This window comes from Luedemannella flava (assembly GCF_039528515.1).
Lineage (GTDB): Bacteria > Actinomycetota > Actinomycetes > Mycobacteriales > Micromonosporaceae > Luedemannella > Luedemannella flava.
On sequence record NZ_BAAALT010000048.1, the window covers coordinates 1 to 44614 of the forward strand.

The 44614-nt window shown below is 70.3% G+C and carries 35 protein-coding genes, 1 tRNA gene and 5 pseudogenes; 18 read left to right on the top strand and 23 right to left on the bottom strand.

Translation table 11 applies throughout. The annotated features are described in order from the left end of the window. Window positions 1-472: 472 nt before the first annotated feature. Window positions 473-637, top strand: coding sequence for a hypothetical protein (locus ABD211_RS09480; protein WP_344128441.1), 165 nt, complete (start codon window positions 473-475; stop codon window positions 635-637). Between the two features lie 43 nt (window positions 638-680). On the opposite strand, the gene ABD211_RS09485 is transcribed toward ABD211_RS09480, so the two are convergent. Next, window positions 681-2291: a nucleotidyl transferase AbiEii/AbiGii toxin family protein gene (locus ABD211_RS09485; RefSeq protein WP_344128443.1), complete on the bottom strand. Its 1611-nt coding sequence runs from the start codon at window positions 2289-2291 to the stop codon at window positions 681-683. 625 nt (window positions 2292-2916) lie between these two features. Here ABD211_RS09485 and ABD211_RS09490 point away from each other — a divergent pair. The 3 genes and pseudogenes from ABD211_RS09490 to ABD211_RS09500 all read left to right on the top strand — a co-directional run bounded on the left by ABD211_RS09490 (window position 2917) and on the right by ABD211_RS09500 (window position 5242). After that, window positions 2917-3300 carry a hypothetical protein gene (locus ABD211_RS09490; RefSeq protein ID WP_344128445.1) on the top strand — a complete coding sequence of 128 codons (384 nt, stop codon included), beginning with the start codon at window positions 2917-2919 and terminating at the stop codon, window positions 3298-3300. After that, window positions 3285-3671, top strand: a pseudogene (locus ABD211_RS09495) (non-reducing end alpha-L-arabinofuranosidase family hydrolase); the annotation flags it as partial. The gene ABD211_RS09490 and the pseudogene ABD211_RS09495, both read left to right, overlap by 16 nt. 149 nt (window positions 3672-3820) lie before the next feature. Continuing rightward, a complete protein-coding gene (locus ABD211_RS09500) occupies window positions 3821-5242 on the top strand; it encodes a cellulose binding domain-containing protein (protein WP_344128447.1) in 1422 nt (473 codons plus the stop codon). A gap of 214 nt (window positions 5243-5456) precedes the next feature. Here ABD211_RS09500 and ABD211_RS09505 read toward each other — a convergent pair. Continuing rightward, a pseudogene (locus ABD211_RS09505) lies at window positions 5457-6363 on the bottom strand (oxidoreductase). A 132-nt stretch (window positions 6364-6495) separates the two neighbouring features. Between ABD211_RS09505 and ABD211_RS09510 the strand changes: the two are divergent. Beyond that, window positions 6496-7371, top strand: coding sequence for a helix-turn-helix transcriptional regulator (locus ABD211_RS09510; RefSeq protein ID WP_344128449.1), 876 nt, complete (start codon window positions 6496-6498; stop codon window positions 7369-7371). A 378-nt stretch (window positions 7372-7749) separates the two neighbouring features. Further along, on the top strand, window positions 7750-10074 hold the full coding sequence (locus ABD211_RS09515; RefSeq protein ID WP_344128451.1) for a glycoside hydrolase family 9 protein: 2325 nt from the start codon (window positions 7750-7752) through the stop codon (window positions 10072-10074). 121 nt (window positions 10075-10195) lie between these two features. Here the strand turns inward: ABD211_RS09515 and ABD211_RS09520 are convergent, their stop codons facing one another. The 8 genes from ABD211_RS09520 to ABD211_RS09555 form a co-directional block, all read right to left on the bottom strand. Then, window positions 10196-11242 (bottom strand): LacI family DNA-binding transcriptional regulator, encoded by a 1047-nt coding sequence (locus ABD211_RS09520; protein WP_344128453.1) that lies wholly within the window; start codon window positions 11240-11242, stop codon window positions 10196-10198. Window positions 11243-11347: 105 nt separating this feature from the next. Beyond that, window positions 11348-13789 (bottom strand): alpha/beta hydrolase-fold protein, encoded by a 2442-nt coding sequence (locus tag ABD211_RS09525; RefSeq protein ID WP_344128455.1) that lies wholly within the window; start codon window positions 13787-13789, stop codon window positions 11348-11350. Window positions 13790-14338: 549 nt separating this feature from the next. Next, window positions 14339-16111: an IucA/IucC family protein gene (locus ABD211_RS09530; protein ID WP_344128457.1), complete on the bottom strand. Its 1773-nt coding sequence runs from the start codon at window positions 16109-16111 to the stop codon at window positions 14339-14341. Beyond that, window positions 16108-16680, bottom strand: a complete 573-nt coding sequence (locus ABD211_RS09535) for a GNAT family N-acetyltransferase (RefSeq protein ID WP_344128459.1) — start codon at window positions 16678-16680, stop codon at window positions 16108-16110. The genes ABD211_RS09530 and ABD211_RS09535 overlap by 4 nt, the downstream gene beginning before the upstream one ends. After that, entirely contained in the window at window positions 16677-17966 is a 1290-nt protein-coding gene (locus ABD211_RS09540) for a lysine N(6)-hydroxylase/L-ornithine N(5)-oxygenase family protein (protein WP_344128461.1), read from the bottom strand. Before ABD211_RS09540 ends, ABD211_RS09535 begins: the two co-directional genes overlap by 4 nt. 14 nt (window positions 17967-17980) lie before the next feature. Further along, window positions 17981-19468 carry a pyridoxal phosphate-dependent decarboxylase family protein gene (locus ABD211_RS09545; protein WP_344128463.1) on the bottom strand — a complete coding sequence of 496 codons (1488 nt, stop codon included), beginning with the start codon at window positions 19466-19468 and terminating at the stop codon, window positions 17981-17983. A gap of 63 nt (window positions 19469-19531) precedes the next feature. Continuing rightward, window positions 19532-20818: an MFS transporter gene (locus tag ABD211_RS09550; RefSeq protein WP_344128465.1), complete on the bottom strand. Its 1287-nt coding sequence runs from the start codon at window positions 20816-20818 to the stop codon at window positions 19532-19534. Beyond that, entirely contained in the window at window positions 20815-21525 is a 711-nt protein-coding gene (locus ABD211_RS09555) for a siderophore-interacting protein (protein ID WP_344128467.1), read from the bottom strand. The genes ABD211_RS09550 and ABD211_RS09555 overlap by 4 nt, the downstream gene beginning before the upstream one ends. A 57-nt stretch (window positions 21526-21582) precedes the next feature. Between ABD211_RS09555 and ABD211_RS09560 the strand changes: the two are divergent. From ABD211_RS09560 to ABD211_RS09570, 3 genes and pseudogenes are all read left to right on the top strand, one after another. Further along, window positions 21583-23601 (top strand): annotated as a pseudogene (locus tag ABD211_RS09560) (penicillin acylase family protein); the annotation flags it as partial. 57 nt (window positions 23602-23658) lie between these two features. Then, complete coding sequence (locus ABD211_RS09565) at window positions 23659-24243, top strand: GNAT family N-acetyltransferase (RefSeq protein ID WP_344128504.1); 585 nt, start codon at window positions 23659-23661, stop codon at window positions 24241-24243. Window positions 24244-24379: 136 nt separating this feature from the next. After that, window positions 24380-24928, top strand: coding sequence for a chlorite dismutase family protein (locus tag ABD211_RS09570; protein ID WP_344128469.1), 549 nt, complete (start codon window positions 24380-24382; stop codon window positions 24926-24928). Window positions 24929-25085: 157 nt separating this feature from the next. Here ABD211_RS09570 and ABD211_RS09575 read toward each other — a convergent pair whose 3' ends face one another. Both ABD211_RS09575 and ABD211_RS09580 read right to left on the bottom strand, forming a co-directional pair. Then, complete coding sequence (locus ABD211_RS09575) at window positions 25086-26405, bottom strand: hypothetical protein (RefSeq protein ID WP_344128470.1); 1320 nt, start codon at window positions 26403-26405, stop codon at window positions 25086-25088. Window positions 26406-26533: 128 nt separating this feature from the next. Further along, a pseudogene (locus ABD211_RS09580) lies at window positions 26534-27030 on the bottom strand (DUF4240 domain-containing protein). A gap of 232 nt (window positions 27031-27262) precedes the next feature. On the opposite strand from ABD211_RS09580, the gene ABD211_RS09585 reads away from it, so the two are divergent. From ABD211_RS09585 to ABD211_RS09595, 3 genes are read left to right on the top strand one after another with little or no spacing between them, the layout of a single operon-like run. Next, a complete protein-coding gene (locus tag ABD211_RS09585; RefSeq protein ID WP_344128472.1) occupies window positions 27263-27661 on the top strand; it encodes a RusA family crossover junction endodeoxyribonuclease in 399 nt (132 codons plus the stop codon). Between the two features lie 41 nt (window positions 27662-27702). Continuing rightward, window positions 27703-28218 carry a hypothetical protein gene (locus ABD211_RS09590; protein WP_344128474.1) on the top strand — a complete coding sequence of 172 codons (516 nt, stop codon included), beginning with the start codon at window positions 27703-27705 and terminating at the stop codon, window positions 28216-28218. A 26-nt stretch (window positions 28219-28244) separates the two neighbouring features. Next, the gene (locus tag ABD211_RS09595) at window positions 28245-29300 is read left to right on the top strand and encodes a hypothetical protein (RefSeq protein WP_344128476.1); all 1056 of its coding nucleotides are present in this window, start codon (window positions 28245-28247) and stop codon (window positions 29298-29300) included. A 134-nt stretch (window positions 29301-29434) separates the two neighbouring features. Here the strand turns inward: ABD211_RS09595 and ABD211_RS09600 are convergent, their stop codons facing one another. Then, window positions 29435-29677 carry a hypothetical protein gene (locus ABD211_RS09600; protein ID WP_344128478.1) on the bottom strand — a complete coding sequence of 81 codons (243 nt, stop codon included), beginning with the start codon at window positions 29675-29677 and terminating at the stop codon, window positions 29435-29437. Between the two features lie 671 nt (window positions 29678-30348). After that, window positions 30349-30551, bottom strand: a pseudogene (locus tag ABD211_RS09605) (bifunctional 5,10-methylenetetrahydrofolate dehydrogenase/5,10-methenyltetrahydrofolate cyclohydrolase); the annotation flags it as partial. Between the two features lie 90 nt (window positions 30552-30641). On the opposite strand from ABD211_RS09605, the gene ABD211_RS09610 reads away from it, so the two are divergent. Then, window positions 30642-30824: a hypothetical protein gene (locus tag ABD211_RS09610; protein WP_344128480.1), complete on the top strand. Its 183-nt coding sequence runs from the start codon at window positions 30642-30644 to the stop codon at window positions 30822-30824. On the opposite strand, the gene ABD211_RS09615 is transcribed toward ABD211_RS09610, so the two are convergent. Then, complete coding sequence (locus tag ABD211_RS09615; RefSeq protein WP_344128482.1) at window positions 30811-31533, bottom strand: SDR family oxidoreductase; 723 nt, start codon at window positions 31531-31533, stop codon at window positions 30811-30813. The two genes, ABD211_RS09610 and ABD211_RS09615, sit on opposite strands and share 14 nt — an antisense overlap. A 101-nt stretch (window positions 31534-31634) precedes the next feature. Between ABD211_RS09615 and ABD211_RS09620 the strand changes: the two genes are divergently transcribed. Then, window positions 31635-32501 (top strand): LysR family transcriptional regulator, encoded by an 867-nt coding sequence (locus tag ABD211_RS09620; RefSeq protein WP_344128506.1) that lies wholly within the window; start codon window positions 31635-31637, stop codon window positions 32499-32501. Window positions 32502-32850: 349 nt separating this feature from the next. Here ABD211_RS09620 and ABD211_RS09625 read toward each other — a convergent pair. Both ABD211_RS09625 and ABD211_RS09630 read right to left on the bottom strand, forming a co-directional pair. Next, window positions 32851-32922 (bottom strand) — tRNA-Val (locus ABD211_RS09625). A 71-nt stretch (window positions 32923-32993) separates the two neighbouring features. Continuing rightward, window positions 32994-33344, bottom strand: a complete 351-nt coding sequence (locus ABD211_RS09630) for a PGPGW domain-containing protein (RefSeq protein WP_344128484.1) — start codon at window positions 33342-33344, stop codon at window positions 32994-32996. A 357-nt stretch (window positions 33345-33701) separates the two neighbouring features. On the opposite strand from ABD211_RS09630, the gene ABD211_RS09635 reads away from it, so the two are divergent. Next, window positions 33702-34133 carry an SsgA family sporulation/cell division regulator gene (locus ABD211_RS09635; protein WP_344128486.1) on the top strand — a complete coding sequence of 144 codons (432 nt, stop codon included), beginning with the start codon at window positions 33702-33704 and terminating at the stop codon, window positions 34131-34133. A 226-nt stretch (window positions 34134-34359) separates the two neighbouring features. Further along, window positions 34360-36915 carry an ABC transporter permease gene (locus tag ABD211_RS09640; protein ID WP_344128488.1) on the top strand — a complete coding sequence of 852 codons (2556 nt, stop codon included), beginning with the start codon at window positions 34360-34362 and terminating at the stop codon, window positions 36913-36915. Window positions 36916-36963: 48 nt separating this feature from the next. On the opposite strand, the gene ABD211_RS09645 is transcribed toward ABD211_RS09640, so the two are convergent. Further along, complete coding sequence (locus ABD211_RS09645; RefSeq protein ID WP_344128490.1) at window positions 36964-37122, bottom strand: hypothetical protein; 159 nt, start codon at window positions 37120-37122, stop codon at window positions 36964-36966. A 235-nt stretch (window positions 37123-37357) separates the two neighbouring features. Here ABD211_RS09645 and ABD211_RS09650 point away from each other — a divergent pair, with 235 nt between their 5' ends. Then, window positions 37358-38404 carry a transaminase gene (locus ABD211_RS09650; protein WP_344128491.1) on the top strand — a complete coding sequence of 349 codons (1047 nt, stop codon included), beginning with the start codon at window positions 37358-37360 and terminating at the stop codon, window positions 38402-38404. Here ABD211_RS09650 and ABD211_RS09655 read toward each other — a convergent pair. Beyond that, on the bottom strand, window positions 38389-39408 hold the full coding sequence (locus ABD211_RS09655; RefSeq protein ID WP_344128493.1) for an Acg family FMN-binding oxidoreductase: 1020 nt from the start codon (window positions 39406-39408) through the stop codon (window positions 38389-38391). The genes ABD211_RS09650 and ABD211_RS09655 overlap by 16 nt on opposite strands. 201 nt (window positions 39409-39609) lie before the next feature. Here ABD211_RS09655 and ABD211_RS09660 point away from each other — a divergent pair, with 201 nt between their 5' ends. Then, window positions 39610-40605, top strand: coding sequence for a universal stress protein (locus tag ABD211_RS09660; RefSeq protein WP_344128495.1), 996 nt, complete (start codon window positions 39610-39612; stop codon window positions 40603-40605). Window position 40606: 1 nt separating this feature from the next. Here ABD211_RS09660 and ABD211_RS09665 read toward each other — a convergent pair whose 3' ends face one another. The 4 genes from ABD211_RS09665 to ABD211_RS09680 all read right to left on the bottom strand — a co-directional run. Beyond that, the gene (locus ABD211_RS09665) at window positions 40607-41761 is read right to left on the bottom strand and encodes a GH12 family glycosyl hydrolase domain-containing protein (protein WP_344128497.1); all 1155 of its coding nucleotides are present in this window, start codon (window positions 41759-41761) and stop codon (window positions 40607-40609) included. A gap of 245 nt (window positions 41762-42006) precedes the next feature. After that, complete coding sequence (locus ABD211_RS09670; protein WP_344128499.1) at window positions 42007-42552, bottom strand: hypothetical protein; 546 nt, start codon at window positions 42550-42552, stop codon at window positions 42007-42009. Window positions 42553-42695: 143 nt separating this feature from the next. Continuing rightward, a complete protein-coding gene (locus tag ABD211_RS09675) occupies window positions 42696-43283 on the bottom strand; it encodes a hypothetical protein (protein ID WP_344128501.1) in 588 nt (195 codons plus the stop codon). 68 nt (window positions 43284-43351) lie between these two features. Continuing rightward, window positions 43352-44614, bottom strand: a 1263-nt coding sequence (locus ABD211_RS09680; RefSeq protein WP_344128503.1) for a DUF4012 domain-containing protein, incomplete at its 5' end; no start/stop codon positions are given.

Sequence of the window (44614 nt, forward strand, 5' to 3'; positions counted from 1 at the left end):
GTCATAACTGTAGGTGACGGTCTCCTGGCTCAGCCCGCCCCCCGCCGGATAGGTCACCGCCCCATGGAACGGGTCGGCGGCCGAACGCCAGGTAGCACAGGTGGGCTCGAGGCGTACCCCGAAGTCGAGACCGGCACCAGGGACAGGAGCCGGAACAGGTCCGCCGTCGCCGGACGCAGCTGGCGGTAGGTGACCGCGATGGCCGCCTCGACCCCCAGGCCCCGCGGTCAACGTGCCGAGCCTGCGCCGCTCGTCGGCCAACCGCGCCACGAGGTCCCCGATCCGCCACTGCGGCCGGCTCGGCGCCGTCGGGTTCGAGCACGTCCACCGCCACGCGGGTGGCAGACTCCAGACCTGCCAACGAACGGCGGCTCGTGACGATGGCGAGGCACCCGCCCCGCCGGGCAGCAGCGCCCGCACCTGCGCCTCGTCAACAGCGTTATCGAGTACGAGCAACAGCCGGCGGTCGCGGGTGAGCGAAGGCCGACTCACCGGCCGACACTCCGGTGAGTTTCTCGGCCTCGCGCCCACCGACCACGAGGTGGAACTGCCCTTCGTGGCGTTCTACCGCTTCGACGCCGACGACAAACCCGCCTCCGAGCGGGTGGTGATGAACCTCGGACCGCTGGCCGGCTGAGCATCGTGTTGTCCTCCATACGTCCGCGACCCGGTTGACGGGGTCAGGACCAGGCGCGTTCAAGAGCGCGGGCGAGGCGCCGCCGCCACGACTCGGCGTCACCGTCGATACCCGGATACTCGTCGGTGAAGTTGGTCCAGTCGATGTCCCAGGACAGCACCGTCTCGGCGGTGAAGTCGTTCGCTTCGTTGCCCAGTTCGGCGCGCATCAGGTTGCGGACCAGCGGGAGGCCCACCCTGGTGTGCTCGGCGAGCAGGACAGCGTCGTAGAGGTCCTTGCCCTGCGGATAGATGTCGGTGGCCAGCCACAACAGCTTCCACGCCAAGGCGAGCGGCGCCGGCGCGGCCAGGACCGGGACGTCGACACCCGGCAGCGTCAGCTTCTCGATGGCCAGGCTCACCCCCGTCAGCCTCTCGGCCGCCAGCGCCTCGAGGGTGAGGGGCAGCCGCTCGCCGAAGACGAGGTCAACCTGCACGGTGCCGTCCGGCACGCCGGGCGCACCGAACGGGATCACGAGTCGGCGGCCGTCCGCGCGCTCGTACGTCCAGATGGCCGACTCCGCGGTTTCCCACGCCCGCAGGCCAGCGCCCGGCGCGGCGGCGACCGCGGCCCTGAGCCCGTCGAGCAGGCGCCGCGCCTCGACGCTGTCGCTGGTCATGGTGTGCGGGATGACGACGAAGTCGAGGTCGCCCGGCTCGCGGGCGGCGGCACCGACCCAGGCGGCCAACGTCACGCTTCCCCGCAGGACGAGGTTGTCCGCCAACTCCGAACGCGCGATCACCGCGAGAAGGTGGTCCATCGCGGCCCGACGGGCCTGCCTCCACCGTTGCCCTGCCGCCGCGTCCAGGAAGACCGGCTCCCCCGCGCGGTAGGCGTTGGCATGGTTCTTGAGGGCGGGGTCGAACGCGGCGCTCTGCCGGACCATCGCGCCCTCGGGAAGCGGACGGTACGTCGCCGGATAACCCTCCGTGCCCGCTGGCGCGGCGCGCATACGCTGCTCCCGCTCCACCACATAGCTACGCGACGCTGGCGCGTCAAGCCAGCCGTTGTCAAGCGACAGATGATCGTCGGAGACGACGTACTCCTGCTCCGCCTGGAGGATCTCGTGGCCCGCCGCGCGCAGAGTGGTGACCAGGTCGTCCAGCCGGCGCCGTGCCGTGGCCAGCCCGACGCCGAGACAGCGCTGGTTGACGAACCGCTCGTGCCGCCCGTCGGGCCGCTGCCGCCGCGCGTTGCGCGACAGCCGCGCGCCGTGCGGCGCGACCAGATCGGTGATCGCGGTCAGATCCTCTACGCTCAGCTCGGGAAGCAGCACCTTGACGTGATGCTCGAAGTACCGCCCGGTGGGCTCGGCGGCCGCGTCGTCGTCCGAGCGTGGCACGCCCGCACACCACGGCGCCGCCTCGACCTTGATACGGCACGGATGCATCCCCGCCTGCCGGAGCCGGTCGTACCAACTGCGCGCGAGGATACGCTGCTCGTCCAACGTGCCGCTGCCGGTGAGGCTGAGCATCGGCTGCGACACCTGCGCCCCACGGTCCAGCAGGATGTGCACGAACGTCACGCCGTGCCGGTCAGCGAACTCCGCCAGCTTCTCCGCCTCGTGCGAAGGCGCCGTGATATGTATCTCGAAGTCCCCCGACACGTCGACCATCCGCGCATCGTAGGCCATCCCGCACGCCCGGATCACCGACGTTTCCTGGCTTCCCTGCCGGGTCATGTGCCGTGCGTACTCGGCGAGTTGCGGAGGGAGCACACCGCGGCCGGATCGCCCTCGTAGGGATCGACCAGATCCTCGGCTCCGCTGGCCGATCTCTCCCCGTCCACACTGGAACGCGCCACGTCGCGGCGACCACGCTGAGTTCGCAGCTCTCAGCGTCACGGCGTCGGCCGATCCGTCCCTGGCCCTGGAGACCGCCGCCGACCACATGTTCCTGACGGTCGGGGCGACACCTACGACGTTCAGGTTCGGCATCGCGGTGAACAGGAACGCCGGGACCGCGCCGTACCGGGGAGCCACCCCGCAACCGCTGGTGACGAGCGCCAACCGCAGGCAACCGGCCGCCCCGGCAGCCAAGCCCGCGGCGCAGGTCAACAGGGCCGGCGCGGCGTCCCCGGGTGGCACGGCGTGCGCCACGGCAGCGGCGGCGACGACCTGCTCGCGAGCGGGCTGACCGGCTTCAACGGCGAGTACAAACCTGTGCTTCGACAACACCGACGGCACCAGCGCCGGACAGGACGTCTACCTGAAGTTCACCGCGGGCAACGGCAGCTGGCGGGTGCGGACGCGCGCCGGCTGGATCTACAACTACGTCAGCGGGGTGGACGGGGAGGTGCTGGACAACACCACCGCCGACTTCGGCCCGCTGCAGCCGGGCGACCCGACGCACATGCGGGGCGCGGCCGCCTTCGCCGCCACCCAGGTCACCTGGAACAACGTCCCCGGCGCCTGCTGGGACATGGTCGGGCCCTGCCGGGCCGTGGTGATCCTCTGGCAGCCGGACTCCGACGACGGTACCTACTACAGCCTCGCCACCAATGACGTGCACCTGGCCGCCGTCGACCCGGACTCCGCGATCCTCGTCTCCCACGAGGTGACGCACTCCATCATGGACGACGTCTACGAGGACAACTTCCCATCGGCCAGTCTACGCAGATCATGAGCGACACGACGGTCAACTTGTTCGAGGCCGTCCAGGTCTACAAGGTCCAGGGCCAGCACCGGTACCTGATGATCGTCGAGGCGATCGGCAGCCAGGGACGCTACTACCGCTCGTTCACGTCCTCGAGCCTGGACGGTTCGTGGACGCCGCAGGCAGCCACCGAGAGCAACCCGTTCGCCGGTACGGCCAACAGCGGCGCCACCTGGACCAACGACGTCGGTCACGGTGACCTGATCCGCAGCAACCCCGACCAGACCATGACCATCGATCCCTGCAACATGCAGTTCCTGTACCAGGGGCGGCCGGTCGAAGACATGAGCGGCTACACCATCCCGCCCTACCGGCCGGCGTTGTTGACCCTGCAGCGATAGCGGGTGACACAGCCCTGATCTGGCGGTCGCCCTCATTTGACCTCTGCCCGTCTCCTGACGCGATTGAGCTCGACAGCTTGAGATGTTTCAATCAATGACGGACCCCTCCCGCCCCGCCCGTACCGCTTCTACCGTTCCGGGAGCCATCCATGCGCAGAAGGTTCATCGTCCCAGCCTTCGCGGGTTCGCTCGCCGCGGCCACCGCTCTCACGATCGCGATAAGCACCGCACCAGGGGCCCAGGCCGCCACCGGCGCTGCGGCGGCGCCGATGGCCGCCGCGGCCACTCCCGCCGACACGACGCCACCCTCGGTGCCGACCGGGCTCGTCGCCCAGACCAGCTGCGCCGGCATCGTGACGCTGACGTGGAACTCGTCCACAGACGACGTGGGCGTCATCGGGTACGACATCTATCACGCCCCGGCGCGTGGCACCTTTACGCTGCTCGGCGTCAGCACCATCACGAGGGCGACCGAGTCGCTGGGCGGCCAGACGCAATATCAGGTGCGGGCCCGCGACGCCGCCGGCAACGTGTCCGCGTTCTCCTCGATCGCCACGGCCTACCCGTTGGGCTGCCCGATCCCGCCGCCCTCCCCCACGCCCCCGTCGACCGGCGACGTCACGCCGCCGAGCGTGCCGACCGGGCTCGGCTACCGCATCAACTGCAATCTGGACTTCACGCTGGAGTGGACCCGGTCCACCGACAACATCGGGGTCGCCGGCTACGACATCTACAAGGCCCCGTACGGCAGCAGCACGTTCACGTCCGCTGGGACGAGCGCGACCATTACGTTCGCCGATCATCTGGGCAGCTACAACCGGTATCAGGTGCGGGCCCGCGATTACGCCGGCAACGTGTCCGCGTTCACGGCGCCGGTCACGATCGTGCCGCCGCCGTGCCCGACGATGCCGCCCACGAGCTCGCCGCCGTCCACCACGCCCCCGGCCACCGGGGACAGCCAACCGCCGACGACCCCCGGTACGCCGACGGCCACCGTCAGCTGCGGCGTCGCGAACCTGACGTGGACGGCGTCCACTGACAACGTCAACGTCCTCCGGTACGAGGTCTGGCGCGCGTCGGGCACCGCGACCAATGCCACGTTCGAGCTCGCCGGAACGGTCCCGACCACCACGTTCACGCACACCGGCCCGGGCTCCTACCAGTTCAAGGTCCGCGCATCCGACGCGGCGAACAACTACTCCGCGTTCAGCGCCCCGGTCGCCGTCTACGTTCCCGCCTGCCCGACCAGCTCATCGCCGAGCACCGGCTGCACCGCCGCTTTCAGCGTCATCAGCAGCTGGTCCAGCGGGTTCCAGGGGCAGGTGCTGGTGACCAACACCGGCACGACCGCGACCACGTCGTGGACCGTGACGCTCACGTTCGACAGCGGACAGAAGATCACCCAGATCTGGAATGCCCGCACGAGCAGCACGGCCAGCCCGTACGCGATCACCAACGAGAGTTACAACGGCGCACTGGCGCCGGGGGCGACCGCCACGTTCGGCTTCCTGGGCACCGGACCGGGCATCAGCGGCTCAGCCACGACCGCCACGTGCACCCGGACGCCGTGACCTGCCCGTCCCGACTACCTGATCAGCCCGCGCCGGCTCCGACCGGCGCGGGCTTTTCATTGGCGGCGCCAACATCCGGCTCATTCTCCGGCACTGTGCGGGCGAGGTGCTCGTTGTAGCTCAGCTCAGTACGCGAGTGGTGCACTGCGCCCGGACGCCGCGAATGAACCGTTGCGCGAACGCGTTCGACGCTGCGCGACGCGGTGGGTTCAGGTCAGAGGTAGCTGACGCCGGTGAGTTCCTCGGCCGCCGCCCAGAGCCGCTTGCCGATGGCCGGATCGGCGGCTTCCCGGCTGAGCCGGGCCTCGGTGACCCGGCCCCGCGTTTCCCAGAGGCCGGACGGCCCGAAGAACTGGCCGCCCCGCACACCGGGCTCGGTCGCGGCGCGCAACTGTGGCAGCGCGCCCTGCTCTACCGACTGGGTGGCCAGGAGGCCGAGCCACGCGATCGTCTGCCCGAGCCGGCCACGGTGCTCCCAGGCACGCGGGGTCAGGTTGGTGCGGGTGAGACCGGGGTGGGCCAGCGTGCTGACGATCGGCGATCCGGCGGCGCGCAGGCGGCGGTCCAGTTCGATGCCGAAGATCGTGGTGGCCAGCTTGGACCGGCCGTAGGCGGGAGCGGCCCGGTAGTTACGTACGAACATCAGGTCGTCGAAATCGAGGTGCGCGTTCTTGTGGGTGATTCGAGCTGAGACTGACCACGCGGGCTTCCCGCGCCGCGGCCAGATTGCCGAGCAGCAGGCCGGTCAGCGCGAAGTGGCCGAGCATGTTGGTGGCGAGGTGCAGCTCGAAGCCGTCGCTGGACGTGCGGCGCGGGCCGAGCAGTACCACGCCGGCGTTGTTGACCAGCACGTCGATCGCCGGGTGGTCGGCGGCCACCTTCGCCGCGAAGGCCCGTACGGAGGCAAGGCAGGCCAGATCCAGCTCGCGCACCTCGACGTCGCCGCCGATGCGGCGGGCGGCGTCCGCACCGGCGGCGGTGTCGCGGACGGCGAGGACGACGTGGGCGCCGTGGCGGGCCAGTCCGGTAGCGGTGACCAGGCCGAGGCCCGAGTTCGCGCCGGTCACGACGGCGATGCGGCCGTGCTGGTCAGGGATGCGGTCGGTGGTCCATCCGGTCATCTGCTGCTCCTGGGAGTGTCGACGGCGGTAGACGGACCACGCTAGGAGCGGGACGAGCCGGTTCGGTCGTTGTGGATTACCTGGGTCTGCCGGACCTACCTTGGGTGTCCAGCAAGGCGGCACACTTACGGCATGACCCATCCGTACGCTCGTGAGCTCGGTGACTTCCTGCGCGCCCGGCGCAGCCGGCTGCATCCGCGAGATGTCGGCCTGGAGCCGGGCGGCCGGCGCAGGGTCACCGGGCTGCGACGCGAGGAGCTGGCCCTACTCGCCGGGCTGAGCACCGACTACTACCAGCGAATGGAGCAGGGCCGCGAGGTACGCCCGTCCGACGGCGTCCTGGACGCGCTCGCCGGCGCGCTCGGCCTCGACGACGGGGAACGCCGGCACCTGTTCACCCTGGCCCACGCCGCCCGTCGGCCGATGCCCGCCCGGATCGACCGCGGTCCGGAACTGGTGCCGGACAGCACACGGCGGCTACTGCGGGTGATGGACACCCCGGCGGTCGTGCTCGGCCGGCACCTGGACCTGCTCGCCTGGAACCCGATGGCGCAGGCGCTGCTCGGCGACCCGGACGCCTACCCGCCCGACCGGCTCAACATGCTCCTGCTGATGTTCGACGACACGCTGACCGGCGAGCGCAGCTGCCCGGACTGGGAACGCCAAACCCTCGAATACATCGGCATGATGCGCGCCGCCGTCGCCACCGACCCCACCCACCCCCGCGCCACCGCGATCGTCGGTGAGCTGAGCATCCGCAGCGCCGAGTTCCGGCGCCTATGGGCCCGCCACGACATACGCGAATCGGTCAGCGGCACCAAGACCTTCCGGGCGCCCGAGGTCGGCGACATCGTCCTGGACTGGGACACGTATCCACTGCCGGGAAATCCCGGCCCGATCATGCTGGTCTTCACCGCTGAGCCAGGCAGCGCCGACGCCGACCGGCTGCAGCTCCTGGCGTCGTTGCACGCGACCCGCTCGGCGCTCGCCGACAAGCACGCCTCATAGGGCGCGGCCATCCGCGGCGTCGAGCACGAGCCACTGCTCGTCCACCGCCGACGCGACGTCATCTGCCCGGCGGAGTCCACGCGGGCCGCCTGGCCAAACGGTGGCGACCCACCCGAGGCAGCAGGCAGCGCCGCGCAGCGACACGCCGACCAGCGCTGAGACTTCCGAGCTGCGGGCCGGCCGATCAGCTGACAAAACGGCAGTGACCTGCTCTTTTCCTGGGATACGACCGGCCGGGTTCGGAAGGTGTAGCGGCTAATCCCGCCCACCTACCTACTCTGTGCCAGGTTATGGCGTACTACGCCGGTACGCCCTGCCACGCCGGGCGCCTGGCGCAGCGATCTCAGTGGACGTGTGCGTCCGTAGAAAGGACCTATCGTGTCGACCGGCACCACATTGAAACGCCGTCGCGTCATAACGATCGCCGCCATCGCGGCTGTCGTTATGACGGCCGGCGTTGTTAACGCTAACACCGCGTCATCCGCGGTCTATCCCGCCGGGGACGCCTCGATCCGGCTCAACCAGATCGGCTACGCGCCGACCCTGCCCAAACGGGCGACCGTCGTCAACACCTCTACCACCCCCGTGGCCTGGCAACTGCGCAATGCCGCGGGGACGGCCGTAGCCTCCGGCACTACCACGGTGAAGGGCAACGACGCGGCCTCGGGCGACTACGTCCACACCGTCGACTTCTCGTCCTTCACAGGCACTGGCGAAGGCTTCCGGCTGGAGGTCGCGGGCAGGTCGAGCCACGCGTTCACCATCGCCAACGGCGTCTACAACCAGCTCGCGAAGGACTCGCTGGCGTTCTTCTACCACCAGCGCAGCGGCATCGCGATCCAGGCCGCTCTGGTGGGCTCCCCCTATGCCCGCCCCGCCGGTCACCTGGGAATCTCCCCCAACCGCGGTGACACCGACGTGCCGTGCCAGCCCGGCGTGTGCGACTACCGCCTGGACGCGCGCGGCGGCTGGTATGACGCTGGCGACCAGGGCAAGTACGTGGTCAACGGCGGGATCTCCGTGTGGCAGCTGCTCGACGCGTACGAGCGCAGCCGCAACGTCTCCGGCGCGAACCGAAACGCGTTCGCCGACGGCTCGCAGGCGATCCCCGAGGCCGGCAACGGCGTCTCCGACATCCTCGACGAGGCCCGCTGGGAAATCGAGTTTCTGCTGCGCATGCAGGTGCCGGTCGGCAAGCCGAAGGCGGGCATGGCCTTCCACAAGCTGCATGACCAGAACTGGACGGGCATCCCGCAGCGTCCGGAGACCGACTCCCAACTGCGTGAGCTGCACCCGCCGTCGACGGCCGCCACCCTGAACCTGGCGGCGGTGGCCGCCCAGTGCGCCCGCGTGTGGAAGACCATCAACCCCACCTTCGCCACCACCTGCCAGACAGCGGCGGAAAGGGCGTGGACCGCGGCCCGGGCCAACCCGGCCGTCTACGCCTCCGGCTCCGACAGCACGGGCGGCGGCGCGTACGGCGACAACGACGTGTCCGACGAGTTCTACTGGGCAGCCGCCGAGCTCTACGTCACCACCGGATCGTCGACCTACTCCAGCTTCCTCGCCTCGTCGCCGCACAACGCGGGCGCCAGCGTATCGAAGAACTTCGGCTGGCCCACGACCGCGGCGCTCGGCGACATCACCCTCGCGACCGTGCCCAACGGCCTGTCGTCCTCGACCGGTGCCACCATCCGGCAGCGGATCGTCACCCAGGCGGACGCACTACTCAACATCATCAACACCCAGGGGTACGGGGTGCCGCTGGGCTCCGCCGAATACTGGTGGGGCTCCAGCGGTGAAGTCAACAACCGGGCCACCCTCCTGGCGCTGGCAGCCGACTTCACGGGCCAGACGAAGTACCGCGACGGCGCGCTGTCCGCCCTGGACTACCTGCTCGGCCGCAACGCGCTCGGCAACTCGTACGTGACCGGCTTCGGCACGGTCTACTCGAAGAACCAGCACCACCGGTTCTGGGCGCACCAGAATGACGCGAGCCTGCCCAACCCGCCGGCCGGATCCCTTGCCGGTGGACCGGACTCCGCCCTGGAAGATGACATCGCCCGGCAGCGGCTGGGCGGCTGTGCGCCACAGAAGTGCTACATCGACGACATCGGCTCGTACTCGACGAACGAGGTCGCCATCAACTGGAACTCCGGTCTCGTCTGGCTCGCCGCCTACGCGGCCGAGAAGGCGGCCGGCACCACCCTGCCGACCTCGGCGGCGCCCACGTCCGCGGTACCGACATCGGCGGTACCGACATCGGCGGTGCCGACGTCCGCGGCGCCCACGTCCGCCGCGCCCACGTCCGGCCCGCCGACCTCGCGCCCGCCGACGTCGGCCCCGCCGACCTCGGGCACACCCACCACGCGTCCACCGACGTCATCACCGCCCGGCGGCGGGTGCACCGCGACGTACAAGGTGGTCGGGCAGTGGCAGGGCGGGTTCCAGGGTGAGGTGACGGTCCAGAACACCGGCGCGGGCGCCACGGCGTCCTGGACGGTGTCCTGGACGTTCCCGAACGGTCAGACCATCAGCCAGCTCTGGGGCGCGGTCCACAGTGTCAGCGGCACCACACAGACGGCGAAGAACGAGGCGTGGAACGGGGTGCTGGCCGCGAACGCCACCACCACGTTCGGCTTCATCGGCAGCTGGACAGCCGCCAACGGCGTGCCGGCCACGGTGAGCTGCAGCCGTACCTGACCACCAGCCCAACGCCGTGGGCCCGGCTCCTGACGGACCGGGCCCACGGCGTTGGCCGATCGTGACTCGTCCTGCGGCGTCGCGCCGTACCTTGCCATCACAAACGTGTGGCAGGACGGCCTCAGCGCAGCGTCGACTGCCTCTCGATCCGTTCGAAGTCGACGACTATCCTGCGGGGCGCCGGCTGTTCCTCTCGCGGCACACCGTCGAACTGGAGCTGGATCCGCTCTTCCAACAGGGCGACTGCCTGGTGTGCGATCACGTCGCGTCCGGGGTCGATGGTGCTCAGGGGAGGTCGGGAGTAGTTCGTTTCGTCGATGTTGTCGAAGCCGATCAGCAGGACGTCCTCGGGAACCCGTAGGCCGCGGTCCTGAAAGGCGGCGAGCGCACCCAGCGCGAGTGTGTCGGTGAACGCCACAACCGCGTCGGGCTTGACGCCGCTGTCAAGGATGCGAGCGATCGTCGTGGCGCCGGTGGAGTGGAAGTAGTCGGGTACACCGATGATCGCGCGTGGGTCGACGTCGAACCCTCGCGACTGGAGGGCGTCCCGGAAGCCCTGGAACCGCAGCGTTCCGCTGCTCGACGACGGGTCGTCCTTGACTCCCAGGGGGACTACCGTGGTCGCGCCCCGGTCCAGGACGTGCTCGGTCGCCGCACGTGCTCCCTCGACGTTGCTCATCGTGACGTGGTCGACGCTGCCATCGAACACCCGCTCGCCCAGGAGCACGAGGGGGAAGTCGACGTCGAACAGCGGAAGGTCTTTCTGGCCCAGCGCGAGTGGGGAGTACAGCACGCCGTCGAAGCGTGACCGGTAGCTGCCGTCCAGTACCCGCAACTCGCGGTCGCGCTCGGCGTTGGTCTGCTCGATGAAGACGGTCAGGCCTCGCCTGGATGCCTCTCGCATGACGGCGTCCGCAAGTTCGGCGAAGTACACAACGCGCAGCGACGGCAGCACCAAAGCGATCGCCCCGGTCCGGCCTCGGCTCAGGTTCCGCGCCGACACATTCACGTGGTAGCCCAGCTCACGGATCGCGTCGTCCACCCGCTTGCGGGTTTCCGGACGTACGAACTGATAACCGTTGAGGATGTTGGACACCGTCTTGATCGACACCCCGGCGAGTCGGGCTACGTCGCGCATCGTCGGCGACCTGTTGGTCTTGCGTGCCACAGCCCCTCCCGCCGCTCGTTGACCAGCGTATAAGACGCACGTGCCATCCGCGACGCAGCGGCCGGCCCGCCCCGATCCGGGGCAGGCCGGCCGCGTGGCCCAAGGTCACTTGATAGTCAGCGCGATGGTGTGAACTGAGCTGCTCAGGTCGATCTGCAACTCATAGGTGCCCGGGGCGAGCCCTCTGGTGTCCCAGTCGAAGACGTACTCGGCCTTGCCGGCGCTGTAGCGCGCAGTGTTGTCCGCCTTCTTCTGAACGGGTCTGGCCGGGACACGGTCACCGGCCACACCGTCCGTCTTCTTCGCCAGGTAGAGACGCGGCCGCGCGTCGGTGACCGTCCTGCCGTCTTCGCCGGTCAGGGTGAACCTGACCGGCACGGCACGTCCGGCTTTGACGACGTCGGAGCCGTCGCCGGCCAGCGGTGGCCGCACCCCGCCGAACCGGTACTCAGGCGCGAACAGGCGCGGCACGAAGTCGATCAGGTTCGCCATCCAGATGTCGAAGCCATGCGGTCCGACCCAGGTGCCGGCGTACTCGTACTCGATGCCCTGGGAGGTCAGCCACTGCATCGTGTTCTGGGTGAACGTGTACGTGAAGTCGACGTCACCGGAGTACAGCCTTACCAGCTTGGTGCTTTCGTTGACCGCCTGGACGTCGACGGTGGGGTAGGAGAACAGGCCCCCCGAGAAGGCACCGATGTAGGCGAACTCGCCCGGGTGGCTGAGCCAGGTGCCGAGGGTGTTGATGGCTCCCCACGACAGACCGGCGAGCGCCTGCTCATCCGAATCAGTCGAGATGTTGTACTTTTCCGCCGCGGTCGGCATCACGTGCTGGCTGAGGTCGGTCCAGAAGTCGACGCCGTTCTGGTCCGGCATGACCACGACCATCGGCACCATCGTACCGTTGAGGTAGTGGTTATCCAGAATCTGTTTGGCCCGCCCGGTCTCGAGCCAGCTGCCGTAGTTCTGGCCCCCGCCGTGGTACAGGTACAGCACCGGGTAGGCAGCTTCGCGGTCAGCGTCGTAGCCGGGCGGCGTCCAGACGTACGCGTACCGCTCTGCGCCCTGGGCTCCGTCGTAGGTCATCAGCGAGACCGTGCCGCCCTTGCCTGCGGGTACGTCGGCGAGCATTGCGTCGGTCTTGCCCGGCACGAACAGCGGCGACTCCGTCGTGTGCTTGTTGACGGTGTCGGCCGGGTCCTTCTTGTCGACGCCGTCGACCACGTACCGGTAGTAGTAGTAGCCGTCGAGCGGTCCGACACTGATGCGCCAGCGGCCGTCGGGCTGCTTGGCCATCGGGATCCGGAACCACTGGCCGTTCGGGGCCCAGTTGCCCCAGACCGTGACGTCCTTGGCGTCGGCCCATTGGGTGCCGGTCTCGAACGTGACGACGCCGTACGGGTCGATGTGCGGGGTCGTGATCGACCCGGCCGCAGGGGGCTGGTACGGCCGGGTCAGCGGGCGGTGTCCCTTGCTGGCGCCGTGGCCGGCGCCGTTGCGCCCGAAGAGCCGAGCGGCGAAGTCGCGCAGGTTCTCCCGCCACGCGTCCCAGGTGGCGTCGTCGGGGTTGACGCCGTCGAACTCGAACTTCACTCCGGACCTCTTCAGGTCCACCAGCAGGTCGTAGTTGTCGTTGTAGGACGGATCGAGCGTGTTGCCGACGTAGACCCGGAGTAGTTTGGTGCCCTTGTTGATCGCCTTGGCCTCCGCCTTGGTGATCGGGCCGTCGGCGGAGCCGGAGAAGGAGCCGACGTAGGCGAATGCGCCGGGATCGCTGCGGAGGATGCTGATCGCCTGCTCGGCACCGGTGGCGACACCGGCCAGCGCCTGACTCTGGGGCCGCGACGAGATGTTGTAGCCGGCCCGTGCTGCGGGGACGATGGCGTTGAGCAGCTCGGCGCGGGGGTCGGCGGAATTGGCGTCAGCCATCACGACCACCATCGACTTGGCGTCCCTGCCCGCGACCAGGTTGTCGAGGATCTGCTTCGCCCGGCCGAGTTCCAGCCACTCACGAGCGGTCTGACCCTGGCTGCTCAGCAGGTACAGGACCGGGTACGCCTCGGCCCGGGCGGAGTCGTAGCCGGGCGGCGTCCACACCACGGCGGTGCGGCTCTCCCCCGACGCTGCGCTTCTGTAGGACAGGTCCTCCACCGTCCCGCCCGCAGCGATGTCGTCCATCCACGCGACCGACTCACCCGGCACGAAGAAGGTGTTCCAGTTCGGCTTCGACGTCACCGCCGCCGGGCTGCCAGGCTGGCGGAAGGACACCTTCGACCTGTCCTGCATGGTCGCGGTGTACTGGTAGTAGTACAGCCCGGGCTCGAGCGGACCGACGTTCGCGGCGTAGTCCGAGCCGCTCGGGTCCATCGCGAGCGCCGACCAGGTGCCGCTCGGGCCGATGTTCGCCTCCAGTTCGAGCGTTGCCGGCGTTCCGCCGACGATGCTGCTGGCCTGCGACTGCGGCACCTTGAAGTAGTGGTAGACGTCGTCGTTCGAATGCCATGTGTCGGTCGCGGCAGCCGCCGGGGCGGCCGTGATGACGGACACCACCAAAGCCGCGGCTGCGACAAGGCTGGCCATTCGGGGGCCACTGCTGTGTGACATCGCGTTGCTGCTCCTCTCAGAGCGTCAAGGCCTCCCGCACCGAAGGCACGCGCCTCACCATCGAGATCGGCCACCGAGACCTTCCGGACAGCCGCGACAGCGCATATTCACCTTAGTAAATACTTTCTACACCGGTGTAGAGCGATTGGCAAGAGAGCTCTTCATGCCCCCATGACCTCCATGGGGTCGAATGTCGTCCTCGACGTGGTCGGCCAGTTCCCGCTCCAGCGCGCGGACGCCGAGGTACTCGTCGAGAGTGTGCGTGCAGAAACTCGTACGACGGAGATGGAGTCATGGCACGACCGAGCCGGAATTCGCCGGACGTCCGCGCGCGGGCGATCCGTCTGGTTGGCGAGGCCCGTCCTCATCATGAGACTGAGTGGGCGGCGATCACGTCGGTTGCGACGAAGCTCGGGGTGAGTACGGAGACGTCGCGGAAGTGAGTTCGACGAGGCAGAGCACCGTGAGGATGAGCCACCGGCGGCGCGGCGGTCACGGGGAGTGCACCGCGAGCGGGTTGCGCAGAGTCCCGACCAGTTGCAGCGCCGCGGAGGGGTCAGCGAGGTCGACCATCTGGCGGTTGTCCCGCAGCTGCAACCGGTTCAGGCAGGACAGCGCGAAGTCCGGGGCGAAGATGTCGTACCGGGCGAACCGCTCGGCGAGGTGCGGCACGCTGGCCCGGTAGTCGTTGACACACGCCGCGACCGCGGCCCAGAACTGCGCTTCGGTCAGCACGTCCCGGTCGGCCAGGATCGCGTTGAGGTAGCGCAGGAAGCCATCGAACACGTCGGTGAAGATGGATAGCAGCCGCATGTGCTCCGGCACGTGGGCGCGGATCCGCTCGACCTCCGGCGGAAGCGGCATGTGCGCGTCCATCACCACGATCTCCTCGGCGATGTCCTTGAAGATCACTCGACTCACCACGTCGTCGTTGAGGACGAGGATCACGTTCTCGCCGTGCGGCATGAACGCGAGGTCGTAGGCGTAGAAGCTGTGCAGCAGCGGCGTGAGGTAGGCGTCGAGGTAGCGGCGCAGCCAGTCCGCGGGCGCGAGCCCCGACCGTTCGATCAGCGCCGCCGCCAGCGCGTGCCCCTGCTCGTCGACGTGCAGCAGCGACGCCATGGTGGCCAGCCGCTCACCGGGGGCCAACCCGGGCACCGGACTCTCCCGCCACAGCGCCGCGAGCATCTTGCGGTAGGGCGAATGCCGGTCAGTGGCCGCCTCGAGCTGCCGGTGCCGGTAGCCGATCGCGGCCCGCTCGCGCAGGATGGTGAGGCCGGTCGCCTTGAACACGTCGTCGCCGGCGATCAGCCCGGCCAACCACTCGTTGATGGCGGGCGTGCCCGCCATGTAGGCGGCGGACAGCCCTCGCATGAAGCCCATGTTGAGCACCGAGATCGCCGTCTTGACGTAGTGCCGGCTCGGGTCGGAGGCGTTGAAGAACGTCCGGATCGACTGCTGCGCCAGGTATTCGTCCGGCCCTCGGCCCAGGCAGACAAGCCGCCGGGCCGCCAGCTCCCCGGCGAACGTGACCGACAGCTTGTTCCACCACTGCCACGGGTGGACCGGGAAGAGCAGATAGTCGGCGGGGTCCAGGTCTAGATCGGCCAGTGCGGCGGTGAACGCGGCCAGCGTCTCGTCACCGAGCTCCGCCCGCATGTGCCGGTCGTAGTCGGTGTCGGTGGTGCACGTGAACGTGGAGTGGTCGCGGTGCGCGGCGAGCCACACCAGCCGCACCGGCGCCGCGACCTCGGGGGCGTACCGGTGGTAGTCGTCGACGCCGAAGCCGATGCGGCCCTTGTTGGCGACGAAGCCGGGGTGCCCCTCCGTCATCCCGGCCTCGATGGCCTGGAAGTCGGCGCCGGCCAGGTCGTGGGCGCAGGCCGCGCGCCGGCTCAGCGTGTACGCGCTGCCCGACAGCGTCGCGGTGATCTCCTCCAGGTAGACGGGAAGGATCTCGTCGCGCAGCCCGAGGGTTCGGCGCAGTTCCAGGCACAGGTCCACGGCGTCGAGCGGAAGCGGCTCGCCGTCGCGGTGCCGGGTGATGGTCTCCGGGTCGATCTGCCATGTGTCGAGGGCGCGCATCGTCGCGGCGAAGCGGTATTCGACGGTGCCGTCGTCGCTGTGGACCACGTACCGGTCGCCGTCGGCCTGCGGGGTGAGCAGTCGTTCGTGGCTGAACTCCGCGAGCGCCTTGCGGACCAGCAGCCGGTTGGCGCGGGCCCAGTGAGCCGGGTCCAGGTGGGCGGTGGCGGCGAGGTTCATGCACGGTCTCCGGTGGCGGCGGTGGTCATGGGTACTCCCGTGGCGTCGAGGAACTGCTCGCGGGTGCACACGCTCAGCAGCGCGGCTTTCTCCGGCTTGGCGATCGGACCGAGCACGGTGAACCCGACCGCGGCGTTAAGGGCGTGTACCGCCGTATTGCGTACGTCCGGCTCCACCACGACGCGGCGGGTCGCGGAGTCGCTGAACAGCCAGGCCATCACGGTGGTGATGACGGCGCGGGTGAAGCCGCGTATGGGGGTATCGGTCGGCGCGGTCAGGAAGTGCATGCCCACGTCGCCCTGCCGGGCGTCGAACAGGCCGACCAGCTCCACGTGGCGCGGGTCGTACCGTTCGGCCAGGAAGGCGGGCTCGCCGCGGTGCAGGCCGAGATAGGCGTCGTGGTGGGGGTGCTCGCCGATGCGCCGGTACTCGGCCGCCACCGCCGCCACGTCGGCGTCCTGCATCAGCCAGTACACCGCCTTGGGATGCGTGACCCAGCGGTGCAGCAGCGCGGCGTCGGCGTCGATATCCAGCTCGCGCAGCGCGAACTCGCCCCGACGAAAGATCATGCGGTCGCTCGGGACGGGACGCCGAAGTCCTGGAACGCGATGCACTTCTCGATCGGGTAGTACTCCCGCCCGAGCAGCTCCCGGATGATCCACGAGTTGCGGTAGGCGCCCATGCCCAGGTCGGGCGAGGTGATGCTGTGCGTGTGGGTACCTCCGTTCTGTAGGAACACGCCTCGGCCGGTGACGTCGACGCTGTAGTTGCGGGCCACGTCGAGGCGGCCGTGCCCGTCCCACCGGAGGCGGTCGCGGACCGGCTCCAGGAAGGCCGGTGGGGTGAACCGGTACCCGGTGGCGAGGACCAGCCCTTCGGTCGTCAGGGAGAAGTCCCGTTCCTGTTCCTCGTTGCGCAGGCCGAGGGTGTAGGTGCCGGTCGCCGGGTCGTGTTCGGCGCTGCCAAGGGCTGTGTTGGTCAGCAGCCGGGTCAGCACGGGCCGGTCGACGCTCTTGGCGTAGAGCATGTCGTAGATCTCGTTGATGAGATCGCCGTTGATGCCCTTGAAAAGGCCCTTCTGCCCGGCCTCCAGCCGGTAGCGGGTCGGCTCCGGCAACGCATGGAAATAGTCCACGTAGTCCGGAGAGGTGATCTCCAGCGTGAGCTTCGTGTATTCCAGTGGGAAGAACCGGGGCGACCGGGTGACCCAGTTGAGCTCGTACCCGTAGGCGTCGCTGTCACCCAACAGGTCACGGTAGATCTCGGCGGCGCTCTGGCCGCTGCCGATCACCGTGATGCTGCGCTTGCGCCGCAGCGCGTCCCGGTGCTCCAGATACCGAGAGTTGTGCAGCACGTCGCCGCCGAGGCCCGCGCACGCCGGTGGCACCTGCGGCGGCGTCCCGGTGCCGATCACGAGGTGCCGCGCCCGGTAGGCCACCTCATGTCCGATGTGGACCGCATAGGTGTCGCCGGCGGCGTCGTACCGTACCTCGGTGACCGCCTGCCCGAACCGCACAGTGCTCAGCCGCTCGGCCGCCCACCGGCAGTAGTTGCTGTACTCGCTACGCAGCGGGTAGAAGCTCTCCCGGATATAGAACGGGTAGAGCCGGCCCGTCTCCTTAAGGTAGTTGAGGAACGAGTAGGGCGAGGTCGGGTCAGCGAGCGTGACCAGGTCCGACATGAACGGCGTCTGCAGGTGGGTGGCGTCGAGCATCATGCCCGGATGCCAGGCGAACTCCGCCTGCGGCCGGGCCTCCAGGAACAGCCCGTCCAGCTCGTCGATGGGTTCGATGAGGCAGGCGAGGCCCAGGTTGTAAGGGCCGAGGCCGATGCCGATGACGTCGTAGGTGTGCACGGTGCCTCCAGCGGTCAGGCGGTGCAGGCCAGCAGGGGGGCGGTGGCCCGGTCGACATACCCGCCCGCGTGCCCGGCGATGAGCTCCAGCACAGTGGCGATGTCGTCGACGGTGGTCTCGGGGTTGAGCAGGGTGAACTTCAGGAAGTGCCGGCCGTCGACTTTCGTGCCGGCCACCACCGCGGCGCCGGAGGCGGCGAGGGCCTGGCGGGCGTGCAGGTTGGCGGCGTCGGCGTGCACCCGGCCCGGCCCGGTCGGCAGGTAGCGGAAGACCACGGTGCTCAGCGGCGACCGGGTGACCACCTCGAAGCGCGGATCCTCACTGAGCATGTCCCACGCGGCGGCAGCCCGGTAGACGACGTCGTCGAACAGTTCGCCGATCGCGTCCGCGCCCATGATGCGCAGCGTCATCCACAGCTTCAGCGCGTCGAACCGGCGGGTGGTCTGCAGGCTCTTGTCCACCTGGTTGGGGACGCGCTGCTCCACCATGCGCGCCGGGTTCAGGTAGTCGGCGTGGTAGGTGGCGTGCCGCAGGGTCCGCCCGTCCCGCGCGATCAGGGCGCTGGAGCTGACCGGCTGGAAGAACGACTTGTGGAAGTCGACGGTCACGGAATCGGCACGCTCGATGCCGTCGAGCAGGTGCCGCCGGGTGGCGGACACGAGCAGACCACAGCCGTACGCGGCGTCGACGTGCAGCCACACGTTCGCCGTCACGCAGCGGTCCGCGATCGCCGGCAGCGGGTCGATGGAGCCGAAGTCGGTGGTGCCGGCGGTGGCGACGACGGCCATCACGATGTCGCCACGCTCGCGACAGCGGGCCAGCTCGCGGTCCAGCGCCGCCGGGCGCATCCGCCGGTCGGCGTCGACCGTGACGCTGACGACCGCGTCGGGCGCGAGACCGAGCAGCTTCGCCGACTTCTGCACGCTGAAATGCCCGGCGGCCGAGGCGAGGATGCGCAGCCGCGGCAGCGCCTCGGCCCGGGGCAGAGCCGACGCGGCCAGCGCCTCCTCCCGGGCAAGCAGCAGCGCCTGGAGGTTGGACTGGCTGCCACCGCTGGTGAAGACGCCGTCCGCCGCCGGGCCGAAGCCGATCCGCTCGGCCGTCCAGTCCACCAGGCGCCACTCGATGAGAGTGCCGCCCGCGCTCTGGTCCCAGGTGTCCATGGAGGAGTTGATCGCCGACAGGACCGCCTCGCCGAGCACCGCCGGGATCACCACCGGGCAGTTGAGGTGGGCCAGGTAGCGCGGGTGGTGGAAGTAGACCGCGTCGCGGAGGTAGACATCCTGCAGCTCGTCCAGCACGGCGAGCGGATCGCCCAAGGGCTGGTCCAGATCGACTCCGGCGACCTCCAGCCCGAGGTGGTCCGGCGTGATCCCGGTAAATGGCCGGTCGGTGGTGGCGATCTGGGTGGCGACCCGGTGGACGCCGTCCACCAGCGTCTGCCGGTAGCGGTCGGCCGTGGCGTTGGTGAGCAGGTGCGCGCGGGCGGCGAGAGGCGACATCAGATTCCTTCGGCTGGCGGGACACGTCCCGGGCGGGTGATCGACAGCGGGACAAGGCATCGGTCAGAGCGAGCGGAGGCCGTCCAGGGCGACAGCCGGTGCTGCCGGTTCACGAGGATCGATGCTCGCCGCAGCAGAGCGCTCCGCGACGGCGGCGGGCGGTCCAAAGCGGCGCAGGTGCCGCATCCCGAGGAGACCACCGGCGGCGACGAGCACGATCGCGGCTAGGGCCACCGCCGGGTAGCCCACCCAGGCCGCCGCGTAGAGGCCGGCGGAGGAGGCCACGAAGGACACCGCGAGCCCCACCGAGGAGAGCATCGTGAAGTCCGTGCCGCCGGTGCCGGGCCGTGAGTAGCCCATGTTGACCGTGTAGACGACCACGTTGACGGCGGTGTAGGCCGCCATGAACGCGCACAGCGCCGCCGCCGTCGCGACGACGGGGGCGCGCCCGCCGAGCAGCGGGAGCAGGCCCACGGTGGACAGCACGAGCAGTCCGCCGGCGACCATCAGCACGCTCCCGCGCCCCAGCCGGCTGACGAAACCGCCGGCCACCAGGCCCGCCGCCACGGCCGGGACGCTGACCACGACGCCGGTGACCACACCGATGCGCGCCTGCGACCAGCCGGCGTCCACCAGGGCGGGGGTCACCAGAGCCCACGCCGCGCCCGAACCCACATAGAGCAGCGTCACCACACCGAAGGTCCACGGTCGACAGCCGGGCTGGCGGAACACTGAAAGCAGCGCCCGATATGCCGTGCGGGTGCGGTCGAGCCGGTCCACCCGTCCCGGCTCCCGGAACCGCCACGCCGTGACCAGGCCGGCCGCGGTCAGCGCCGCCATCAGCACCACGGCCGCCGGCCAGCCGGCCCGGTCGTAGGCGACGAGGCAGACCCCACCGCCCAGCACCGTGCCCAGCGAGACGCCCGCGAGCTGCACCCCGTTGCCGGCACCGCGCTCCGCCTCCGCGAGCAGCCGCACCGCGATGGCGTCCACGGCGATGTCCTGGGTCGCGGAGAGCAACACATAGGCGGCGCACACCAGTACAACGGCGCCGAGGCGCTCGCCGGGCGGATCGAACGGCAGGAGCGCGAGCAGGGTGAGCACGAGACCTGTCTGCAGGACCAGCAACCACGAACGGTAATGGCCGCGGGTACGCGAGCCGAACCGGTCAAGCAGTGGTGCCCACAGCACCTTCAACGGCCAGATCAGTCCGATGAGGGTGAGCGCACCGAGCGTCTCCAGCGGCGTCCCGCCGTCGCGGAGGATCGCGACCAGTCCGATCGTGATAAAACCCACGCCCACGTACTGCGTGACATAGAGCTTGAACAGCGTGGCGTAGCGACGGCTCACGTGGCGCTCCAGTAGCCCAGGACGGACATCCGATGCTTGTCGATGCCGAGGGACTTGCGCAGATGCCGGGCGAGCGCGCGGGTGCTGGCGGCCTCGGCGGCCACCCAGTAGAAGGCGTCCTCGGCGCTGGGCAGGGCGGCCTCGACGGTGCGCACGAGCAGGCGACCGTCGTCCTCGCGGGGCAGCCAGGTCAGCGAGTCCTGCGGCCGGACGCGCACGGGCAGCGCCTGCTCGCCCTCGTGGGCGTACTCCAGCCACACAGTCGCGGCGGTCTCCCCCGCCGCGTCGAGGACGCTGTTGACGGCCGGCAGGGACGCCGCGTCGCCGACCACGTAGACGTGGGGCGGGGACGGTTGCGGCCAGTGGAAGCCGCTGCCCTGCACGGTCGCGAGGATGGTGGCACCCGGCGCGGCGGTGGTGGCCCACCTGGCCGCGCACCCGTCGTGGAGCGCGAACTCCAGGCTGAACCGGCCGGACGCCGGATCAGGGTCGACGAGGGTGTAGGCCCGCTGATGCGGTCGACCGTCGTTGTCGAACCAGAGCCGGATCCACATGGTGGGATGAAGTTCGCAGCTCTCGAGTAGACCGCCGCCGTTGACGCGTAACCGACGGTAGTGCTGGCCGACCTCCTCTGTGCTCAGCACGGTCAGCCGGAAGTCCCGGCCACCGAGCGCCTTGAGCACCAGGGCCTCCCAGTTCCGCTTCACGCACCCCTCCACTAAGGTCAGCCTAAGTCAGGGCAGCCTAACCTAAGCGGGGGCGGAATGAATAGGGGCACCATCGTCCTGGATGGATGGGGGATTCCTCATGTGCGGGGCAACTCGGCTGACGATGTCGCGTACCTGCAGGGCTATTCCGCCGCCACCGATCGGGCCTGGCAGATCCAGGTCGAGAAGTGGCGATCCGAGGGGCGACTCGCCGAGCACGTAGGCGCGGGCGAACTGCCCTGGGACCGCTTCTCCCGCCGGGCCCGGCTCGACGACACGGCGCGGCGCTGTTTTGCCCGCCTGTCCCCACGGACCCGGCGGTGGATCAAGTCCTATGTGGATGGTGTCAACGCCGCGCTCGCCGGGCCCGGACCCCGCGCCTCCGAGTTCGAGGCCCTCGGGTGCGCCCCGGACCGCTGGCGGCCGTGGTCGCCGCTCGGCGTGTTCCTCGTGCAGCACGTGCTGTTCGGCACGTTCCCCAACAAGCTGTGGCGCGCCCACGTCACCGCCACCCTCGGCCCCGACGCGGTGGACCTGTTCGCGTTCGAAGGGCCGGCCGGGTCGGGCAGCAACGCCTGGGCCGTCGCCGGCGACCCCGGCACCGGGCGGCCGGCCCTCATCGCCGGCGACCCGCACCGCCTGCTCGAACTGCCCGGCATCTACCAGCAGACCCGGCTGAGCTGCCCGGAGTTCGACGTGGTCGGGTTCGCCTTCCCCGGGGTGCCGGGCCTGCCCCACTTCGGCCACGCCGGATCGGTGGCCTGGGCAATCACCAACGCCATGGCCGACTACCAGGACCTCTACCTGGAGGAACTGCGCCGCCGGGGCGACCTCGTCGAGGCCCGGGAACCCACCGGCTGGGCACCCGTCGCCCGCACTGTCGAACACATCGCGGTACGCGACGCCCACTCGGAGACCGTCGAGATCCTCGAAACCGCGCGAGGGCCGGTCATCGACACCGACCGTGGTTCGGGGGCAGGGCTCAGCCTCCGCACCCCCGCCCGGGTCGACGGCGACCTCGGCTTCGACGCCCTGCTGCCGCTGCTGCGTGCCCGCCGGGTCGACGACGTCGCCGCCGCCCTGCGCCATTGGGTCGAACCGGTCAACAGCGTGCTCGTGGCCGACTCCACCGGCGCCGTGCGGCAACTGGTGGCCGGCCGCGTCCCTGTCCGTGACGAGCGCTGCCGGCGGGAGCCCGTGCCCGCCTGGGATCCCCGGTTCCGCTGGGCGCCGGCCGTAGCCTCCATGCCGGCCTCCGAGGTCGTTGGCGTGGCCGTCCACGCCAACGACCGCCGACCCGGCGACGTCGCCGAGCTCGGCGCCGACTTCTGCCCGCCCCACCGGGCGGCCCGCATCCGGGACCTGCTCGCCGAGGGCACCCCGGCGCCGATCGTCCACGTGGACACCCACGTTCCGAATGCGACCCTGCGCGGCCTCCTCGACCGGCTTTCCACCTGGGACCTCAGCCCCGCCGCCGTCCGGCTGCGCCATCGGCTTCTCGCCTGGGACCGCCGCATGGCCGCGGACAGCGCCGACGCCGGCGCCTTCGCGGCCTGGCGCGCGGCGCTCGCCCGGCGGCTGGGCGCGCACCCGGCCCTCGCCCCGCTTCGCGCCCCGTCCCGCTACGACGAGCTGTTCTCACCGTGGACCGACCCGGCGACCCGCATCGGCCTCGCTCTCGACGGCGTCGTCGCCGGCCTGCTTCGCCTCGGCGTCGACGCCGCGCCTGCCGGGGCGGAGGCCCTGGAAGAGGTCGCCGCCGGCCCCGATCCCTGCACCTGGGGCGAGCGGCACCTGCTGCACCCCATCCACCTCGGCGTCCACCCGGCTGTCGCGGCGGCGGTGGCTGGCATGCGCGAACAGGTACGCCTGGCGGGCGACAACGACGCCGTGCTCGCCACGTCGAGCGTCCCCGGGGTGTCCGACGCCTGCTGGCGGGGACCGGTCGCCCGTTACGTCTGGGATCTCGGCGACCGCGCCGCTGGCGGCTGGGTCGTGCCGTTCGGCGCCGCCGGCAACGCCGCCGACCCACACTTCGCCGACCAGCTTCCACTATGGACGTCCGGCGCGCTCGTCCCACTGCCGACCGCCACCGTCCCCACCGACCCGCCGCCATTCGAGGAGGACCACGCCATGGTTTTCGAGGAGCAGCTGCCCGGCCTCGGCCGGCTCACCCTGACGGTGCTCGACCCGGCCTCCGACGCCGGGCTCGTGCACGGCTGGGTCACCCAGCGGCGGGCGGCGTTCTGGGGCATGCTCGACCACTCCGTTGACGACGTACGCGAGACTTACGAGTTCGTCGACGGCCTGCCGACCCACCACGCCTTCCTGGTGCGGCTGGACGACCGCCCGATCGGGCTATTCCAGAGCTACGAGCCCGACGCCGACCCAGTGGGCGAACGCTACCCGGTCAAGCCCGGCGACGTCGGCATGCACCTGCTGATGGCGCCCGGCAAGCGACCGCCCAGCGGCCTCACCGTCGCCGTCGGCGCCGCCCTGGCCCGGTTCCTCTTCCGCGATCCAGCCGCCACGCGCCTCGTCGTGGAGCCGGACGTCCGCAACCACCTGGCCCTGCGGCGGCTCACGCTGTCCGGCTTCAGCTTCGATGAGGAGATCGAGATGCCGGACAAGCGCGCCCAGCTCGCGTTCCTGACCCGGGAACGTTTCGAGAACCTCTACGCGGCGCCTGCGGAGTCAGCCCTACGGTCCGGCCGATGAGTCATGAAGGATCCCAGGGCACTTGGACGAGGACCAGAACTAATCGGGAGAGGCTCATCGGCGCTCCGGTGCCGTCGAACACCCCATCGCAATCACGAAACTTGAACGTCACCTGATGCGGTTAGCGTTGCCGGCTATGGCTGCCCCGCTCACTGTCTCCTTCACCGCCGGCCTGTCCGGGCCGTGGCGTATTGATTCGGTGCGGCCCGTTGTCGGTGAAGTCCTGCCGATCGCGGTAGCGCTGTCGGTCAGCGAGGGAGCTACTGCGGCCGAGCCGGGCGTGTGGAGCCTGCGCGGGACTATAAGTAACCTGCGCTACACCACCGTCGCCGAGCGCACGGCTCTGGTCGCCCGCCAGGAAGGACTGGGTCGGGCGCCGTCGACACGGGCCGCGCTGATCCCGATCCGAAAGACGCAGGCGTGGTGGGATCTGGCGCAGGACGAGCGGCGCGAGATCCTCGAGGAGCGGTCGCGGCACATCGCCATCGGTCTGAGGTATCTGCCCGCAGTGGCGCGACGGCTGCACCACAGCCGCGACCTGGGTGAGCCCTTTGATTTCCTGACCTGGTTCGAGTTCGCCCCAGCCGAGGCGGACGCGTTCGAAGAGCTGGTGGCCTCGCTCCGCGCCACGCCAGAGTGGGCCTACGTGGATCGCGAAGTGGATGTCCGGTTGAGCCACGACTGAGGTTGATCGCGCACCGGTGAGGGTCGCGCTGCCAAGCGGCCCGCCGGCTGTCGGGACGTCACCACCGATCTATCGGAGAACCGCTGCACCGATACGGCCATAGTCACTCGTGTTGCAACGAGCTTAGTCCGGCAGCCCTCTGGCGAGTCGCTGTTGGTCAGGAGCTGCTGACAGGGGTGGCCGTGGCTGATGGTTGGGTGACTGGGTCCTGGGGGACTTCGGCTAGGTCGAGCAGCGCGTGCATCACCGTGGCCGGTAGCGTCGGGTTCCCCGCAGCCGCGCGCGCATCGAAATCGTCCAGGAGCGCTTTCTGCAGGTCGGCAGTCGGCATGCGAGCATCGCGCAGGGCTGCGGTGCGGGTGTAGGGGTCCGCGGCCAAGCGGACGACTTCGTCGACGGGCAGTTGCGGGTCCCTCAGTGAGAGGAGCCGGAGTAGATGGTTGACGTGTCGGGAGTACTTGGCAAAGCCGGGGCGATCGAAGTTCGGGTGGCGCGTGAGGAACCATGCGGTCTTGCCGTGCCACCACGCGTACATCTCGATGACGAGCTCGTGCGGTGCGTCGGCGCAGTTTTGACAGAGTGTGAGCTTGACGAAGAAGTCTTTGTCATCGGCGAGTAGAGCGACCGCCTCGGTTGGCAGGTGCCGGAACCGCGCGACGCTGCGGCGGATCAGGACGTGCGGGGAGGAGGCCAGGCGGATGAGGGCCTGGGCATCCGTTTCCAGGTTTTTGATCCATGGCGGGCTCTCGTGGTGGCCGGCGGGAACGACGTAGGCGATGGCCTGGCGTTGCTCATCGGAGAGGTCCTCGCGCAGGGAGAGCCGTAGCCGGACGGTGTCGTCCGGGTCGTCGGCCAGCCGGAGCGCGAGGGCGCGCGGAACCTGTGGGTTCCAGGCCGCGCGGGAACGTACGTCTCGGTCCGGGCTGGTGGTCAGCATGCGGGCCTCAGCGCTGGACAGTTCCGGTGCCGACGGCGTAGGAGGCTCAGGTGGCGCCGCGACCTCCAGTTCCGAGGGCGATGGCGCGACAACCGAGGCCGCACCGAGCCGCGATGCCTGGGTGTGGGCCTCTGCGCGGACCCGGCGGCTGGCGTCGTCGGTCTCGAGTCGCGCTACGAGGGGCGGGGGGAATGTCAGTCCGCGGTCGTTGGCCATCACAACGGCGACGAGCCGGACGCGGGGATCCGCGTCGGCAGCGAGTACCGCCAGCGTCTCGATGTCTACGTGCTCGTTCTCGGCGAGCGCGCATCGGACGTCGACATCGGGATGCGCGGCGAGCTCGGCGAAGGCTCCTGCGTCGACGCTGATCGATGTAAGCCAGATTCGAGGATAGGTCAGGCGGTCCTGAACAGTGATTATCCGCCGTAGCACCGCGGCAGACGCAGCGCAGTTGTGGGCAAGGCCCTGAACCCACCGCTCATACAGCTCGGAGCGCCCGGCGGCGTCAGCCAGTACGCGTTCCCATCCTTTGTGATCCACGACGTCCCATCATGTCCAACCTCCAGACAAATGGCCAGGCCGCCAAATCGGCCGCCAGGGGGTCAGTTTCGCGCGTCGGCGACAGCCTGAGGTTCCCCGGCAGGCCGGACCTCAACGAAGACCTGCGGTCAGACCTCAACCAGGAACAGCGCGGCGAGCTTCGGCAGACGTCGCCTGACCACGTCGGCGTCGTCGCGCGGGGCAACTCCATGCTGCCGGTCACGGCCCGGTAGGCGTCCCACACCACGCCGTACATCGACTCGCACTCAAGATCACCCTCGTCGGCGACCGCGAGACGCTGCACGATCGGCAGATCGGCGAGAGTGTCCGGATCCGCCACCGCTCGCTCAAACGTCTCGCGGCCCTGGGTGAGCAGCCAACCACGGAAGTACTCGAAGCCGTCGTCGGAGCAACCACCGTTGATCAAGTACGCCGCCTGCCATAGCTCCCACCGGTATGACCGCGCGCGCAGATCCCACAGCGGCTGCGCCATCCGCGCGATCATCCCCGCCGGCATCGCCGCCAGCAGCATCAGGGCCTGTTCGGCGACGGCCTCCCCATCCGCAGGGTTGGTCGCGGACTCCCGAGCCCTCTCCACCACGTCCCAGAACTCATCGACGCTCATGACATCGCAGTATGTCAGCGGCCCTGGCGGGCGACATTTGCATCAGTCATAGGCGAGGATCCGCGTGCCGCGGTGGCCGAGCCACCTGGCGAACTTCGAGGCGGTGGGCACGCCAGACTACGGAGAGGGCCGTGCTCGAGGTGCTGCATGGCAGGTGGCGGTGTCGATCCGGGTCAGGCATAACGTGGGACCACGCCCGCACTGGGCGACGTGCAGACAAGGGGAGAATGCGGTGGACGACGGGATCAGGTTCGACGTGGACGGCTGGCCGCCGCAGAAGAACGAGGCCCGCTCGATGTTCGCCGCCAACCATCGGCTGGCCGATCGGGTAGTCGCCCTGCTCCGCGCAGCGGGCACTGTTCTTCCTACCGGTTGGGCACCGTTCGCTGGGCCGGTCGGCTTGGACGTGGTCCTGCGTGGCCCGCGCCGCCCGCCCGCCGACGCGACGAACTACCTCGGTGGCATCGCTGACGTCCTGCAGGACAAGTCACGCACGCTGATCGACCTGACCCACCTCGGCGACCTGGCTGATGTTGCGGTGTTCGTCAACGACTGCCAGATCAGCCGCATCAGCTACCGGGAGGAACCGGCCAACCACCCGTCCTACGAGGTACGGATCTTCCCGGCATGACCGCCCTGGATACCGCATTTGCGGCGCGTTGGTCCGCGGCCATGACCGACACCCTGACCGGCCTGCTCGATGTGTTCGAGGACCGGTTCGGCTACCCGCCCGGGGACAACCTGCTTACGCCGGCGGCCACAGGGACCGACCTCACCATGCTCGCGGATGTCCTGACCGACCTGAACCTCGATGACGACCTGCTCACGCTGTACCAGGTCACGGACGAGGTGAGCCTGCCCGACATTGGCAACGGGTACTTCATCCATCCTCCCGACCATGTCGTAACAACCCGCCGCGTCCGCGAGCCGGGCGCGATTGCGGGAGACCCACCGACCGAGGTTGTCGTATTCGGCAGTGACGGCGGCGGCACCTCGTACGCACTTACGGGCGCCGCAGGCCCCCGCGTGGTGCGGCTGCCGTCGAGTGCGATTGTCGGCGGGACGTACACCCCGCCACAGGGATGGTCCCGTTACGGGCCGGCCGCAGAGGACCTGCGGGAGTTCCTGACGAGGATGCACGACGGGCTCGTCCGGTTCGCTTCCTGCGGAGAGGTCATCGACCTGTAGGAACCCAATCGATGCGAGGGGAACACATGACGGTTTTCGGCTGCAGGCGCTGCGATGCCACTCTGACGGTCCCGGTGTCGAGGGTGGCATTGCCCGTCCACGCGGATCAGAAGTACGGGAACGGGCCGGGATCGCTCGCCCCGGCACTGGAGCCCGGCACGTTTGCGGTGAATCCGCTGCCCTCTGGTTCGCCATGGCGCCGGTGGGGCGAACTCGAAGCCGGTGAGGCCGAGGCGCTCGGCTGGTACGCGCCGAGGTTCAGCATCTCCGCCGGGCCGGTCGGCCGGGTGTTGCTCGCCCCAGGCGACGCCCGCGGTGCCGTCATCGACCTGTCGCGGGTCGGTGACTCCGGATGCTGTGGCCTCGACGGCGGCGAGCCCAACATGGTCTGCGTCACCTGCGGCACGCCGGTAGGCATCCGGATCGACGACTGTGGTCTGCGGCAGGCGATCTGGCTGGACCCGCTGACCACCCGCGTGATCGAGGACGGTCACGGCCCGCACCCGGGGCTCGACTGGGCGGACCTGATCGACCAGCGGCTCGGTATCCCGCCGTCCGAACCGGGCGGCGGCTGGCACCCGATGTGGGCGGCCGCCGCAGCCTCGGCGCTGGCACACTTGCTGGCAGCCTCGGGCGGCGACCCGATCCTGATCCCCGATCACCAGGTCGCCGAGATCTTCCGGCCCACTCTCGACCGTCTCATCGGCCCGGCCGGAACGGGGCCGGCGCGCACCCTGGTCCTGGCCGGGCCCGGCCTTCCAGACGCCGACGGCGACTTCGCCCTTATCCCAGAACATCCGCAGACCGGCGAACTCTGGCCGGTGGCCCCGCCGGTGAAGCCCGTCCCGTTGGCCTGGGACGCCTGGCGGCACCTCGCGTTCCACCGAGCCACGAAGCCGGTCGGGCGGTCAGTCCCGATCCCACCAGAGGCCCTGCCGGCACTGCTCCCAGGTTACCGGTTCGAGCCGGACGGCCAGATCTTCCTCAGCGTCCTGGCCCGACTGCCCGAGGTCAGGCAGCCACGGTTGCGTGCCATCTACGAACGAGGCCGTCCCTACAACTACACTTTCTACATCTTCTGACCGACTGGCTCGCCGTTATAGCGCCGCTCTTCCGGCAGGTTCACTCTCATCGGCTACTTGTTTCATTTGCAGTAGGACCGCAGCCCGGCCAGGCTTCGGTCCAGACGCTCCGGCTGTCGCTCGCACCGGGCAGGTCAGCTCTCCGGCTCGCCCGCCTCAAGGACGAAACGCTTACCGCTACTGATCGCCGCACTGGCCCGGTCGTGGAGCGTGTCCGGCACGCCAGCGGTGTCGAGCGCGGCTCGAACATCATCGACTGGCTTGCCCTTGTGCGACTCGTAGACCCCGTCGAGCACCGGCTGGATCTGGCCGACCCAGTTGATGGTGGCCTGCCTGGCCGCGTTGCGCAGGCCCTCGTTGTTTATCTCAAACTTCACGGTCCGCTCCCACAAATTGTATGATCAGCGCCCTCAACGTACTACATATAGCGTTGGGCGGAACCCATCTAGACTGGGCATGTAGCCGCGACCGCTCCATCGCCGGCGAGCGGCATGGCAAGCGCCATGCCGGACCGGGGGTGACGAAGTCCCCCTCGTAGCCGGGCCAAACAACACCGTTGACCTCTTCGGCGTCCTTGCCACGTGGATGATCACAAACTTGACCGCTTCGGAGTTGGCGAAGCGCTCTCAATCCCGACTTCCGCCATGGATCGGCAGGTCAAGCCGAGGCAACCGATCTTGCTGCTTGACCTCTTCGGACTGTCCAGTTACGAGCCAGGGCTGCTCCCAAATCTGCTCCCAAGGTAAGGGATGTAGATTCAGCTGGGCATTACCGCAGGTCATAGCGCGTGCACATTGACGAGGAAATACTCACGGATCTCGATCTAACATCGAAAGGTGCGGATTCTTCAGTGTGAACGAACGGTCCGCAAGCCGCTGACCAGCGACTCTGCAACTGCCTGCGAACACGGCAACGCCGTTCAGCGCAGGTCACGCCTGTTGGGCTCGGTGCAGCGCCGTTGGGAGCGGCCCGCTGCTCCCAATCTGCTCCCACACGGTGCGGACTGCGCGTCGCACACCGGAGCTGAATGGAGAGGCCGATCGAGCCGCTACGAGGTCGCACGTTCGACGGTTGCCACGGCGTTGTGCAGCAGCATCGCGACGGTGGTGGGGCCGACTCCGCCGACGCGTGGGTGATTGCGGAGGCGGCCGCGGCGCAGGACTCGTTGACGTCGGGCAGCAGGCGACGGCCGGCGTAGCGAACGCCGGCGCCGATGACCACGGCGCCGGGTCGCACGTGCTCGGACCTGATCCGAGCCACACCGTCGTTACGCGCCCATCAGCGCGACATGATGGACCTCCTCATCACGGTGGCCTCCGAAGCCATCGCCGCCCGGTCCGAGTGGCGGCCGGACGACCCGAGCCACGGATCGCCGCGACCGCCCTCATCGGACTGTGGGACATTCAGGGGCGGGCGCTGCGCAAATACCTGACCGGCAGCCGCAAGCCGGCTCAGATCCGCCAGGCCGTCACCGCCGACGTCCAGCGGGCAGCGAAGATCGTCGAGTCCGTCACCAGGGGATGACGCCGTCGTCGTTGCTGAACGTCCCGGTCGGGCCGTCGTCGGGCAGGGTGGCGAGCCGGATCGCGGCGGCCGCGCCCTCCTGCGGCGGCCGTCCGAAGAAGCCGGTGAAGTCCGTCGCCACCAGGCCCGGGCAGACGGCGTTGATGAGGATACCGGTCCCGGCGAACTGCCGCGCGTAGTGCACCGTGATGGCGTTGAGATACGACTTCGTCGGCGCGTACACGGCCATGATCGGGCCAACCTCGACGGTGGGGTCGGCCTGCCAGGCCAGGGACCCGACGCTGCTGGAGACGTTGACGATGCGGGGCGACGCCGAACGTCGCAGCAGCGGAAGCATCGCGTTCGTCACCCGGATCACGCCGTACACGTTGGTGTCCACCACCGCTCGGACGACGTCGAGGTCGAGGGTGGTCGGGTCCTGTGCCCAGTCGGGCCCCATCGGTCCGGCGATCCCGGCGTTGTTGACCAGCACATCGAGGCGGTCGAGCAGGTGCGCGGCCTCGGCTACGCCGCGGTCGCTGGTCACGTCCAGCGGTACCACGAACGCGTCCACGCCGGCGTCACGCAACTGCTTCACGGCTGCCTCTCCCCTAGCCTGGTCGCGTGCCCCCACCGCGACCCGGTACCCGCGGGCGCCCAGCCCGGCCGCGATCTCGTAACCGATTCCCTTGTTCGCGCCGGTGACCAGCGCGGTCTTCGTGTCAGTCATGTCGCCGATGCTGTCTCGCCGGCTGGCGCTTCCCTTACACCGATGCAGTGCGCTGTGATACCCGGCCGGTATCACCGCAGTATCGTCGAACGGTGGACACGCTGGAGATCCGCGAACTCAGGTACTTCGTGACCGTCGCCGAGGAGCTGCATTTCAGTCGGGCAGCCGAGCGCCTGGGCATCGCCCAACCGCCGCTGTCGCGGGCGATCCAGCAGCTTGAGCGGCGCCTCGGCGTTGCCCTGTTCGACCGCGACCGCCGCGGCGTCGCGCTCACCCACGCCGGGCAGGTCCTGCTGGAGGAGGCCCGCGTGATCCTCGCCGGCACCATCGCGGCCGCCCGCCGTACCCGGCGCGCCGCCTCCCCCACCCAACGGCTGGCATTGGCGACGAAGGCGGGCGCGAACCATGAACTGCTCCGGAGGCTTCTGGACGCCCACAGCACCGACGTCGAGGTCACGCTGTGCGGGGTGGGCGAGCAGGCGCGGATGCTCAGGGACGGCCGAGCCGACGTGGCGCTCATGCAACGGCCGTTCGATGACCTGTCCGGGTTGGATACCGAGGATCTCCTGACGGAGGAACAGGTGGCCATCCTCCCCGCCGGCCATCCGCTTGCCGCCCGAACCCGCCTGTCCATGGCCGACATCCGTGGCGAATCCGACCTACCGGTCGCCCGCTGGCCCCGCCACGACGGCACGTACGAACCGGGGCCGGGGCCTGAGATCCGCGACTCGTTCCAACTTGCCCAGCTTGTCGCCCTGGGACAGACGGTGGCCGTTCTCTGCGCCTCGTCGCGGTCCTGGCTGTGGAGCGCGCACGCCGCTATTCCGTTGACCGACGCGCCCCACGTCACCACCGTTCTCGCCTGGCCCGCGCACAGCCGCTCCCGGGCCGTCGCCGATCTCGTCCGCACCGCAACGGGTTTGGCAGACCGCGCCAGCAAGGAGGAACGGCAGGCCCAGAACGCCTGACCGTCAGAGTTGCTCGACCTGCCGGACGGTCGCAGCATCAGGCAGCCGGCCTCCTCGCCTTCCTCGACGACGCCGTCGACGATGACCTGTTCGAACGTCGGGGTCGGCGTTGCCGTCGCGGCGGCGGTCTCGCCGTTGTACGGCATCTACACGCCGCAGCCTGACCACCAACCACAACGGGTCGGGGCGACGCCAAGGCGGCGTCGCCCCGACCCGTTCGCCAACCTCACAAGCGCACCCAAAGCTAGATGATCTTGTGCTCCCAATCTGCTCCCAACGTAAGGGGCAACAACGCAAAAGCCCGTTACCACAATCGTGGTAACGGGCTACTTGACCTGTATATTTGCGGTGGGCGATACTGGGATCGAACCAGTGACCTCTTCGGTGTGAACGAAGCGCTCTCCCGCTGAGCTAATCGCCCGGGACGCCAAGACTGTACCTGACCGCCCCGCGCCGGCGCGACTCGGTACCGCTCCGGCGAGCCGGATCCGCCTACTGGCGCAGGTACTCCCAGATCTGGCTCAGGCGGTCGCGGCCGAGACCGACCCACAGGGAGAGTGCCACGATGCCGGCGACCAGGGCCGCGGTGGCGAGGCCGACGAGGGCCTTCATCCACCAGGGTTGGCGGCCGATCCACTGCCACCAGCGGTGCAGCTGGGCGCGGGTGAAGGTGAGCAGGCGGCGGGCCCAGTGGAACTCGATGGCCCAGACGCCGAGGCCGGCGAGGACGATGAGCCAGCCGGGGCCGGGTAGCGGGACGAGGGCCAGGCCGCCCGCCACGATGACACCGCCCGCGATCGCGATCACGATCTTCTTGGTGATGCGGTGCACCTTTTCGATCATGGAATCGTCCTCCGCGGGCGGGTCCGAATCAACGACCGAGACAGTCGTCGGCGACGCGTCGTCACGCGTCGTGTTCCCGTCAGCATCGTTTCGCATCGTCCGTCACTCCCGCCACCGCATCGACGTTAGCGGAGTGGGACGACACAGGACCGCCCGGCATCACCGGTCGGCCCCCGGCGACCTCTAGAAATCGGACAGTAAGTCCATTACAGGCACAGACCAGCATGATCTTTCGAATGTTCTTCCCACTACTAGGTGAGATCGGCTGATGACGGAGCGTGTTGAGGAGTATCACCTGAGTATGGGAATTGCGTGGGACGCAAGCCGCCACGCAGCGGTGCCGGGGGGAGTACGTCCATGAGTGCTATTCGTCCAACGACCGTTGAGGTCGAGACATCGCTGCGGCTCGTCGCGCCTGACGCCACCGCGATGCCGGTTCGGGCCAGCCTGCGCTACGACCCGGCCGACCCCTACGCCGTCCACGTGCTGTTCCACGCGGAGTCAACCAGCGGCGAGACGGTCAGCTGGTCCTTCGCCCGGGAACTGCTCGTGACCGGGCTCGACGAGCCGGCCGGCATCGGCGACGTGCGCGTGTGGCCGTGGGCCACGCCGCGCGGCGACTATGTCGCGCTCGCGCTCTCCTCCCCCGACGGCAATGCCCTCTTCGAGGTTCCCCGCAGCGTGCTGGTCCGCTTCCTGCGGCGCACCTACGTGGTCGTCCCCCGGGGCCACGAGACCGAGCACCTCGACATCGACGCCGCCCTGGTCCGGCTGCTCGCCGGCCGGTGACGGTCCGCCCGCCCAGAACGGCGGGCACGCACACAATCGAGAGATCCACCCAGACCCGCTGCCCGTCACCGCCCTTGATTGCGGAGGCGGGTAGCGGCCTGCTTGCGGGCCGCTACGAAATCTCCGCGGCCTGCTTCCGGTCCGCGCGCCAATTGCCTGAGTACGCCTGTCGGCAGGCGGACACAGCGCGTCACGGGCCGCGCGGCCGCGGGCATGCTGGCGGGTGATGATCGCCGTCGCACTGGCCGGGCTGCGCACCCATAAGCTTCGGACCCTCCTCACCAGCCTCGCCATCGCCCTCGGCGTCAGCTTCCTCGCCGGCACCCTGATCTACCGTGACACCGCCGAGGCCGCGTTCTTCGTCGACCTGGCCCGTCCCGCCGCGAACGTGGACGTGGCCGTGGAGCCGCGTGGGGGCGCCGGGTACGGGTTCGATCGCCGGGTGGACGCGTCGGTGCTCGACGCCGTCCGGAACGTGCCCGGCGTGGCCCACGTGGACGGGCGGCGCAGCGGGCCGCTCGGCGTGCTGGGCCGCAACGGCCGGGTCATCGCGACCGAGGGCTTCGTCGGCCTGGCGGTGTCGCTGCCCAGCACGCCCGAGCTGGCGATGTACCGCCTGGTGGCCGGGACGGTGCCGACGGCGCGCGGCGAAGCGGCGCTCGACGAGTCGACCGTGAACCGCCTCGGGTTGCGCCCGGGCGGGACGTTCACCGTTGTCGACACCGACGGCAGGCACCACGACCTGCGGCTCACCGCCGTCGTGGACTACGGCGCGAGCGTGCCGTTCGCCTGGTTCACGGTCGTCGGGCTGGGCGAGGCGGACCTGACCGCGCTGGTGGAACCGCACGACTACGCCGAGATCGTGGCGACCGCCCAGCCGGGGGTCGACCCGGACGAGCTGACCCGGCGGGTGCGGGCCGCGGTCGGGTCCGGCGAGTACCGCGTGTTCGCCGGGGACGCCCTGCGGTGGCAGCTCGCCCGGGAGGCCGCGAAGTACTCCGAAGGGCTGCTCAGCACGTTGCTGGCGGCTGCCCTCGTGGCCCTCGTGGTGTCATGCCTGGTCGTCCGCAACACGTTCACGATCCTGGTCGCCCAGCGCACCCGGCAGCTGGCTCTGCTGCGCTGCGTGGGCGCCTCCCGTAAACAGATCTTCGCGCTGGTGCTGGCCGAGTCGTCGGTGGTGGGCCTGGTCGCGTCGGCGGCCGGGCTCGCGCTCAGCGCCGGGGTCGGCCGGCTGCTGATCCTGGGCCGCGACCTGTTCGGCGACGCGGTGCCCGACCACGCGCTGGTGGTGCGGCCCGGCACGATCGCGGCCGGGCTGTTCGTCGGCGCGCTCACGGCGGTCGCCGCCGGCACGCTGCCGGCCCTGGCCGCGAGCCGGATCTCACCGCTGGCGGCGCTGCGGGACGGCCCCGGGCTGCGCGCGGCCGGCCGGAGCCGGTTCGTGGTCGCGGCGCGGCTCGTCGGCAGCGTCGGCTTCGGGCTGGTCGGGCTCGCGCTCATGGCCGCGGGCCGGAGGCCGGGCATGGGGTTCAACGGCACGCCGGTGATCCTGGCCGGCGCGATGGCCTGCTTCGTCGGCATCGTGGTGCTGCTGCCGCTGGTCATCGGGCGGTTGACCGCGCTGGTCGGCTGGCTGCCGGGTCGGCTGTTCGGCATCACCGCGCGGCTGGCGAGCTCGGCGGCTACCCGCAACCCGGGTCGCGCGGCGGCCAACACGACGGCGCTGATGATCGGCATCGCGCTCATGTCGATGTTCACGGTCGTTCTCGCGACCGCGCGGGTGCAGGGCGAACGGGAGCTGGCGGAGAACTTCCCGATCGACTTCGTCGTCGATCCCATCCCGTACTCGGGAAGTTCGGTGTTGCCCGACGCGATCGTGGAGGATCTCGCGGCCCGGCCCGAGATGGGTCTGGTGGCGCGGACCCGCACGGCCCCGGCCCGGGCGAACGGGTACCAGACGATCGTGTCGGCGATCGACCCGGCCGACCCGGACCTGGCGGGCACGGTCGAGGTGATGGAGGGCAGCCTCGCGGACCTCGGGCAGGGCACGGTCGCGATCCGCCGGAGCCTGGCCTACGAGACGGGCCTGGGCGTCGGCGACGACGTGGACGTGAGCGCCTGGGACGCGCCGGGGCCGGCGCGGCGGATCGTGGCGGTCTACGACGACGCGCCGACCCGGGGCGACGCGCTGGTGACGTGGTCGGAGCTGGACGACCAGTTCGGCAGGGTGGCGGGCGACGAGATCCTGATCCGGCGGGCCGAGGCGAGCACGGTCGACGCGGCGCACGCGGCGCTCGACGCGGTCCTCGACAGGTACCCGCTGGTGAGCGTGGAGTCGCGGGCGGAGCGCAAGGCGGCACTGGACAAGGAGCTCAACAAGCGGCTGTCCCAGTTCGCGGGCCTGCTGAGCATCTCGACGATCATCGCGATCCTGGGCATCATGAGCACCCTGGCGCTGTCCATTCTGGAGCGCACCCGCGAGTCGGCGACGCTGCGCGCCCTGGGCCTGGGCGCCGGTCAGCTGCGCCGCGTCTTCCTCCTGGAGGCGCTCCTCATGGGCCTGGTCGCGGCCCTGCTGGGGGTGGGCTTCGGCATCGGCGCCGGCTGGGTCACGGCGGACAGCCTCATCACGACCTACGGCCACGGCCGCCCGGAGATCCCCGCGCTCCAACTGGCCGGCTACGTCGCCCTGGCGACACTGGCGGCCATGCTCGCGGGCATCCTCCCGGCCCGCCGCGCCACCCGCACCGCCATCACCGCCGCCATGTCCGACACCTGACCCGCCACCGCCGCTCCGCCCGCGTGCAAAAGTCGACTTCTGGCTGCTTCACGGGGCGCGATAACCGCCAGAAGTCGACTTTTGCCGGCGCGACAACGCGGGGCGTGGCGCGGCGGTGGCCCGGTCGCGCATGATGTGGCGATGATCGACCGCGTGCGCCTTGCCGAGCTGGTCACCGCCGAGCGGCGGGGGTTCGACGAGCGCCATCCGCGCTCGCGGGCGGCGTATGCCGCCGCCGACCACCTGTTCGGGCGGGTGCCGATGACGTGGATGAACAAGACCACGCCGCTGTACCTGGCGACGGCCCGGGGCGCGCACGTCACCGACCTGGACGGGCACGACCTGGTGGATTTCTGTCTGGGCGACACGGGCGCGATGGCGGGGCACTCCCCCGCGCCCGTGGTCGACGCGGCGGCTCGGGGAGCTGGGCGGGGCGACCGCGATGATGCCGACCGAGGACGCCGCCTGGGTGGGCGCCGAGCTGGCGCGCCGGTTCGGGCTGCCGTACTGGAGCTTCTCCCTCACGGCGACCGACGCGAACCGGTGGGCGATCCGCCTGGTCCGCGCGCTGACCGGCCGCTCGAGGATCCTGTTCCACTCGTACTGCTACCACGGCAGCGTCGACGAGTCGCTCATCGTGCTCGACGGGTCGGGCCGGCCCGCGGCGCGGCCGGGCAACGTGGGCGCGCCGACGGACGTGCTGACCACGAGCCGGGTCGTCGAGATCAACGACCTGGACGGGCTCGCACGCGAGCTGGCGCACGGCGACGTGGCGGCCGTGCTCATCGAGCCGGCGCTGACGAACATCGGCATCGTGCTGCCGGAGCCCGGCTACCTCGCGGGCGTCCGCGAACTCACCACAGCGGCCGGGACGCTGCTCATCCACGACGAGACCCACACGTTCTCGGCCGGGCCGGGCGGCGTGACGGGGCGCGACGGGCTGCGGCCCGACGCGGTGACGATCGGCAAGGCGATCGCGGGCGGCATCCCGTGCGGCGCCTACGGCCTGTCGGCCGAGCTGGCCGACCGGGCGCTGGGCCGCGCCGACCTGGATCTGGTCGACATGGGCGGCGTCGGCGGCACGCTGGCCGGCAACCCGCTGTCCATGGCGGCGGCCCGCGCGACGCTGGGCGAGGTGCTCACCGACGACGCGTTCGCGGGGATGATCGCGCTGACCGACCGGCTCACCGCGTCGCTGCGCGCCACGGTGGCCGGTGCCGGGCTGCCGTGGTCGGTGGTCCAGCTGGGCGCCCGGGTCGAGGTCCGCTTCACTTCGCCCGCACCCCGCACGGGTACGGACTCGAACGCCGGCTCGGACGCCGACCTGGACGACTTCCTGCACCTGTTCGCGGCGAACCGGGGCGTGCTGCTCACCCCGTTCCACAACATGGCGCTGACCTGCCCGGCCACGACCGCGTCCGACGTGGACCGCTACGCGGCGGTGTTCGCCGACGCCGTCGCGACCCTGGTGGGTCAGGCCTCGTCGTAGGTGATGGTCTGTTCGGCGGGCAGCCGCGGGGTGTGCGGCGGGCCGGCCTGGTGCGGATCGGCGATGCCGAACCGGGCGGCCAGGTACGGGTAGCCGACCCCGGCGAGGAGCCGGCGCAGCTCGTGGCGGGTGCCGTCGACCTCGACGGCGGCGCTCATCGGGACGACCGACACGCCCAGTTCCGTGGCCGTGAGCCAGGCCGCCGACAGCGCCTCCCCGGCGCGCAGCCAGTGGGCGGGGGTGTCCTCCTCGCCGTAGAGGATCGCGTACTGGGCGGCGAGGTCGTGGCCCGCGTCGACCGGCAGGGTGCCGGGCTCGCCGAAGTCGCGGGCGGGCACGGTGGTCTGCGGTGCGGTGGCGGGGATGACCGTGGGCGGCACGCCGGTGCCCACGACGTGGCCGGCGGGGCCGACGTCCGGGATGCCGGCGCCCAGCGCCGCGCCCGCCCAGATGGCCAGCTCGGCGCGCCACTGCTCGTCGAGGCCCTCGGCCTCCTGCGCCCGGCTGGCCGCCGAGGCGAGGCCCACCACCTGGTCTGGGCGCAGGTAGTGCAGGTGCACGCCGTAGTCGCCGGCGGCCTTGGCGATCGCGTCGAGCGCACCGGCCCCGACCGGGGTGTCGGTGACGGGTCGGCGGTCGGTGTGGCGGACCTGGATGGTCTGGACGTGCCGCACCGCGTCGGCGGCCACCGGGACGCGGCCGGTCACCTCGATCCGGGCCAGGTGGTCGGGGTCGTCGCCGGGGAACCGGGTCACGGTCGCGGCCCAGCCGGCGGCGGCGAGCGCCACGGTCACGTGCTGCAGGGCGGTGCCGCAGCTGATGGTGAGCAGGCGTCCGTCCGGGTCGGTGACGGCGAGCTGGCGGTCGCGGACGGCGTACAGGTCGAGGAGGCCGGGCCGCACGTGCCAGCGCCACGGCTGGGTGTTGTGGATCGACGGGGCGTGGCCGGCCGTGGCGGCGGCGTGGACCAGGGCCGCCGCGCCGTCGTCAAGGTTCTCGGTCATGCGATCTCGTTCCCCTCTGTCGGTTCCAGTCTCGGTGAACATCGACGTTAGGGCAGGAGTCGTTGGTCCCGTGTGTCGCGGCCGTCGGCCCTGCCCCGACCCGCGAAGCGGCTCGGATGCGGATTAAGGACACTAAAATCGTCTCATTCGCCTCGCGTGAAATGTCCCGCGAACGGCCCGGCGAAGGACAGGTGAGCAGGCGTGACGAACGAGCCCGGGGCGGCGACCGGAGCCGGCCCCGTCGTCGTGGGGGTGGACGGGTCCCCGTCGGCCCTCGACGCGGTGGCCGAGGCGGTGCGCGAGGCCACGATGCGGCGTCGGGCGCTGCGGATCGTCCACGCGTACGTGTGGCCGCTGCTCGGCAGCGCGCTGGACCCGCTGCCGACGGGCGGGGTCCCGGCCGGCGGCATCGGCGCCGCGGGCGCCGCCACAACGGCCGAGGGCGGGCTGCGGCAGGAGGCCGACCAGTTCGTGGCCGAGGCGGTGACCCACGCCAGACAGCTCGCGCCCGACGTGGCGGTGACCGGGCAGGTCATCACCGGGCCGCCCGCCGCGGTCCTGGTCGAGGTGGCCCACAACGCCTGCCTGGTCGTGCTGGGCGACCGCGGCCTGGGCGGCTTCACGGGGCTGCTGGTCGGCTCCATCGCGATCCGGCTGGCGGCGCACGCGCCCTGCCCGGTGCTCGTGGTGCGCGGCGCGGCGCGACCGGACGGGCCGGTGGCCGTGGGCGTGGAGCGACGCGAGCCGCTCCCGGGCAAACCCGACGGCAACGGCCACACTGATGTGGCGCTGGGCATGGCGTTCGAGGAGGCGGCGCTGCGCGGCGTACCCCTCAGGGCGGTGTCGGCCTGGCGCAAGGGCGCGGCGGGTGACCCCGGGAGTCCGGCGCCGGGCGAGAGTGGCGACGCTCGGGAGTGGGCCCTCGCGGCGGCGCTGGCGCCGTGGCGGGAGCGGTACCCGCAGGTGGCGGTCGAGGCGGCGATGGTGCAGGGCCGGGCCGGCGGGGCGCTGGTCGACGCCTCCGAGCACGCGCAGTTGCTGGTGGTGGGCGCGCGGGGGCGGGGCGGCTTCAAGGGCCTGCTGCTCGGCTCGATCAGCCAGGCCGTCCTGCACCACGCGGCGTGCCCGGTGCTGGTGGTGCGACGCGCCAAGGACCGGGAGGGGCGGCCGGCCCAGGCTGAGCCGGCCGCCCCCTGACTCACGGACTGGTGCAGCTCACCGACGGGGTGGACGCGCCGTTCCCGTTAGCGACGAAACCGAACGTGGTGGACGCGCCGCCGGCGAGCGAGCCGTTGTACGGCGCGTTCCTGACCGAGACGTTGCCGCTCGTGCCGGAGTTGACGCCGCTCCACAGGCTGTTGATCGTCTGGCCGCTCTGCAGCCCGAGGTTGACCGTCCAGCCGTTGAGCGTGGACGAACCGTTGTTGCGCACGGTCACCTCGGCCTGGAAGCCGCCCGACCACGAACCGACGGTCTTGTAGGTCGCGCTGCAGGTGCCGGGCTGGCCGCCGCCGGTGGTGACCGGGGCGCTGGTGACCGGGCCCCGGGTCGTGACCGGGGCGCGGGTGGTCTGCGCGGCCGAGGTCGGCGGGGTGCCCGCGTTCACGGACGCGGAGAACGAGTTGACCGACAGGCCCACGCCGCCGATCCACGGCTCGAAGCCGGCCTGGATGCTGGTCAGGTACCAGTTGTTGTTGCCGTAGTGCGAGCCGCGGGTGAACGTGTCACGCACGAAGTCCAGCACGCTGAAGCTGATGCTGGAGATGCCCGACGACACGTACGACACGACGTTGTTGGCGCCGTTGCTGCCCGTCCACACGGCCCAGTTGCGGCCGGCGATGTTGACGGAGCCGGTCTGCGAACCGATGGGCTGGATGCTGCCCTGGTGGTTCAGCCAGATCATGATCTCGGTGTCCTGGACGCCGCTGGTGTTGCTGTCGGCGTTGAGCCAGATGTCGTACGCCGCGTCCCAGGTGCCGCCGCTCGGGTAGCTCAGGCTGATGCTGCTGTTCGAGCTGCCGATCTCATTGATCCGCCGGGGCGTGAAGCCCGGGCTGCACAGGTTGTAGTGGCAACCGAGGAAGATCGACGGGTAGGACACCGGTGCGCCGGACAGGTTGCCCGTGCCGTCCTGCTGCACGATCGAGAACCCCGTGCTGGTCACGTTGATGCACTGGGTCGCGCTGGTGCCCCACCGGTTGTTCTGCACCTTGTAGTTGCCTACGGTCATGCTGCCGTACTGGTCGCAGATGCGCGTGTCGGCGAACGCCGACGACGTGGCGAAGACCGCGGCGGCCGTGCCGGCGGTCGCCAGGATCACGACCGCGGCGATGGTCCGGATCCGGTTCTTCATAGTGCTCCTTAGGGGACGAGAAGAGCCTCGGGTCGATTGACAACGACGCATGGCTCCCGCGCGGCGAACACTAGGCCGTCCCTCAGGTGCACGACAGTTTCGACGGTCGTTCGACAACGGTTGAGGCGCCGACCAGCGGGTCGGCGCCTCAACGAGGTGAAACCAAGATGAATACTTCCAGGCTGGCGTTTGTCCTGGGTGCCGCTTCGGCGACGCCCGCTCGCCCAGCGGTGATCCGGAAAGCGCTACCCGTCAGCGCCGGTCCGCCGACGACGCCGCGCCGAGAGCCACACCAGGGCGACGCCGACGCCGATGGCCGCGATGCCGATGAGGATATTGCCGGCGACAAGGCCGCTGTCCGCTCCGGTGACCGGCAGGCCGCCGCCGGTCGGCGAGACCGCCGGGGTCGGCGTCCCACCCACCACGGGCAGCTGTGTCACGCCCTCCACGACGACCGCGGTGACGCGGCCGGACTCGGCGCCGACGGCGAAGATGGTCGCCGTTCCCTCCTGGGTGATGGGCACCTCGACGGCGATGTTGCCGTTCGCGTCGGCGTCCACCCAGATCTCCGTGTCGACCTGGGCGGCCGTGAGCTCGTTCGCCGGCCGTGGCGCGTTCGCCGGCGGTCGACCGTAGTAGACGATGACGCGCACCCGCTCAAAGGGTCGGAACCCGCTGCCACGGACCGTGACGGTGCCGCCGATCTGGACGATCCCGGTGTCCGCCTGGAGCCCGGCGTCAACGACGGGATACGGCTGCGCGAGCGCGGCCGTGCGGGGACCGAGGAACACTGCCGGAACCGCGATGAGTGCGGCTATCGCAACCCATAAAATGCGCATAAAAGCACTATAAGACTGGTTAGTCATTGATTACCCCATAGTGCATGAACTGGATAATATTCTCAAAACTTGCTGCGGGTCCGCGCGCGTCCATCTCAGTCGCGACCGACGGTGTGGCGCCGGCGCCGCGCCGACAGCCAGAGCAGGCCGCCGCCGGCGAGGAGCGCGACGACGCCCACGAGCGCCTGACGCGCCAGCAGGTCGCCGTCCGAGCCGGTGACCGGGAGCTGGGCCCGCCCGCCGCCGCTCACCTCGCTGCCCGCGCGCGCGTGGGCGGCCGGCAGCGACTGCACGGTGGCGCTGGAGACCCGCCCCGACCTGGCCCCCGCCGCGAAGATCGTGGCCGTACCCGAGTCGTTCATCGCCACGTTGGCGGTGAACTTCCCGGCCCGGTCGGTCTGCACCGTCTGTTCCGCGACCGCGGGCAGCAGCCCGGGCATGGCCGGCAACGGCCGTGGCGTCGCCCGTGGCGGGACCCTGAAGGTCACCACGATGCGGATCCGCTCGAACGGCAGATAACCCGCGCCGTAGATGGTCACGGTGGTGCCGATCCGGACCACACCGCTGCCGACCGAGATATCGACGTCAATCACCGGGTACGGCTGTGCGACGGCGGCCGTGGGGCCCAGCCCGACAGCAATGGCCGCGACGAGGGTCACCAGGGCGACTCGCAAGCTACGCATACCAGCATGATATGCCTGACCAGGACATTTTCATCACATAGTGGTACGAATTTCTCGGACGATTGCCGTCAGCACGGACGGGCCGCGCTGGTGGAGATCTCCCAGCGGTTCACCCCGGGCGTCGTCACGATCCGGGCCGGTCCGTCCCAGTCCGTCGACTGACCCGTCAGCACCCGCACGTCCAGCGTCAGAGATGCCCCGGGCCGCACGTCGAACATGAACAGGGCGACGAACCGGCCGCCCTCGAAGCCGCTGCCGAACGCCCGGGTCCGCCCGCCGACCCGGGCGTCGATCACCGCCCCGCCGACCGGGCTGAACACCAGCACCTGGGTCCGCACGGCGTACGGGTGGTCGGCGAGGCCCAGCCCGAGGACGGCCGGCGGGAGGCCGGTGCGCGGCGCCGTCGAGCCCAGCCGCAGCCGCAGTCGCAGCACCGCCCGTCCGTCGGCCCGGCACTCCTCCGTGCCGAGCGTCGCCGCGCGGGTCAGGTAGTAGCCCAGCTTCGCGCCGCTGCCGTCGTTGAGGAACACGCCGACGGTCGGCCTCGTCCGGTCGTCGGACGGCAGCCGACCCGCGAGCACCGTGCCGGCCAGCAGGCGCCGCTCCGCGGCGCGGGCGCTCCACACGAGGATCCGCCGCTCCCCCGCCGCCTGCGCCAACGCCGTGATCGCCGGCACCGGGGCGAACGCCCCACCGACCAGGGCGGCGAAGATCGCCCGCGTGGCCCGACCGAAGTACGCGTTCTGCGTCGCCTCGTCGCGGAAGCGGTCGTACACCTCGGACAGCAGGACGCGCACCGCGTTCGCCCGGGTCAGCGTCGGCCCCCCGGACACCCGCAACGGGCCCGTCGCCGACAGCAGGTAGGCCAACGCCACCGGGTCCGTGGCGATGACGCCGTCGACGGTCTGCCCCGTGCGCAGCCGGTACATCTCGCGGATCAGGCGGGCCGCCGTGGGGAAGTCGGGGCTCACGTTCACATCGGCGGGAAAGATCGCCGGTCGCTCGGTGTAGAGGCTGCGGGCCGTCTCGCTCAGCCGCGCCACGGGCGGCAGGAAGACCCGCAGGTCACGGGCTGCCGTGCCGGTGCGCACCAGCCGCACCGCGCCGCGGTCGGCCCGGATGACCGCGAAGGCGCCCGGGATGCCCCCGGTGGCCCGCGCCTCCGCCAGGTTCTGGAACAACACGAGATACGTGCGCGGCCCGTCCGCGCCGAGCATGCCGGGCAGCAGGCGCGCCGCGCGTACGACCGTGGTGGTCATCGCGGCGGCGCGGGTGAGGCCGTCGCGCAGCTCGGCCTCCGCGGCCGCCACCGGCCCCGCCAGCCCGGTCAC

Excerpts from the sequence above, each read along its gene's own strand:
- ABD211_RS09665 (WP_344128497.1), bottom strand. The coding sequence starts at position 41,761 with ATGAAGAACCGGATCCGGACCATCGCCGCGGTCGTGATCCTGGCGACC.
- ABD211_RS09590 (WP_344128474.1), top strand. The coding sequence starts at position 27,703 with ATGACCGACACCCTGACCGGCCTGCTCGATGTGTTCGAGGACCGGTTC.
- ABD211_RS09500 (WP_344128447.1), top strand. The coding sequence starts at position 3,821 with ATGCGCAGAAGGTTCATCGTCCCAGCCTTCGCGGGTTCGCTCGCCGCG.
- ABD211_RS09630 (WP_344128484.1), bottom strand. The coding sequence starts at position 33,344 with ATGATCGAAAAGGTGCACCGCATCACCAAGAAGATCGTGATCGCGATC.
- ABD211_RS09675 (WP_344128501.1), bottom strand. The coding sequence starts at position 43,283 with ATGCGTAGCTTGCGAGTCGCCCTGGTGACCCTCGTCGCGGCCATTGCT.
- ABD211_RS09615 (WP_344128482.1), bottom strand. The coding sequence starts at position 31,533 with ATGACTGACACGAAGACCGCGCTGGTCACCGGCGCGAACAAGGGAATC.
- ABD211_RS09565 (WP_344128504.1), top strand. The coding sequence starts at position 23,659 with ATGGTTTTCGAGGAGCAGCTGCCCGGCCTCGGCCGGCTCACCCTGACG.
- ABD211_RS09570 (WP_344128469.1), top strand. The coding sequence starts at position 24,380 with ATGGCTGCCCCGCTCACTGTCTCCTTCACCGCCGGCCTGTCCGGGCCG.
- ABD211_RS09545 (WP_344128463.1), bottom strand. The coding sequence starts at position 19,468 with ATGTCGCCTCTCGCCGCCCGCGCGCACCTGCTCACCAACGCCACGGCC.
- ABD211_RS09650 (WP_344128491.1), top strand. The coding sequence starts at position 37,358 with ATGATGCCGACCGAGGACGCCGCCTGGGTGGGCGCCGAGCTGGCGCGC.
- ABD211_RS09655 (WP_344128493.1), bottom strand. The coding sequence starts at position 39,408 with ATGACCGAGAACCTTGACGACGGCGCGGCGGCCCTGGTCCACGCCGCC.
- ABD211_RS09485 (WP_344128443.1), bottom strand. The coding sequence starts at position 2,291 with ATGGTCGACGTGTCGGGGGACTTCGAGATACATATCACGGCGCCTTCG.
- ABD211_RS09635 (WP_344128486.1), top strand. The coding sequence starts at position 33,702 with ATGAGTGCTATTCGTCCAACGACCGTTGAGGTCGAGACATCGCTGCGG.
- ABD211_RS09595 (WP_344128476.1), top strand. The coding sequence starts at position 28,245 with ATGACGGTTTTCGGCTGCAGGCGCTGCGATGCCACTCTGACGGTCCCG.
- ABD211_RS09645 (WP_344128490.1), bottom strand. The coding sequence starts at position 37,122 with ATGGCGCTCGTCGAACCCCCGCCGCTCGGCGGTGACCAGCTCGGCAAG.
- ABD211_RS09530 (WP_344128457.1), bottom strand. The coding sequence starts at position 16,111 with ATGAACCTCGCCGCCACCGCCCACCTGGACCCGGCTCACTGGGCCCGC.
- ABD211_RS09640 (WP_344128488.1), top strand. The coding sequence starts at position 34,360 with ATGATCGCCGTCGCACTGGCCGGGCTGCGCACCCATAAGCTTCGGACC.
- ABD211_RS09510 (WP_344128449.1), top strand. The coding sequence starts at position 6,496 with ATGACCCATCCGTACGCTCGTGAGCTCGGTGACTTCCTGCGCGCCCGG.
- ABD211_RS09535 (WP_344128459.1), bottom strand. The coding sequence starts at position 16,680 with ATGATCTTTCGTCGGGGCGAGTTCGCGCTGCGCGAGCTGGATATCGAC.